The following is a 54,656-nucleotide window of genomic DNA, read 5'->3' on the forward strand; positions in this document are numbered from 1 at the left end:
GCACGGCGGCGGCGAGGAGCGCGGCGTTCACCGCCCCGGCCCGGCCGATGGCGAGGGTCCCCACCGGCACGCCGGCCGGCATCTGCACGATGGAGAGCAGGCTGTCCTGTCCCGAGAGGGCCTTCGATTCGACGGGGACGCCGAAGACCGGAAGGCTCGTCATGGCGGCGGCCATGCCCGGCAGGTGCGCCGCGCCGCCGGCCCCGGCGATCACCACCTTGAACCCGTCCCCGCGCGCACCCTTGGCGAAGGCGACGAGCCGGTCGGGCGTGCGGTGGGCGGAGACGATGCGGGCATCGTAGGGGATCGCCAGCGCATCCAGGGTCTGCGCGGCATGGCACATGGTCGCCCAGTCCGACTGGCTGCCCATGATGATCGCGACGGGTGGCGCCGACATGCGTGGTTCCAGCAAAAGAGGGCGCTTAACCGCGCGGCACGCGGATCGCAAGGCGGGACGGCTGCCGACCCACCGCCTTCAGGCGATGATGTCCGGCGTCAGCACGTCCTCGATGTAGGAGATCCGGTCGCGCAGGGTCAGCTTGCGCTTCTTCAGCCGCTGGATCTGCAACTGATCCCCCGCCACGCTCCGCTCCAGCGCCTCGATGGCGCCGTCGAGGTCGCGATGCTCCTCGCGGAGCCGGCCCAGTTCCGATTCGAGATCGGACTGCCCGTTCTCACCCGACTCAGCCGCCATCGCACCCTTGAAAACCGAAACCCCTTCGAAGGTCAGAAGCATGCGTCACGCCTCAGCGGTGGGCAAGCGCCGGAGCAACCCTTGCGAAAGGTTGCCCAGCGAAAACGCTTCGACAGGCCCGCCAACCTGTGTCAGTCTGCCCGTGTCAGAACAATGACAGGAGATTCGCCTCATGTCGCTGCAGACGCATCTGAGCCAACTCGCCCGTAAGCACGAAGCCCTCGAGCGCGAGATTCAGGAGGCCATCCACAGGCCCTCGGCAAGCGATCAGCAGATAGCGGAACTCAAGCGCCGAAAACTTCACCTCAAGGATGAGATGAACAGGCTGCAAGCCACCGGCACCTTGCACTGACACCCATGCGATAGGCCAAGGCAGGCCGCGCCGCTCCCCACCGGACGGCGCGGCTTTTTCATGCCCTGAAAGGTCCGGGCGGCACACCGATGACGGTGCGGCCGGCGATCTGGTAAGCTCGGCGCGAGACGGCGGAAGACCGTCCAACGACCCCGAGGACACGCCATGCCAGCGAGCCGCTACGCCGAAACCCACGCCGCCGCCGCGCGCGACCCCGAATCGTTCTGGCGGGACGCCGCCCGCGCCATCACCTGGGACCGGATGCCGGAACGGGCCTTCGACGGAGGCCAGGGTCCCTACGGACGCTGGTTCCCGGATGGCCGGCTCAACGCCTGCTACAATGCCGTCGACCGGCACGCGGAATCCGACCGCCGCGACCAGGTCGCGATCATCCACGATTCGCCCGTCACCGGCACCAAGCGGACGATCACCTACGGCGCGTTGCGCGACGAGGTCGGCACGCTCGCCGCCGTGCTCGCCGACCTCGGCGTCGGCCAGGGCGACCGGGTGGTGATCTACATGCCGATGGTGCCCGAGGCGATGGTCGGGATGCTCGCCTGCGCCCGCCTCGGCGCGGTGCATTCGGTGGTGTTCGGCGGCTTCGCGGCCAACGAACTCGCCAAGCGCATCGAGGACGCGCAGCCGAAGGTGGTGCTCGCCGCCTCCTGCGGCCTGGAGCCGAACCGGGTCGTCGCCTACAAGCCGCTCCTCGACGCGGCCATCGCAGCCTCCGCGCACAAGCCCTCGGCCTGCCTGATCTTTCAGCGCCCGCAATGCCGGGCCGACCTCGACCCCGCCCGCGACCATGACTGGGCCGGGACGATGGAGGCCGCGCGGGCGGCGGGGAAGCACGCCGGCTGCGTGAGCATGGCGGCCACGGACCCGCTCTATGTCCTCTACACGTCGGGCACGACGGGCAAGCCGAAGGGCGTGGTGCGCGACACGGGCGGGTACCTCGTGGCGCTCGCCTGGTCGATGCCGAACCTCTACGGCGTCGCCCCCGGCGAGACCTACTTCTGCGCCTCCGACATCGGCTGGGTCGTCGGGCATTGCTACATCGTCTATGCGCCGCTCCTGCACGGCTGCACCACGGTGCTCTACGAGGGCAAGCCGGTGGGCACGCCCGATGCCGGGGCATTCTGGCGGGTGCTGGAAGAGCACAAGGTCGTGTGCCTGTTCACGGCGCCGACCGCTCTGCGCGCCATCAAGAAGGAAGACCCGCAGGGCGAACTCGTCGGCCACCACGACCTGTCGTCCTTCCGCTCCCTGTTCCTGGCGGGCGAGCGGGCGGACCCGGATTCCGTCGCCTGGGCGGAGCGGGTGCTCGACCGGCCGGTCATCGACCATTGGTGGCAGACGGAGACCGGCTGGCCCATCGCCGGCAACCCGGTCGGGCTCGGCCTCCTGCCGGTGAAGCGCGGCAGCACCTGCGTGCCGATGCCGGGCTACGACGTGCGTGTCCTCGACGAGGGGGGCAAGGAGGTGCCGCGCGGCACGATGGGCACCATCGCGATCCGCCTGCCCCTGCCGCCCGGCTGCCTGCCGACGCTGTGGGGCTCGGACGAGCGGATGCGCGAGAGCTACCTCACCACCTTCCCCGGCTATTACGACACGTCGGATGCCGGGATCATCGATGAGGACGGCTACATCACCGTGCTCGGCCGCACCGACGACATCATCAACGTCGCCGGGCACCGGCTCTCGACGGGCGGGATGGAGGCGGTGCTCGCCGCCCACCCGGACGTGGCGGAATGCGCGGTGATCGGCATCCGCGATGCGCTGAAGGGCGAGGTGCCCTGCGGTTTCGTGGTGCTGAAGGCCCGCGTCTCCCGCGATCCCGCCGAGATCGAGCGGGAGCTCGTGGCGAAGGTGCGGGAGGAGATCGGGCCGGTGGCGGCGTTCAAGCTGGCGCTCACCGTGGCGCGCCTGCCCAAGACCCGCTCGGGCAAGATCCTGCGCGCGACGATGAAGCGCATCGCCGACGACGAGCCCTGGACCATGCCGGCCACCATCGACGACGCGAGCGTCCTCGACGAGATCGGCGACAGCCTCAAGACCCGTGGGATCGGCGGCTAGTACAGAGACGCACTCACTCCGTTCATGCGTCTCTGTACTAGCTTATTGTTTTTGCATCAATTTTTCCAGACACGGCTGACGCCTTCGTCTGGATCGATGCACTAGGGCTTACTCCGCGTCGTCGTCATCGCCCGGCAGGCCGATGCCGGCGGCGGGGGTGAGGGAGCCGGTGGCGGTGGGGCCGCCATCGGGGCTCGTCGGGATGGCGCCGGCACCCATGGCGATCATCCCGGCCATGGCGCGCTCCTTCTCGGGGATGCGCGGATCGCGGGAGATCATCTCGGCCTCGCGCTGGAGGCGCATGTTGCAGGCGCGAGACGGAAGCCCGCCCTGCGGAGTGCAGGCATCGTGACGGGCGCAGGCCGCGTCGAGGGCGTCGATGGGGGGCAGGGGGGCGTTGTTGCCCGGCCCGCAATAATTGCCGTGGATCAACATCTTCGGCCCGCCGAAGGCGGCGGGCTGGGCCTGGGAGGCACCCGCGAGGGCGACACAACCGGCGGCAAATACGAATGGGGCGGCGAATCTCGGAAGCATCATGATCGGAATCCTGGGCGATCTCGCCCCCTCAGGCGGCTCGCTTGGGCCGCCGCACCGCGGCGACGCACACAAAACGGGCGTTCAATCCGCAGGTTCCCGGTTCGGGACGGTGGGGCCGCTTGGCCGCACCGGGGGGTCGCCCCAGATTGACCCCATGCCGGAGGACCCCATGACCGCACGCCTGTTCGAGCCCCTGACCCTCGATTCCCTGACCCTGGAGAACCGGATCCTCATCGCGCCGATGTGCCAGTACTCGGCCCGCGACGGGGAGGCGACCGACTGGCACATGATGCATCTCGGTCAACTGGCCATGTCGGGCGCCGGGCTGCTGACGCTGGAAGCCACCGCCATCTCCCCCGAGGCGCGCATCACCGCCTGGGATCTCGGCCTCTACAACGACGGCTGCGAGCGGGCGCTGGCCCGCGTCCTCGGGGCGGTGCGCGAATACGCGCCGATCCCGGTCTGCATCCAGATCGCCCATGCCGGCCGCAAGGCGTCGAGCGACGCCCCCTGGGCCGGCGGCAAGCAGATCGCGCCGGAGCACCCCTACGGCTGGCGCACCGAGGCGCCCTCCGCCGTGGCGCACGGGGAGGGGGAGGTGCCGCCCCACGCCCTCGACGCCGCCGACCTGAAGCGGGTGCGCGATGAGTTCGTGGCCACCGCCAAGCGCGCCGTGCGCCTCGGGATCGAGGCCGTGGAGCTGCACGGCGCCCACGGCTACCTGCTGCACCAGTTCCTCTCGCCCATCGCCAACAAGCGCACGGACGAATACGGCGGCAGCCTCGCCAACCGGATGCGCTACCCGCTGGAGATCTACGACGCGGTGCGGCAGGTCGTGCCCGCCGGTGCGCCGGTCTGGTTCAGGGTCTCCGCGACGGATTGGGTGGAGGACGGCTGGGACCTCGACGAGACGGTGGAACTCGCCCAGGCCCTGAAGACGGCCGGCTCCCCGGCGATCCACGTCTCGACCGGGGGCGTCTCGCCGAAGCAGGCGATCAAGGTCGGGCCGGGCTATCAGGTGCCCTATGCCGAGCGGATCAAGGCCGAGACCGGCCTCACCACCATCGCGGTGGGGCTCATCACCGAGCCGAAGCAGGCCGAGGACATCCTCCGGGAGGGCAAGGCGGACGCGATCTCGCTGGCCCGCGCCATGCTCTACAACCCGCGCTGGCCCTGGCACGCGGCCGCCGAACTCGGCGCGCGGGTGCACGCGCCGAAGCAATACTGGCGCTCGCAGCCGCACCACCTGAAGGACCTGTTCAAGGACACCGCCTTCGGGCAGCGGTAAGATCCCGCCCCCTTACTTCGCCACCGCTCCGATCAGCGGCCCCAGCGGCCGTCCGAGATCGGAGCGCCCGAGGTTCGGCGCGTAGAGGCTCGACACCGAGCCGTCGAGGAACAGGGCGTTGCGGCAGCCGAGGTCGTCGCGGAACAGGCGGGCGAAGGCGCCGAAGCTCACGGGCCGCTCGGAGATGGCGAAGACCGCCACATGGCCCCCGTCGCGGGTGCCGACGCCGTTGCGGATCTTCTGCGACGGCCCGTCCGCCGTGATCTTCGGGTGGATCTGCCCCTCGATCACCAGCATCGGCCCGGATTGCGTGGCGAAATCGGGCTTCGGATGCGCGCGGAGATAGCGCGACGTGTCGAGCACGCCGGCCTTCTCGCCCTTCACGTAGAACACGCCGTTGGGCTTGAGGTGGAAATTGCCCGGCCCGTCCGCCGTCGAGACGCCGTGCAGCTCGCGCCCGTCCTCGACATAGAGCCCGACCGGCGCCTGATCCTTGTCGTACATGCCGCCATTCATGGCGAAGGCGAGCTTCGGACCCTGCGCCTCGGCCAGCGCCTGGAGGGAGGAATAGGCCTGCCCGTCCGGTCGGCGCCAGAACACCCGCAGGCGGCGCTTGCGTAGATCGACGGTGCAAACCGTGAAACTCTCACCCTGGGCCTGGACCGCCCGGCAGGGCTCGCTGGCCTCAGGCGCCGCGCGGGCCGGGTGAGACAGGGCGAGGCCGGCCACAAGCGCGAGGAAAGTCGAACGAAGAAGCATGGAACGCATCATCAGGTGGGTCGCGCCGCCCCTGTGCCGCCCGAAAACGGCGGTTTTCGCGCAAGGCCCCCATCCGGTGAGCACGGGACCGTGACCGCCTGCCGCGCAGGCCGTGCGAACCGTTTCACCAAGCCGCACGTTTCAGCATCGAAGGGGTTCTGAATTCTTGGAGACATGAGATGAAGGGTGCAGTGCTCGGTTCTGCGCTTCTGGCGGCCGGCGCCCTGGCGCTCGCTCCGGTGAGCGCCGATGCCCGCGGGTTCGGCGGGGGCGGATTCCACGGCGGCGGCTTCGGCGGCGGGTTCCATGGCGGCGGCTTCGGCGGCTTCCGTGGCGCGGGCTTCCGTGGCGGTTACGGTGGGTTCCGGGGTGGCTACGGCGGCTTCCGGGGCGGCTACGGCGGGTATCGCGGGTACGGCTATCGCGGCGGCTACGGTCGCGGCATCGGCTTCGGCCTGGCGGGCTTCGGCCTGGGCCTCGCGGCGGGCGGCCTCTATGGCGGCTACGGCGGGTATGGCTACCCGGGCTATGGCTACGGCTACGGCGGCGGTTACGCCCCGGTCGGCTATTACGGCGGCGATTACGGCTACGGCGGCGGCTGCTACACCGTCCCGCGCGTCCGGTGGACGCCCTACGGCTACCGCCGCGTGCTGGTCGAGCGCTGCGACTAAGACCGGCAGACGCCTGATCTGAAAGGGCCGCCCGCGAGGGCGGCCCTTTTCTTTGGATCGGCCGCAAACGTCGTTGGACAGGCTCCGGCACCGGGCCGATACTTCCGTCAAACGGGAGTGAATCATGGATACGGTCGGCGGACAGGGGACGGCGCCAAGCGCCGAGGCGGTCGAAATCCGGGACGCGAGTCTCACCGCCTTCTACCGCTCCATGACGACGCCCGAGCGGCACACCTTCTGGGCCTGCGCCGCCGGCTGGTGCCTCGACGGCATGGACTTCATGATCTACCCGCTGGTGATCGGCACGATCATCGCGCTGTGGAAGGTCGATCCCGGCACGGCGGGGCTCGCCGCCACGGTGACGCTGCTGGCCTCCGCGCTCGGCGGCTGGATCGCCGGCTTCATGGCCGACCGGATCGGCCGGGTGCTCACCCTGCAGATCACCATCCTCTGGTTCTCGTTCTTCTCCCTGGTCTGCGCCTTCGTGCAGAGCTTCGAGCAGTTGCTCGTGGCCCGCGCCCTGCTCGGCCTCGGCTTCGGTGGAGAGTGGGCGGCCGGTGCCGTGCTGATCGGCGAGACGATCCGCGCCGAGTACCGGGGCCGGGCGGTGGGCTCGGTGCAGTCGGGCTGGGCCATCGGCTGGGGCCTCGCCGTGCTCTCCCAGGCGATCCTGTTCTCGGCGCTCCCGCCCGAGAGCGCGTGGCGCTGGATGTTCGCCGTGGGCGCCCTGCCGGCGCTGCTGGTCTTCTACCTGCGCCGCCACGTGAAGGAGCCGGAGGTCGCCGTGCGCACCCGCGCCGCCGCCGCCGCGAGCGGCGACCGGCCGAAGCTGTGGGAGATCTTCTCCGGCCCGATCCTCGGCACCACCATCCTCGCCTCGCTGGCGGCGGCGGGCTGCCAGGGCGGCTACTACGCCATCACCACCTGGGTGCCGCGCTTCCTGACGACGGAGCGCCACCTCTCCATCGTCTCCTCCACCGGCTACCTCGCGGCGCTGATCGTCGGCTCGTTCACCGGCTACCTCGTCGGCGCGTGGCTCGCGGACAAGCTCGGGCGGCGCCCGCTCTTCCTGATCTTCTCGCTGGGGGCCATCGCGGTCATCGTCGCCTACACGCAATTGCCGCTCTCGAACGGCGTGCTCTGGGTGCTCGGCTTCCCGCTGGGCTTCTTCGCCTCCGGCTACTTCTCCGGCATGGGCGCCTTCCTCACCGAACTCTACCCGACGCGCCTGCGCGGCTCGGGGCAGGGCTTCTGCTACAATTTCGGGCGGGGCCTCGGCGCCCTGTTCCCGGCCCTCGTCGGCTACCTGTCGGAGCGGGTCGGGCTCGCCTCGGCCATCGCCCTGTTCGCGGCCATCGCCTACGGCATGTTCTTCCTCGCCGCCTTCGCTCTGCCCGAGACGCGCGGGCGCGTCCTCCACGCGGACACCTGACCATGAGCGACATCCGCGACTGCCCGGCCCCCGATCCGCATCCCGGCGGCCCGACGCGCTACGCGGTGCCGCCGGGCGCCGTCGACACCCACGCCCACGTCATCGGCCTGCCGCCGGCCTATCCGTTCGTCGCCGAGCGCAGCTACACCCCGCCCGAGGCGCCGGCCGCGCGCTACCTCGCCATGCTCGACGCCACGGGCATGGCGCACGGTGTCCTCGTGCAGGTGAGCGTCCACGGCACGGACAACCGGCTGATGGTCGAGACCCTCAAGGCGAACCGGCAGCGCCTGCGCGGCATCGCGGTCATTCCGCTGGGCCTGCCCGACCGGGACCTCGCCGACCTCAAGGAGGCGGGGGTGACGGGTCTGCGCCTCAACGTGCTGTTCGGGGGCGGCGTCGGCCTCGATCAGGTCGAGCGCTACGGCGCGCTCGCCCGCGAGATGGGCTGGCACCTGCAATTCCTGCTCGACGCGCGGCACCTGCCGGAGATGGCCGGCCTGATGGCGCGCCTGCCGGTGCCCCTGGTCTTCGACCATATGGGCCACATGCCGGCCTCGGCCGGATTGGACCATCCCGGCTTCCAGGCGCTCCTCGGCCTCGTCCGGGACGGGAACTACGTGAAGCTCTCCGGTGCCTTCCGCGTGTCGGACGCCGGACCGCCCTATGCGGACACGATCCCCATGGCCCGCGCCCTCAACGACGCGGCGCCCGAGCGCTGCCTCTGGGGCTCGGACTGGCCGCATGTCGCCGCCTGGGACGGGCCGCCGAAACTGCCGGCGCTCCTCGACCTGATGGCGGAGTGGGTGCCCGACGAACAAAGCCGGCGGATGCTCTTCGTCGACAACCCGAAGCGGCTCTACGGTTTCTAGCGGCGGCGGGTCTCGTCCTGGGGCAGGTGGCGGCCGTAGACCTCCTCCTTCTCCGCCCTCTGGCGGATCATCTCGGCATAGGCTTCCCGCATCTCCGGGGAGACGGCGATGCTCTTGCCCTTGCTCGGCTTGCGCTTGGGCGCCTTCTTGAAGGTGTCCCCGATCTCGCTCATGCGATGCCCTCCGATCCGGGCGGGGATCGCGGCCCCCGCCTGCGAGGGCCGCAGCCAACGCAGCAAAGGCGCGATTCGGCAAGGCCATGGGGCTGCGACACACGGGAAGGGCGCGATCCGCCGTTGACAGGATCGCCCTGCCGGCTTCCCCTTCCGTGCCACGAAGGAGTGCCCATGCCGCTGGACCCGACGCTCGCCGCCGAGATCGAAGCCGCCGTCGCGGACGGGTTTGATGCCCAGGTGGAGCACACGCGCAACCTCGTCCGGTTCGCGTCGCTGCGCGGGCAGGAGCAGGCCTGCCAGGATTACGTGTTCGAGACCTTCCGGGCGCGGGGCTACGCCGCCGAGCGCTTCGCCATGGACCGGGCGGCGCTCGACGCCCATCCCGGCGGCGGCCGGATCGACGAGCGCCATTCGGACGCGCCGATCGTGGTCTGTCATCACCGACCGGCGGGGCAGGCGGGCCGCTCGCTGATCCTGCAGGCGCATGTGGACGTGGTGCCGACCGGCCCCCTCGACCTGTGGCGCCACCCGCCCTTCGACCCGGTGATCGAGGGCGACTGGCTCTACGGCCGGGGCGCGGGCGACATGAAGGCGGGCCATGCGGCCAACCTCTTCGCCCTCGACGCCCTCGGCCGGCTTGGCCTGCAGCCGGCCTCCGCCGTCACGATCCAATCGGTGGTGGAAGAGGAATCCACCGGCAACGGCGCGCTGGCGGCGCATCTGCGCGGCTACCGGGCGGATGCAGTGTTCATCCCCGAGCCGGAGGACGAGGCCCTGGTGCGGGCCAATACGGGGGTGATCTGGTTCACGGTGGAGGTGCGCGGCCGCCCCGTCCATGTCCGCGAGATGGGCGCGGGCGCCAACGCCATCGACGCCCTGTGGCGGGTGGTCGGCGCGCTGCGCGAGGTCGAGGCGCGCTGGAACGACGAGCGCAGCCAGCATCGCCATTTCGAGACCGAGGCGCACCCGATCAACCTCAACATCGGCCGCATCGCCGGGGGCGACTGGGCCTCCTCGGTGCCGGCCTGGGCGCGGGCCGATTGCCGGATCGCCCTCTATCCCGGCACGCGGGCGGCCGACGCCGCCGCCGCCATCGAGGAGGCCGTCGCCCGCTTCGCTTCGGGCGATGCGTTCCTGGCGCGGAACCCGCCCCTCGTGCGCTTCAACGGCTTCATGGCCGAGGGCTACGTGCTGGAGGAGGGCTCGGAGGCCGAAGCCGTGCTCGGTCGCGCCCACGAGCGGGCGACGGGCAAGGCGCTCACCAGCTTCATGTCGCCGAGCTACCTCGATACCCGTGTCCACGCTCTCTACGAAAACGTGCCGGCCCTCTGCTACGGACCCCATGCGGAGAACATCCACGGCTTCGACGAGCGCGTCAGCCTCGCCTCCGTGAAGCGTTCCACCACCGCCATGGCCCTGTTCGTGGCCGAATGGTGCGGGGTGGAGCGGAAGGCCTCTTCCTAGTGCATCGATCCAGACGAAGGCGTCAGCCGTGTCTAGGAAAAATTGATGTGAAACAAGAAGCTAGGGGATGAGCCGGTCGGCCCGCAGCTGCGCGAACAGGTCGAAGAAGGCGTCGTCGGTCGGCTCGTAGGCGGTGAAGCCGAGGCGGCGGCTGCGGCCCATGTCGGTGACGACTTCGATGGGCCGCCCGAGATCGGCATCCGTGTGCCAGGGCGATGCGAGCTTGGTCAGATCCGGCTCGGCGAGGGTGTGGCGCTTCGCGATCTCGGCCCAGAGAGGGCCGTCGCCGGCCATGCGCGGCTCCAACGGACGGTGCGTGCCGTCGAAGGGCGCGGCCTCGATGCCGAACCATTCCGCGAGGCGGCCCCACATCCAGCTCCAGCGGAAGACGTCGCCGTTCACGACGTTGAAGGCGAGGTTCCGGGCCTTCGGCTCGGTGGAGGCCCAGAGCAGGTGCCGGGCGAGGAGCTGCGCGTCGGTCATGTCGGTGAGGCCGTTCCACTGCGCCGCCGAGCCGGGGAACACGAAGGGCTCCCCCTTCTCGCGGCACAGGGTGGCGTAGCAGGCGAGCGTGGTCCCCATGTTCATGGCGTTGCCCACCGCCTTGCCGATGATCGTGTGCGGGCGGTGGACGCTCCACGTGAACCCGTCGCGCTCGGCCGCCGCGAACAGGGCGTCCTCCTGCGCATAGTAGAAGTTCTCGACCGGCAGCCGCCCCTGCTCCTCGCGGAACGGGGTCTGCGGCAGGGTGCCCTTCCCGTAGGCCTCGAACGGGCCGAGATAGTGCTTCAGCCCGGTGACGAGGGCGGCGTGGCGCAGGCTCGCCTGCGGACGCAGCACGTCGAGCACGCCCGCGACCATCGCCCCATTCACGCGGATCATCTCCGCTTCCGTGTCCCGGCGCTGCCACGTCGCCAGCACCAGATGGGTCGGGGCGAGATCCTTCAGGGCGGCCTCCAGGGAGGCGCGGTCCTGCAGATCCGCGGCGACGGGCTCGACGCCCTCCTGCGCGGTCGGGCGCCGGGCGAGCCCCGCGACGCGCCAGCCCTCGGCGACGAAGCGCGACGCGGCCGCGCTGCCGACGATGCCGCTCGCGCCGACGATCAGGACGGTATTGGTCATTGGTCAGCCTCATTCCGCCCCTTCGACGAGGCAACCTGTCCGGCGGCAACCCCTGAGGCGGGGGAGGGTTCAGGCCACCCGGTCGATGGCCGCGCCCAGCACCTCGGCCATCTCGGCGATCTGCCCCGGCTCGACGATGAGCGGCGGCGACAGGGCGACGATGTCCCCGGTCACGCGGACGAGAAGCCCGCGCTGGAAGCAATCCACGAACACCTCGTAGGCGCGCTTGCCCGGCGCGTCGGGGCGCGATTCGAGTTCGATGCCGGCGACGAGGCCCAGCGTGCGGATGTCGATGACGTGCTTGCGCCCGCGCAGGTCGTGCATCGCCGAGGCCCAATCGTCGCCAAGGTCGGCGGCGCGGGTGAGGAGCCCTTCCTCCCGGTAGATGTCCAGCGTCGCGATGCCGGCGGCGCAGGCCACCGGATGCCCGGAATAGGTGTAGCCGTGGAACAGCTCGATCCCGTCCGGCCCCTGCATCAGCCCGTCGTGGATCTGCCGGCTCGCGAAGACCACGCCCATCGGCACGGTGCCGTTGGTGAGGCCCTTGGCGGCGGTGACGAGGTCCGGCGTCACGCCGAAATAATCGGTGGCGAAGGGCGCGCCGAGGCGGCCGAAGCCGGTGATGACCTCATCGAAGATCAGCAGGATGCCGTGCTTCGTGCAGATCTCGCGCAGGCGCTCCAGATAGCCCTTCGGCGGCACGAGGACGCCGGTCGAGCCCGAGAGCGGCTCCACGATGCAGGCGGCGATGGTCTCGGCCCCGTGCAGGGCGACGAGGCGTTCGAGGTCGTCGGCGAGTTCGGCGCCGTGCTCCGGCTGGCCCTTCGTGAAGGCGTTGCGGGCGGGATCGTGCGTGTGGCGCAGGTGGTCCGCGCCGGGGAGCTGCGGGAACACCCGGCGGTTCGAGACGATGCCGCCCACCGTGATGCCGCCGAACCCGACGCCGTGATAGCCGCGCTCGCGCCCGATCAGCCGGGTGCGGGTGCCCTGGCCGATGGAGCGCTGGTAGGCCAGCGCGATCTTGAGGGCGGTGTCGACCGCTTCGGAGCCGGAATTGGTGAAGAACACCCGGTCGAGGCCGCCCGGCGCGATCTCCGCGAGGCGTTCGGCGAATTCGAAGGCGATGGGGTGGCCCATCTGGAAGGTCGGCGCGAAATCGAGGGTCGAGAGCTGGCGCTCCACCGCCGCCGCGATCTGCCGACGCCCATGGCCGGCATTCACGCACCACAGGCCGGCGGTGCCGTCGAGGACCGTGCGCCCGTCATCCGCCGTGTAGTGCATCCCCTCGGCCGAGACGAGCATGCGGGGCGCCGCCTTGAACTGGCGGTTCGCCGTGAACGGCATCCAGAAGGCGTCGAGGGAGGGGGTGTTGCGCGAGCGATGGTCGGTCATCAACGGGCTCCGGCTCTGTCCCCGGCAGGGGATACCCAATCGGTTGCAGCAACAAGTCCTTTTCTGGTGCGCGCCAACCCCTTGCGGGGGCTTGTGTAGAGGCTGCACTGTTGCGGGATCCGCAACACCTGCAACGGACCCCGCCCATGGACGTCGATGTCGGCGAGCGCCTGCGCTTCGTGCGGGTGCGTCACGGCCTGTCGCAGCGCACCCTGGCCAAGCGCGCGGGCGTCACCAACTCGGCGATTTCGCTGATCGAGGCGAACCGGGTGAACCCCTCCGTCGGCGCGCTGAAGCGCATCCTCGACGGCATCCCCATCGGCATGGCCGAGTTCTTCGCCGTCGAGCCGGAGCCGGAGCGCAAGGCGTTCTTCGCCGCCGAGGAGTTGACCGAGATCGGACGCCGCTCGGCGCGGGGCGGCATCTCCTTCCGGCAGGTGGGCGACAACCTCTTCGGCCGCCGCCTGCAGATCCTGAAGGAACGCTACGAGCCCGGCGCGGATACCGGCCGGGTGCTCCTCAGCCATGACGGGGAGGAGGGCGGGATCGTGCTCAGCGGACGGCTGGAGGTCACGGTCGGCGAGGAGCGCCGCATCCTCGGCCCCGGCGACGCCTACAGCTTCGACAGCCGCCGCCTCCACCGCTTCCGCTGCGTCGGCCCGCAGCCCTGCGAGGTCGTGAGCGCCTGCACCCCGCCGAGTTTTTGATCTGTTCGAAGTGATCGCAGCCCAAACCTCTTCCTGAGGTGCTGCGGAGCAGCCTCGAAGGATGAGGGCGGGCGCAGGGAGAATCCCGTTACTGGAGCCGGAATCAGCGCTTGCGCACGAACTCCGTGCGCAGGACCAAGCCCTTGATCGTGTCGTGGCGGCAGTCGATCTCGTCGGGGTCGTCCGTCAGGCGGATCGAGCGGATCACCGTGCCCTGCTTCAGGGTCGTGCTCGTGCCCTTGACCTTCAGGTCCTTGATCAGCGTCACCGCATCGCCGTCGGCAAGGGCATTGCCGGCCGCGTCGCGGACCACGACGGCGGCAGGGGCGGACGCCGCGCCGGGGGGCAGCCACTCGCCGGTGGCCTCATCGTACACGTAGGATTCGTCGTCGCCGGTCACGTCTCGGGGCTCCCGCCGCGCCGTTCCTCGAAAGCAGGAACGGCCTGTCAAGCGTCGCCGTTGTCGCGCCCCGCCCGGCGACGGGCAAGGGCGGACCACGCAGGGCAGCACCGCTTCAAGGCGGTGCCGCCCTGCGTAAGCCTTACCGCTTGAGCGGACCGGCCTCGATCACGTCCTCGACGGTCCGGAGACCGGCGCGGGGGGAGTTCACGAGGCAGGCCATGTTGCCCGGCGGGTGCTGGTTCTTCCACATCTTGGTGTGGGCCTGGGGGATCTTGTCCCAGGGGAAGACCTCGCTCATGCACGGGTCGATCCGGCGATCCAGCACGAACTGGTTCGCGGCCGAGGCCTGCTTGAGATGGGCGAAATGCGAACCCTGGATGCGCTTCTGGCGCATCCACACGTAGCGGGCGTCGAAGGTGATGTTGAAGCCGGTGGTGCCGGCGCAGAACACCACCATGCCGCCGCGCTTAACCACCAGCGCCGAGACCGGGAAGGTCGCCTCGCCGGGGTGCTCGAACACGATGTCGACGTCGTTGCCCTTGCCGGTGATGTCCCAGATCGCCTTGCCGAATTTTCTCGCCTCTTTCGTCCAGGCGTGAAACTCAGGGGAGTTCACCTTCGGCAATTGGCCCCAGCAATCGAAGTCCTTGCGGTTGATGACGCCCTTGGCGCCGAGGCTCATCACGTAGTCGCGCTTCGACTCGTCCGAGATCACGGCGATGGCGTTGGCGCCCGAGGCCGCGCAGAGCTGCACGCCGAACACGCCGAGGCCGCCGGAGGCACCCCAGATCAGCACGTTCTGGCCGGGCTTCACCGTGTGCGGGGCGTGGCCGAACAGCATCCGGTAGGCGGTGGCGAGGGTCAGCGTGTAGCAGGCGGCCTCTTCCCAGGTGAGGTGCTGCGGACGCTTCATCAGCTGGCGCGACTGCACCCGGCAGAACTGGGCGAAGGAGCCGTCGCCGGTCTCGTAACCCCAGATGCGCTGCGAGGGCGAGAACATCGGGTCGCCGCCGTTGCACTCCTCGTCGTCGCCGTCGTCGCGGTTGCAGTGGACGATGACCTCGTCACCGACCTTCCAGCGCTTCACCTTGGAGCCGACCTTCCAGACGATGCCCGACGCGTCGGAGCCGGCGATGTGGTACTCGCCCTTGTGCACGTCGAAGGGCGAGATCGGCTCGCCGAGGCCGGCCCAGACGCCGTTGTAGTTGACGCCGGCGGCCATGACGTAGACCAGCACCTCGTCGTCGCCGATGTCCCACACCGGCAGGACTTCGAGCTGATGCGACTGCTCCGGCGGCCCATGGCGCTCACGCCGGATCGCCCAGGCATACATCTTGGCCGGCACGTGACCGAGGGGGGGGATCTCCCCCATCTCGTAGAGGTCCTTGACCTCGCGACCCGCTTCCTGGATCGCAGCGCTCGCCGCCATCTCCATCTCCTCGCTGACGCGCGGTCTTATGCAGTGCCGCGGTTCTTCGACGTTCGCCTATAGCTGCGTTGCGAAGAGGCTCCAAGTGGGCCGAAAGTCGGAGATAGCTGGGTTTTCGCACGAACGACGCCGCCCCGCAGAGCAGAGACCGGGCGCATTCAAAATCCGCTTCTCGTTCGTCCAAACATTATTCGGCCGGGACCGGCGCGGTGCGACACCAATTCAGTCCCGCCAGGGCGCCTCCGAAACGAGAAAGGCGGCCCGGAGGCCGCCTTTCGTCATCCCGTCGCGCCGGCCTCAGCCGCGCGAATTGATCGGCACGTAGTCGCGCTTGTCCGGCCCGACATAGAGCTGGCGCGGACGGCCGATCTTCTGCTGCGGGTCCTCGATCATCTCGGCCCACTGGGCGATCCAGCCCACCGTCCGCGCCACGGCGAAGAGCACCGTGAACATGTCGGTCGGGAAGCCCATCGCCTTCAGGGTGATGCCCGAGTAGAAATCGATGTTCGGGTAGAGCTTCTTCTCGATGAAGTACTCGTCCTTGAGGGCGATCTGCTCCAGCTGCACGGCGACTTCGAGCAGCGGATCGTCCTGGTGGCCGAGTTCCTTCAGGACCTCGTGCGTCACCTTCTGCATCAGGCGGGCGCGCGGGTCGTAGTTCTTGTAGACGCGGTGGCCGAAGCCCATCAGGCGGAACGGATCGTTCTTGTCCTTGGCCTTGGCGACGTACTTGCCGACGTTCTCGGGCTTGCCGATCTCCATCAGCATCTTCAGCGCGGCCTCGTTGGCGCCGCCATGGGCCGGGCCCCACAGGCAGGCGATGCCGGCCGCGATGCAGGCGAAGGGGTTGGCGCCCGAGGAGCCGGCCAGACGCACCGTCGAGGTCGAGGCGTTCTGCTCGTGGTCGGCGTGCAGGATGAAGATCTTGTCCAGCGCCTTGGCGAAGACCGGGTTCACCTCATAATCCTCGCACGGCACGGCGTAGCACATGCGCAGGAAGTTCGAGGCGTAGTCGAGATCGTTCTTCGGATAGACGAAGGGCTGGCCGATCGAATACTTGTAGGCCATCGCCGCCAGGGTCGGCATCTTGGCGATCATGCGGATCGACGCGATCAGCCGCTGGTTCTCGTCGGTGATGTCGGTCGAGTCGTGGTAGAAGGCCGAGAGGGCGCCGACGGAGGCGACCATCACCGCCATCGGGTGCGCGTCGCGGCGGAAGCCGGTGAAGAACCGGTTCATCTGGTCGTGCACCATGGTGTGGCGCGTGACGCGGTAATCGAAGTCGGACTTCTGGGCCTCGGTCGGCAGGGTGCCGAACAGCATCAGGTAGCAGGTCTCGAGGAAGTCACCCTGCTCGGCCAGCTGCTCGATCGGGTAGCCGCGATAGAGCAGCACGCCCTCGTCGCCGTCGATGTAGGTGATCTTCGATTCGCAGGAGGCCGTCGAGGTGAAGCCCGGATCGAAGGTGAAGGCCCCCGTCTGCGCGTAGAGCTTGCTGATATCGACGACGTCCGGCCCGATCGTACCGGATTTCACCGGCAGTTCGATCTGCTTTCCGTCCACGGTGATGGTGCTGGTGCCGCTCATGGGACGTGGACCCTTCTGGTGGGACGTGACGAGACCGGTTCCGCTCCCCCGAGGCGACCCCGGACTCGTGAGCGCACCGCACATTATTTTGCGGTTGCTCACAGAACCCCCGGTTAGCCGAACGGCAGTGCAGCGGCAACGGGCAGGGTGACAAAGCCCGCCGCCCGCAATGCGAAATCCGGGCCGGGTCAGGCCTGCGGGATCTGTTCCCCCAGGCGGGCGAGGCTCTCGGTCCGCCCCAGCACGGCCATCACGTCGAACAGGGGCGGGGAGGTGGTCCGGCCGGTGAGCGCAGCGCGCAGTGGCTGCGCCACCTGCCCGAGCTTGCAGCCGGCTGCCTCGGCGTACTGGCGCACCGCACCCTCGGTCGCCGCCGCGCTCCAATCGGGCAGGGCTTCCAAGGCCGGCAGCACCGCCGCGATGCGGGCGCGGCCCTCCTCCGACAGGAGGGCCTTCGCCTTCTCGTCGGGCACGAGCGGCCGGGCGGCGGTGAGGTAATAGGCGCTGTCGAGGAGTTCGATCAGCGTCTTGGCGCGCTCCTTCAGACCCGGCATGGCGAGCGTCAGCTTCTCCCGCAGGTCGTCGGACAGGGGCACGGGGATGCCGCGCTCCGGGCCGACCTGGGGCAGGATCGCCTCGATGGCGGCCACGAGCTCGGCATCGCCGCTGTTGCGGATGTAGAAGCCGTTGAGATTCGCGAGCTTCACGAAGTCGAAGCGCGAGGCCGAGCGGCCGACCGCGCCGAGATCGAAGGCCGCGACCATCTCTTCCGTCGAGAAGACCTCCTGGTCGCCGTGGCTCCAGCCGAGGCGGACGAGGTAGTTGCGCAGGGCCGAGGGCAGGTAGCCGAGGTCGCGATAGGCCTCGACGCCGAGCGCCCCGTGGCGCTTCGAGAGCTTGGCGCCGTCCGCCCCGTGGATCAGCGGGATATGCGCCATCTTTGGCACCTCCCATCCGATCGCCGAGAAGATCTGGCTCTGGCGGGCGGCGTTGGTAAGGTGGTCGTCGCCGCGGATGATCTGCGTGACGCCCATGTCGTGGTCGTCCACCACCACGGCGAGCATGTAGGTCGGCGTCCCGTCCGAGCGCAGCAGCACGAGGTCGTCGAGGTCGCGATTCGCCCAGGTCACGCGGCCCTGCACCGCGTCGTCCACCACGGTCTCGCCTTCCAGCGGCGCCCGCAGGCGGATGACCGGCTTCACGCCCGCCGGCGCCTCGGCGGGATCGCGGTCACGCCAGCGCCCGTCGTAGCGCAGCGGCTTGCCCTCGGCGCGGGCCTGCTCGCGCATCTGGGTCAGCTCGTCCTGCGAGGCGTAGCAGCGATAGGCGCGGCCGGCGGCGAGCAGGTCGTCCACCACCTGCCGGTGGCGCTCGGCGCGGGCGAACTGGAACACCACGTCCCCGTCCCAATCCAGGCCGAGCCAGCGCAGCCCTTCGAGGATCGCGTCGATGGCCGCCTTGGTCGAGCGCTCGCGGTCGGTGTCCTCGATGCGCAGCAGCATCCGCCCGCCGTGGTGGCGGGCATAGAGCCAGTTGAACAGGGCGGTGCGCGCCCCGCCGATATGGAGGAAGCCGGTGGGCGAGGGGGCAAAGCGCGTGACGACGGGAGACGACATCTTTTTTCGGACTGGCGGAGGAGCCGGCGGCGGCCGGGACCGGGAATGCGGGGGAAAGCGCGGCGACGCAAGTTCGATCCCTGCGTGTCGTCGCGTCGGCCTGTTCGCTGCCGGCGACAGGGCATTGCTCCGCCCGCCGGGTCAAGTGCCTGGGGGTGAGATCGCCCCATACCCCGCGCGGGACTGTCGCCGGGCTCGGCCGCTACGCTAAGCATCGGGCGGGCGCCCGCGGCATCGTGGGCGATGTCGCGGACGGCTCTCGATGCAGCGGATCGGTACGGGCATGGCGGCGGCGGCGAGCGCCCGCTTCCGCGCCCCGGACCTTGCGCTCGGCGCCCTGCGCGGACACTTCCTGCATGCCCTCGCCCTGGAGGCCGGGCAGCGGCGGCTGTTCCCCTGGCTCGCCGTCGCGTTCGGCGCCGGCATCCTCGTGTTCTTCGCGGGCGCCGACGGGCGGCCCTTCCTGCCCGCACCGCTGGCGGTCGGCGCGGCCTGCCTCCTCCTCGCCACCCGGCTCGGCGCGCGGCCGGGGGCGATGGCCCTGGCGCTCGCCCTCGGTTTCGCCTGCCTCGGCTTCTTCGCCGCCGCGTGGCGGGTGGAGCGCGTCGCCGCGCCGGTCCTGACGCGGACCCTGGTCGGCCCGCTCACCGGGCTGATCGAGGCTTTCGACGAGCGGGAGGAGGGGGCGCGGCTCATCGTCCGCGTCGAGAGCTTCGGCACCCTGCCGCCGGAGGCGCGGCCGTTTCGGGTGCGGGTCTCGTTCCGCAAGGCGCCGCCGCTGAGGCCCGGCGACACGGTGAGCGCCACGGCGCGGCTGCTGCCCCCGCCGGAGGCCGCACGGCCGGGGGGCTACGACTTCGCCCGGGACGCGTATTTCCAGGGCATCGGCGCGGTGGGCTCGCTCACCGGGGCGATCACCGTGCGGCCGACGCCGGACCTGCCGCCCTCGCTCCGGTTCGCCGCCGCCCTGGACGACGCCCGCAACGCCCTGACCCGGCGGATCGCCGACAGCTACGGCGGCCAGCCCGGCGCCGTCGCCGCCGCCCTCGTCACCGGCAAGCGCGGGCTGATCGGCCCCCAGGCCAACGACGCCCTGCGCGCGGCGGGCATCTACCACGTCGTAACGTCTTCAAGGGCCTTAAGCCGCTGTATCTGCAGGCAGGGTCGACGTTACGTCCGCAATCGTCTGGAACTGCTCCAGCAGTTCCGGATAGCTGTCTGTCAGAAATCGATACATCGAACGATTAGCGAGTAGCTTCTTCAGGTATCCTTTGGCGACCGTCAGGTGCAGGTTGTCTCGACTGAACGACTCCTGCACTTCGCCTACGGCTGATTGTAGGTTGTCCAGCTCCCGCTCCAGCCGCGCCATCGCGGCCGGGGTTACATTCTTGGGTGTCGGCTTCGAACCGACGACGAGATCCGCTAGCGGGGTGCCAGCCAGTATGGCGGACGCGTAGGCCACGCTAAAATTGTTGTGCTGGACCATCAACTCGGCGGCGGCCATCTGGCGCAGTGGCTTCATCTTCCGAAGGATGTCGAACACTGAGAGTGGACAGTGCCTATCGTTGAGCTGCGAAACGGCCTCGGCGCAGATGCCGTCGAGCATCTTCACGCGCCGCTTCACGCTGGCCGCCTCCAGGGACATGGCGGCGGCGATCTTCGCCTCTGGCACGCCCCGCTCCAAGGCCCGCAGGATCATGGCTCGCTGCATCACCGGTGAGATCCGGTTGACGCTACGGTTGTAGGTCAGAGCCTCGTCGTCCGTAGACACAAGGCACTCGACGTCGGTCCGGCCCTCGTCCTTGAGGATCTCCACCCGAAGGTGGCCATCGAGGAGGAGGTAACGGCCCGGGGTTGCGGGATCGCGGGCGACGACTGGCGGCTCCACTAGGCCGATCTCCCGGATGGATTGGGCTATCTGAGCGTACTTGTGGCTCGCCTTCAACGTTGGCCGCAGCGTCTTGACTGGCATCAGCGCGGCGACTGGCACGACGAGCAACTCGGGCTCGAACCCAAGTATAAAGTTCCGTTTCTCGACCGCGCTCATGCCAGCCTCCGGGAGACGCGGGCGTCGAGGTCGGCCGGCATGCTGTCGAGGCGTTCGGTGCAGAGCAGGGTTACAAAGTTTCCGTCCTCCTTGAGCCGACGCAGGGCCTCGACCACGAACATCAGCCGGGACTGCGTAACCTCGGCCTTTTTTACAAAGACCCGCTGACGGTCAGCCTCTTGCTGGAAGACGCGTAGCAGTGCGGCAGTCGAGGTTGGACGCCGAGGCTGCTGCTTCTTGCCATAGGGGTTGTCGTCAGCCTTGCGCCCCCGTCTGCTACGGGCATCAAGGAGGCGGCGCACCTTGACGAGCTTGCCACCAGATAGCTTCCCCTCAGCGTAGGCCTGCGTGAGAAGGCCTTGCATACCCTCTTCGTCGGTCCGCGCGATTTCCGCGGCGACACTCAGCGGTAGGACGCCGTTCTCGACCGCGGCAAGGAGGCGTTCCTCGCCCCGCTCGATCAGGCCACCGACCATGTTGACCCACTGCTGCGTGCATCCGATCTTGGCCGCGATCTGAGCGTCAGAGTAGCCGCGCTTGCGCATGGTTCCGACGTCGTGGAGGAGGTCCGCGGGGCGGTGCTGCCGCCGGGCGCAGTTCTCAACCAAGCTCATAACCAGACAGTCCTGCTCGCTGGCCTCTACAATCACGGCAGCGACCTCTGTCTGCCCGAGGGCGACACAAGCCTTGAGGCGCCCCTCGCCGCACACGACACCATAGGCTGCGGATCCGTCACCCGACGGAATGCGAGTGACGGTTATCGGGCGCTTCAAGCCCACTGCGCCGATGTTCTCGACGATTTCCCTAAATTTGCGCTTCTCGCGGGCACGAGGATTAAGCACTGTGATTCTGTCGATCGGGATCATGGCGACCCGCCTGCTGACCACTTCCTCCATCATGCCGCCTCCGTAAGCGTGGCCCTGGCGGCCAGCGAGAAGAAGAATCCGAGGTCGTCGAATCGGTAGCCGTCGAGCAAGAGCCCGTTCCACTCCGCAAGGCGCAGGCGCGGCTCCATCATGTCGATGCGCGGCAGGACGTAGTAGTCGAGCGGCGCGGCGTTCTCCGGCCCCATGCGCACGGCGACGGTGACGTCGGGGGCGATGCCAGCATCAAGGCGTATCCGCCATCGCGCTGAGCCGGCCGCGGTCTCTTGATACCGAGCGATCACAACCGAGGCGGTGAACTCGCCGTTGCACGTAAGCAGATCCGTCGCTGGATCGCGGAGGACCTCGCCCCCTGCGCCTTCCAGCCCCGCCACGATCATCGCAACCACTTCGGGGTGAAGGGAGCGCAGGCGACGGTTGACCTCTAGATAGCGGTAGTCGCGGTCCGGTGCGTAGCCAACGAGCCGGTAGGCCCGCAGCAAGCTCCCGAAGCGGCGCCTATAGACGCTGCTCGATGGCATGTCGTCGCGCTCGTCGATGACGAGGCTCGAAAGGGCCCCCGTGGCGCGCAGCAGTTCCGTCAGCAGGGCCAGCAGTTCCCCATCATCGAACCGGCGGCATCGTTCCTCGACGATGGCCCTGGCGCGCTCGAAGACATGGGTTTCTACCAGGGGCGTGAAGGCGCCCTTGGCTACAACCCACAGCGAGGGGTCGTTCGCGGTCCGGCGCTGCCTCAGCTTGCAGGACACGCGGTTGAAGACGTTATCGCCGACGTATTTTGCGTTCGTAAGTACCTGGTGGACTGTGCCCCTCGTCCAAGCACGACCGAGGTCCGTTGCGATACCGTCGCGGTTGAGCCCATCGGCAATCTCGCGCTCGCCTACGCCGGACGTGAACAAGCAGTACATGCGCCGTACCGTCGCCACCTCGTGCTCCGGGCCGGGGACGAGGACGACGCGGTCAGTCTGAAGGCTCTTCCGCTCACCTTGCGCGAGTTCGGCCTTGACGCCCCCATGCTCGTCGACGAGGAGCCGCCGTAGGCCGTAGCCAGCCATCCCGCCCTGCCGATAGCCGCGCTGGACCAGTCTGCACTGGCCGGCGAAGACCTTGACTGACAGCTCACGGCTGTACTCCCCCGCCATCACGCGCTTTACCGCTTTGAGCAGGGTGGAGCCGATGCTGCCGTCGTTGTCGAACTGCTCGGCGCAGTAGTGCACGGTAATGCCGGCGCGGCGGCATACATGTTCGTGGTAGGCTCCCTCGTCTGCGTCCTGGAAGCGTCCCCATCGGCTCACGTCGTAGACGAGGATGGCCTGAAAATCGGGGGCGCCAGACGTGACGTCAGCCATCAGCCGCTGCAGCGCCTCGCGTCCATCCATGGTTAGGCCGCTGCGCCCGGCATCCTCATAGGTTCTGACGATCTCGAAGCCCCGAGCCTCAGCGAAGCGGCGGATGCGTTCCAGCTGGTTCTCGGTCGAGTATCGCTGGAGATCGGTCGACATGCGCACGTAGGCGACCGCCGGGGCGGCCTCGTCTCCTGAGTTGCCCCTTGTCCTACCCAGACCCACGCCCCGCTCCCTAGCAACCTTGCAGCCGGGACACCGGCCAAAATCCGCGTCTTGGCGTAGCTAGGCACAGGAGCGTGGAATGTCCTTTCCGAAGACGGGCAAGTTCCTTCGGGGCGAAGACGAGGTCTCGTTTGCCGCGATGGTGTCTACGGTGCTTAGAGGTGCGCCGGGCGAACGCCCGGCATCGGTCAAGCAAGTCGCACGATGGACCGGGGCCGGCGAGCGGACCGTGAAGAACTGGTTCTCCGGAACCTGCGCCCCGCGGGGCCACCATTTCCGCAGCCTTGTCCAACATTGCCCCGAAATGCTCGAAGCATTTCTCGCCTCCGTCGGGCGACGGGACCGGATTGCGTTCGCCCGGGTGGAGGAAGCCCGTGAGCGGCTTCGCGAAGCCCTCGCGGTCTTGGACTCAATGACACCGGACGAAAAGTCGAATAGCTGACCGCCGCTCGCGCTGGCCGGACCAACGTAGGTAGGACGAACATCCGACAAGCGTAGCGTACAGTTCCAACTTGCCGCCACGCCCGTCGTGTTGAAGTTGGGCTGCCCGGTCCAAGCGGCAGGTTCACTAGCTCCCAGCGTGAACGCAGCGTTCGTGCGACGCTCACGTTGCTTGGGCAAACGGGCCTGAAGCATTCCGCTGGATGCGAAGATGCCAAGCTAGAACACCGGGCCGTTCTCGACTTTTTATGCCGGCCAACTCGCAACCACGTCGTCTCGATCTCCGGCCTGCACATGGTGCTGGCGGCGGGCGTCGTGTTCTGGCTCGTCCGGGCGCTCCTCGCCCTCGTGCCCCATTGCGCCCTGTTCTGGCCGGTGAAGAAGATCGCGGCCGGCACCGCCATGGCGGGCGTCACCGCCTATTGCGCCTTCTCCGGCTGGGACATCGCCGCCGAGCGCAGCCTCGTGATGACGCTGATCATGCTGGGCGCGATCCTCGTGGACCGGCCCGCCCTCTCGATGCGCAACCTCGCGCTGGCCGCCCTCATCTGCCTCGCGCGGGAGCCCGAGGCGCTGCTCGGGCCGAGCTTCCAGATGTCCTTCGGCGCGGTGGCGGGCCTCGTCGCCTGCGCCCGGCTCATCGACGGACGGCTCTTCCTCACCCCCGGGGCGGGGCGCCTCGGGCGGGCCCTCGGGCTCCTCGCCAGGGCCGTCGTCGGCACGCTCACCACGACCCTCGTCGCGCAAATCGCGACCGCCCCCTTCGCGACCTACCATTTCCAGACGGTGCAGCCCTTCGGCGTGCTCGGCAACGCGCTGACGCTGCCACTCGTCTCGCTGGTGGTGATGCCCTGCGCCGTCCTCGGGACGCTCGCCTATCCCTTCGCCCTCGACCGGCCGGTCTGGTGGATCATGGGGCAGGCGGTGGCGGGGATGCTCGCCATCTCGGACTGGATCGCCGGGTTCGGCCGCTCCGTCCTCGTGGTGCCGGCCTTCGGAACGGGGGCCCTGCTGCTGCTGGCGGCGGCGCTGCTCGTCGCGACCCTGCCGGTCTCGCCCCTGCGCCGCCTCGCCCTGCTGCCGGCCCTGGCGGGGCTGGCCTTTGCCGCCCTGCCGCAGCGGCAGGATCTCTACATCGACCGCCAGGGTGCGGGGGCGGCCTTCCGCGGGGCGGACGGGCGCCTCATGGTACTCGGCAAGCCGCCGGCCTTCGTGCTGGAACAATGGCTGAAGGCCGATGGCGACGGGCGCCGGGCCGGCGACCTCCTCGCGGCGCCCCCGCCGGGCCGCTGCGACCGCCTCGGCTGCACAGCCCGCCTGCCGGACGGGCGAGCCGTCGCCCTGGTGAAGGACCGGCGGGCCTTCCCCGAGGATTGCGCCCGCGCCGTCGTCATCGTCAGCGCGCTGAAGGCCCCGCCCGATTGCGCGGCGCCCCTCGTCATCGACCGGCGTCGCCTCGCGGAGAGGGGCGCCGTGTCGCTCAGCCTCGGCGGCGGCACCCTGGTCCCGACCTATGCCCATGAGGCGCGTCGCGCCCCACCCTGGCGATCCACCCGGGAGCCGGAGCCCCCGGCGGATCAGTAGCGGCGGACGAGGCTCACGAGCCGGCCCTGGATCCGCACCCGGTCGGGCCCGAGGACGCGGGTCTCGTAGGCGGGGTTCGCCGCTTCGAGGGCGATGGAGGAGCCGCGCCGGCGCAGGCGCTTGAGGGTCGCCTCCTCGTCGTCGATCAGGGCGACGATGATGTCGCCGGTGTTGGCGGTCTCCTGCTTGCGGATCACCACGAGGTCGCCGTCGAGGATGCCGGCCTCGACCATCGAATCGCCGCGCACTTCAAGAGCGTAATGCTCGCCGCCGGCCAGGAAGTCCGGCGACATGGTGACGGTGTGGCTCTGGTTCTGGATCGCCGCGATGGGCGTGCCCGCCGCGATGCGACCCATGACCGGGATGGCGACGCCCCGGAACTCTTCATAGGCCCGCGGCTGCGGCGCGGCGGCCGGCGGCAGCTTCGCAAGGCCGCCCTCGACCACGCTCGGGGTGAAGCGCCGGGGCTCCGGCGCGGCGGCAGCGGCCGCCTCGGCGGCTTCCGCCCCGCGCCCCAGGGCGTCGGGGAGGCGAATCACCTCGATCGCCCGCGCCCGGTTCGGCAGGCGGCGCAGGAAGCCGCGCTCCTCCAGGGCGGTGATGAGGCGGTGAATGCCGGATTTCGACTTCAGATCGAGGGCATCCTTCATCTCATCGAAGGACGGCGGCACGCCGCATTCCTGCATCCGCTGCTGGATGAAGCGCAGGAGGTCCAGCTGCTTGCGGGTGAGCATGGGTCGGGTCTCGCAAAGGGGCGCCGGGCGCAAAGAAACAAATCGCGAACACGTTAGGCGTTCCGCAAGTGTTCCGCAAGAGACAAGCTTGGCCTTGGGTGAGCGGGCAGGACGTCAGGTCTGCATGGTGGCGTAGATCGCCTGCGCCGCCCGGTCGAAGAAGCGGTTCGGCAGGATCATGCCGGGCGGGACCTTCTTCGCTAGGGAGACCGCGAGCCATTCGTCCACCACGGTGGGGATGCGCAGCTCTGCCCCGGCCGCGAGCATCGCGTCGGCCCGCTCGTTGCGGGCGCGGCAGACGATGACCGGCGCGGTGCCCTCGCTCGCCACGTAGCGCAACCCGACCACCACGCCGCGTCCGCGGATCAGGATCGTCGCGCGGTCCAGCCCGGTGCGGGGGAGCGACGCGGCCTCCTGGCGATGGCGGCGATGGGCGTTGCGCACATGCGGATCGCCCTCCTGATCCTTGTGCTCCTTCTTCACCTCGCTCTTGCTCATCTTCATATCGCGCAGGAACAGCCAGCGCTGGATCAGCACGTCCGAGAGGCCGGCGGCGAGGGAGATCCCGGCCCCGGTATGGAGGAGGGACGTCGCGTTCGCCGCGATGAGCGAACCGATGCAGGGCATGCCGCAGGCCGGCAGGAGCGGGAGCAAGCGCACGGTCTCCAGGACGATCGTGAACAGCGCCGCCCCGAGGATCAGCGCCTTGAGCAGGCCCTTGCCGAGTTCCACCAGCGCCTTCGCGGCGAACAGCCCGGCGAGCCCCTTGATCGGGTTGAGCTTCGAGAACTTCGGCTTGAGCGGATCGAGGGAGATGACCACGCCCTGCGTCGCGAGCACGCTGGCCAGGACGACCATCACGAAGATGAGGCCGAGCAGGGGCAGGAGGGTGATCGCCGCGAGGTCGGCGAGGTTCGCCGCGACCTGCGGAAGCGCCTCCGCGAAGGGCGCGTTCTGGAGGCGCAGGGCCTGCCGCATCGCGTCGCGCAGGCGTTCGGTCAGGCTCCCGGACTGGCCGGCGAGGAGCATCGCGGCGGCGGTGAGGGTCAGGGCGCCGACGAGGTCGCGGCTCTTGGCGACCTGCCCTTTCTTGCGCGCGTCCTGAATCTTCTTCCGGCTCGCGGGGTGGTTCTTCTCCTCGCTCGATCCGCCGCTCACCGCAGGAACTGCCCGAGTCGCGCGGCAAGCTCCCGCGTGGTGGCGACCTCGCCCCCGACGTAGTGGAACAGCGCATGGGCGTAGACGAGCAGGAACGCCACCGACGCCGCGTTCTTCAGCACCGCCCCCAGCTCGCCGAGGTGGAGCGAGGGCGCGATCCGCCCGAGCAGCGCGACGCACAATTCCAGCAGCAGCATCAGCCCGATCACCGGCCCGCTGACGGTGAGCCCCACGCGCAGCACGTGGTCCACGATGCGGCCGACCTCGTCCGCCGCGTCGCGTTCGGAGGCGAAGCCGGGCAGGGCGCTGCCGACCGGCCAGAGGGTGTAGCTGCCGTAGAGGATGTCCACGACGAGGTTCATTCCGTCGGCGGCGACGAAGATCGTGATCGCCAGGAGGCCGAGGAGCAGGTTCATCGCCGAGGATTGCGACTTCGACGAGGGATCGCTCGGCCCCGCCGGGTTCGAGATGCCGCGCTGGCTGTCGATCAATTCGCCGACCGCCTGGATCGCCCAGAACGGCGCACCCATCAGGTAGCCGATGACGAGCCCGACGAAGAGCTCCTTGAGCCCGATGAGGGTGAGGCTCGCGGCCGAGAGGTCGGCCGGCACGAGCCCCGCCGTGCCGATGACCGGCAGGGCCAGGGCGAAGGCGAAGGCCATCCGCAGCAGGTTGCCCAGTTCCGCGCGGGTGAAGACCGGCAGGATCAGCATGAGGCCGACCGGCCGTCCGCCACCGCCATCGCGGCATGGGTGGTGCCGAGGACGAGGCGGATCGCCCGCCGCTTCGGATGCCAGAGGTCGGGCAGCACCACGTCGCCGGGGCTGAGCCCGGCGATCTGCCCCGCGCTCAGCCGCGTGATGCCGGCCTCCCAGGCGAGGGGCAGGCCGATCTCGGGCACCGGGACATCCCGCTTCGGCAGCCCTTGCAGCAGGGCGAGCACCGCGTCCGTCGCCGCGCCGGAGGGCGGCAGCGCGAGGGAGGCCGTGAAGGCCGCGCCGTCCAGCGCCCCGTCGAGGCGCAGCGCCACCGTGCCGGACCGGCGCGCGGCGGGGGCCACGGCCTTCACGCGGAGCGTCCTGGCGGCGATGCCCTCGGCGGCGTCGAGGAGGGGGGCGAGGGCGAGTTCGAGGAGGAAGAGGCCCGCCGGCCCCGGCGGCAGCGTGGGGAGGTCCGCCTGCACCGCCCGCGCGAGCCGGTCGAGGATCGCCCCCGGCAGGCGCAGGGTGAGCGTGTCCGCCTCCGCGACGGCGAGGGTGATCTCGGTGTCCTCCGGCGACGGGGCGGGCTCGTCCGCGACTCCGGCGGGGGCGAGGCGCAGGGCCAGCCCCTCGATCATTGCGGAGAGGCCGTCGCGGGGCCGCGCGGCCACGTTGATCGCCGCGACCGCCGCCGGATCGATCCGCGTGCGGGGCGCGTAGCGCCGGGGGGAGGGACCAGCGTTCATCGGCGCACGCGCGCGGCCCCGAGCCGGTCCAGGGTGTCGTCCTCGGCGGCGGCTTCCTCGGCCCGCTCCGCCGCCGCCCGGCGTGCCGACAGGATGCGGGTGCGGACCCGCTCCCACCGTTTCGCCTCGCCCATCCGGGCGGCGTGGCGGGCGCGGGCCTGCTTCAGCACCGTGGTGGCGGCCTCGGCATCGGCCGCGCGCTCTCTCACCCGCCCATGGGCCTTCGCGACCTCATCGGCCCATCCCGCGATCCGCAGGCGGGCCTCCATGAGGGCGGTCAGGCCGAGGGAGGCGCTGTCGAGCTTGGCCCGGAGCGCCCGCTCGTTCTCCAGGCGCTCGGCCTCCCGGGCCTCGGCCTCCCGGCCGGCGCGCAGGGACTCCGCTTGCGCCATCTCCCGCGCGGCGACGCCGGCGCGGACGGCGCGGCGCGCCTCGTCCTCCCGGCGGCTCCGCAGGGTCTGGAGCCGGGCCAGATCGACCGGCCTCACGCGACGAGACGCTGCATCCACGCGACGCTCTCCTCGAAGGCGGTGGTTTCGTGCTCGCCCTGGCGCAGGAAGCCGCGCAGGTCTTCGATCCGGGCGATGGCCTTGTCGGTGATGGCGTCGGAGCCGGACTTGTATTCCCCGACCTGCACGAGGAATTCGGCCTCCTGGTAGCGGGCGAGCAATTGCCGGAACCGGCCGGCGGCCTTCACGTGCTCCGGCGCGGCCACCGCGCCCATCACGCGGGACCGGCTCACCAGCACGTCGACGGCGGGGTAGTGATTCTGCGCGGCGAGGCTCGGGGAGAGCACGATGTGCCCGTCGAGGATGCCCCGCGTCTCCTCCGCGATCGGGTCGCCCCCGCCGTCGCCCTCCACGAGGACGGTGTAGAAGGCGGTGATCGAGCCCGTCTCCCCGGGCCCCGCCCGCTCCATCAGCCCCGGCAGGCTGGCGAAGACGGAGGGCGGGAAGCCGCGCCGCGTCGGAGGCTCCCCCGCCGCCAGCCCGATCTCGCGCAGCGCCCGGGCGAAGCGCGTGACCGAATCCATCAGCAGGATGACGCGCCGGCCCTCGTCCCGGAAATGCTCGGCGATGGCGGTGGCGGCGTAGGCGGCCTGCATCCGCTCGATGGCCGACCGGTCGGAGGTCGCCACCACGAGGACGCTGCGGGCCATGCCCTCCGCCCCGAGATGGCGCTCCACGAATTCGCGCACCTCGCGCCCGCGCTCGCCGATCAGCGCCATCACGCAGATGTCCGCCTGCGCGCCCTTCACGATCTGCGCCATCAGCGAGGACTTGCCGCCGCCGGGCTCGCCGTAGATCCCGAGGCGCTGCCCGTCGCCCACGGTGAGCAGGCCGTCGATGACGCGCACGCCGAGGGGCATCGGCCGCGCGATGAGTTGCCGCTTGAGCGGGTTCGGCGCGGTGCCGCGCAGGGAGCGGGTCCGGCAGCCGGCCAGGGAGGCGCCGTCGTCGAGGGGCCGCCCCCGGCTGTCGAGGATGCGCCCGAGGAGGGCCTCACCCACCGGCACCTCGACCATCCGGCCGGTCGGCACCACCTCCGTGCGGGCGGACAGGGACTCGATGGCCCCGATGGGCGTCAGGATCGCGGCCTCGTCGGTCAGGCCGACCACCTCGGCCTCCAGGCGGGTGTCGCCGGCGGGATCCTCCAGCCGGCACAATTCGCCGATGCGGACGCCGGGCACCACCGCCTGGATCACCGTGCCGATGGCCGAGACGATGCGCCCGCGCACCGGGCGCGTGTCGACGCCGGCAACGGCCGCGCGCAGGCGGGGCAGGGCCTCCGCGAGCCCGCCTTCGGTGGGGCCCCGCTCGCTCACGGCCGCGCCTCCGCCCGGAGGAGCCCGTCGCGCAGGGCCCGCAATTGCGCCTCGACGCCGAGTTCGACCCGGCCGACCGCGCTCCGCAGGGTGCATTCGCCGGGGGCGAGGCTGGGATCGGGCTCGATCCGCAGGGCGTGGCCGCCGAGCCCTTCCAGGGCCTTGCGCACCGCATCGGCCTCGCCGGGGGCGAAGCGCAGCACCGCCTGGGCATCGGGGCGAAGCCGTTCCACCGCGTGACCGACGACGCGGGCGATGCGTTCCCCCGGCTCGAACTCGCCGAGGATGCGGGCGACGAGGTCGTGGACGAGGGTCGGCAGGTCTCGCTCCAGGGCCGCGATGTAGTCCGTCGCGCGGGTCGCGGTCTCGGCCAGGAGGCGTGCCGCCTCCTCGGCCCCCGCCGCGCGCCCCTCCGCATGGCCGCGCGCCCGTTCCGTCTCGAGGAGATCGCGGGCCCATTCCCTGGCCTGCGTGGCGTGCTGCCGCGCGGCGACGAGCGCCGCCTCCGCCTCGCCCCAGATCGCCACCTCGGCAGCTTTCAGGATCGGGCCGTCGGGACGCAGGCGCGGGGGTGTGGGGGAATCGTCAGACACCGGAACCGGCCTTCGCATCCCCTTGCGGCGTGAAGGAGCGCGCGACCGCCTCCATCACCGCCTCCGCGTCGACGGCGTCCGAGGGCTCCGCGCCGGCCAGCCCGGGGGGCAGCGCCAGGAGGATCGCGGCGCGCAACGGCGCCGCACGGGTCCGCAGCCACGCGTCGAGGCAGGCCGCGCCGTCGCGGCGGATCGCCCCCGCGAGGTCGCCGCCGTGATCGCGGGCGGTCGCCTCCGCCCCGTGGCGCAGGCCGAGGGCATGGGCCTCCCGCCCGATCGCCGCCACCAGGGCCGCCACGTCCGGTCCCGTGAGAACGCTCCGGATCGCCCGTCCGTGCAGGATCGCCCCCGCCCGGCACACGGCCTCCGCAGGGTCGGCGAGGAGCCATGCGGGCGCGTCCCCCGCTCCCACCGGGCCGGTGCCGAACCAGGCGTCGAAGCGCTCGTTCAACCGCGCGCAGGCGAGGAGGCGGGCGATGGTGGCATCGCTCAGCCCCCCGTGGAGGGTGGCGCGTACCCGGTCCGGATGGATCCGCATCGTCTCAACCGCTCGCATCGGCGATCAAACCCTGCACCGGGGGAGCGTCGAGCTGGGGGCCCTCCGCACGGTTGCGGCGGCGAAGGAACCAGAAGGCGCCGCCCGCGAGGGCGAGCAGGATCACCGCCCCGGCCGCGAGGGCGAGGACGAGGACCGGATCGAGCCCCCCCACGGGGCGCTCCCGCAGGGGCGCCTCGTGGTCGATCGGGGGCCGCTCCACGGGAACGAACACCACCGAGACCTTCTCGTAGTTCAGCCCCTCGATGCTGTTGGCCACCAGCATCTTGATCTGCGGCAGCAGCGCCCTCACCGGCACCGCTTGGTCGTAGCGGATGAAGACGGAAGCGGAGGAGGGCGTGGAATCCTGCTTCAGCAGGTCGTTCCTCGGCAGGACCACATGGATCCGCGCGGAGAGCACGCCATCGATGCCGGAGACGGTCTTCGAGAGCTCCTGGCTGAGGGCGTAGATGTAGCGCGCCCGCTCCTCCGTGGGCGAGGCGACGAGGCCCCCGCCCTTGAAGACCTCGCCCATGCTGGCGAAACTCGGCTGCGGGTAGCCGGCCGCCTTCAGGATCTCGACGGCCTGGGCGAAGCGGGTCTGCTCCACCTGGACGGTGCTGGTTCCGTCCTTCACGCCAATGCGGGCGGCGTCGATCCCCCGGTCGAGGAGCAGCGCGACCATCTCGTTGGCCTCGCGCTCCGAGAGCTTGGTGTAGAGGTCGGTCTTGCAGGCGCCGAGCGCCAGCGCCAGCGCCACGAGCAGCGTGGCCCGGCGCAGGTGCCGGGTTCGGCCGGAACCGGTCGGTCGCGTCATCGCCATGCGCTCAACCGGAGGACAGGAGCTTGTTGAGCGAGCCGGTGAAGCTGCTCGTGGTCTTCGTGACGAGGGAGACCTGCACCACCTGGCCGCTCATCTGCCGGAGCTGGTCCATCATCCCATCGAAGCTCGGCCCCCCGCCCTCGCCGGGCGGGCCGGGGAGGGCCGTGGCGGCGGCGCCCCGCTGCAGGGTGTCGAGCCGGTCGAGCACATGGTGGCCGAGGGAGAGGCCGTCGATGGGCGGCGACGCGCTGACCTCCGTCACGATCCGCGGGCGCAGCGACGCCTCCGCCGGGCCGCCGAGCCGGGCCGTCTGCGCGGGCACGGGCGCGGGCGCCTCGGGGGGCGCCGGCCGGAAGGCCTCGAAAGCCTCCGCGCTGCTCGTTTGAGACGCGCCACCGGGCGCGGGCATCGCCCCGCCGAGACCCGCCGCAATCGACTCGATCGCCATACCGCCGACATCGCGGATCAGCTCATCTCCGATCCCCGCGCGCTGCGCCTCGCGGCGGCGGTGCTGCTGGGCATGGCGGCCGTGCCCGGCTTTCCCACGCCGGTCTTCCTGATCCTCGCTTGCCTGTTCGCGGCGGCGAGCGTCTGGCTCACGCCCAAGAAGAATTCGGCCGCAGAAGCCGAGATCGTCGAGGAGCCCGCGCGCGTGACGAAACCCGCCCTGCCGGCCGAAGTCGCTCCCGTCATGATGCACCTCGCGCCCAGCCTCATCGCCGAGATCGGCACGGCGGCTCTCACCCGCGCCATCGCGCGTCTGCGTGCGGCGGCCTCCACCGATCTCGGCGTGGCGATCCCCGAGGTGGGGTCCACGGTCGACCCCGACCTGGCCGAGGGCGACTTCCGCATCGATATCGAGGGCGTCCCCGTGGAGAGCGGCCACATCCTCCCCGGCCAGTTGCTGTTCGCCGACGATTTCGCCAACCTCGAATTGTCCGGCATCCCTCACACCAGGGAGGCGGGCGCGGAGGGGCCGATCTGGATCGAGGCCGCCCACCGGGCGAGCCTCGATGAGGCCGGCATCGGCTATCTCGATGCCGGGGGGGGCGTCGGCACGCGCCTGCGCAGCGTCCTCGTCCGCTACACCGGCCGGTTCGTCGGCATCCAGGAGACGCGCACCCTCCTCGCCAGGATGGAGGCGGGCTACGGCGACCTCGTGAAGGAGGTTCTACGCTCCGTTCCGGTCCCGCGCATCGCGGAGGTGATCCGCCGTCTGGTCGAAGAGGGGATTCCCGTTCGCAACACGCGGTTGCTGCTCGAAGCCTTCGCCGAGTGGGGCGAGCGCGAGGCCAATCCGCTTCTCCTCGCGGAATACGTGCGCACCGGGTTGAAACGGCAGATCTGCTACCGGCACGCGAACGCGCACAAGGTGGTCGCGGCCTATGTCTTCGAGCGCGAGGCCGAGGAGACGATCCGCTCCGCCGTGCGCGACACCGCCGTCGGCCCGTATCTCGTCCTCGAAGACCACGCCTCCGAAGCGCTGCTCTCGCAGATGCGAGCGTTCCAGGAGAAGGCCGCCCACCGGACCGGTGAAGCCGAAATCGGGCGCCCCGTGGTGCTGGCTGCCCTCGATCTCCGCCGCTTCGTGCGCGGGTTCCTCTCCCGCAACGGCATCGACATTCCGGTCCTGTCGTATCAGGACCTTGCCGAAGAGTTCTCCGTGCGTCCGGTGAGTTCGATCAGCCTCGTGCGGCCGGGACGGCACGAGGCGCTCGCGGCCGGTTGAGGCCGCGCGTCGTCAGCTGAACTGGGTCATGCTCAGGGCGAGGGCCGCAGCGAGGGCGGCAACCTGCGCCTCCGGCTTCGGCATGGCTGCGCCCGAGCCCGCGCTGACGGGAAAGGCGCCGTCATTCCGCGACGACAAGGCGGCCGCGACCTTCGCCGCCAGAACCACCGCCTTGGGAATCTGGATCGGCGCATCGTCCTCGCTCTCCAGCACGTAGCCGGTGCCGCGCACGGTGCGAACCTTCGCCGTGGCCCCCGCCCCCTGGAGATGGCTGCGCAGACGGTAGATGCCGACCTCGATGGCGTTGGAGGACACGTCATCCTCGAAGCTGTAGAGGCCTTCCTCAAGGACCCCCTTCGTCACGGTCTTGCCGGCCCGGCGGATCAACATCTCGAGGATGCAGGTCTCCCGGCGCGGCAGGCGCATCCGCTTGCCCGCAATGCGGACCTCCCGGATCACGGAATCGAACTCCACGTTCCCCGCCCGCAGGACCGATCCCAGCGTCGAGGCGGGCCGGCGCAGGACGGCGCGGATGCGGGCCACCAGCTCGTCCATGGGGATCGGCTTGAGGATGTAGTCGTCCGCCCCCGCGTTCAGCCCCTCGACACGGTGCCAGACCGCACCGCGCTCGGCGGTGACGATCAGGATCGGCGCCGTGCTCCCCGCCCGGCGCTGCTCGCGGACCCAGTCGAGACCGTCGCCATCCGGCAGAACCCGTTCGGTGAGGATCGCATCGTAGGGGGCGACACCCGTCGCATCCCGCGCGGCGTCGATTGTCCGCACAGTATCGACGACGAAACCCTTGCCGCGCAATGCATCCGCAATCGACTTCGTGCAAGCACGGTCGACGTCAACGATCAAGACTCTCATGGATTGTCCGAGCAACGTCTAGTTGTTGCAGCCCAGGAATGCCGGAATTGGCCCCGTAACAAGCCTCGCGATACGCGGCATATGTGTCGGATTGTTAACGTTTTAGAAAAAGTTTGCGCGGAAAGAGCCTACGAATACACGTGCTGATGTGTTTTGCCGGCATTGGATTTGAAATGCGGACTTCACAGCTTAAAAAAAGGGACGGAACGGCTGAGCCGTCCCGTCCCGACGCCCGTGTCGACTTGCGACGACGGCGCTATAACCAGGCAAGAGGATGAAGTTCTAACTCATTTTTTTTTTCATCGCTGGTTCCGTCCCAGTTATGCTCCGATTCATTGATGTATTGTTGGGTGATATCGTGACCGCCCGGGGTCTTCCAGGTCTTGCTGCTCTCGTCCTCGACAAACGTAAAGGCGCCATCGAGGGTCCGTCGGTCGAGCGCGACCCCATCGTCGGACTGCCGGACCGTGAGGTTGTTCTTGCCGTCGATATCGCCGGCGATGCCGGACACTTCCATGGCCTTGTCGTCCTGGGTGATCAAGAGCTTCGACGTGTAGGTCTTATCACCGCCATTTCCGATCGTATCGAGGGTGATCTTGATACCATCCGCCAGTTGGAGGCTCATCCCCTTGTGGAAGTCGACCTCATTCTTGCCATCAGCCCCGAAGTCAACGTGGGGATCGCCCCAGATATTCGTCTTCTGGCCAGTGAAGTTATTCACTAGCATGACCGATTCATCTTTTTCGGCGATCTTGAGGGTGTAATGATTGCCGAGGTGGATTTCGCCAGCCCCGTCCTTCACGTCGCTCGTCCAGACGCCGTTCGACGAATCACGGCTCTTGGCCTCCGTGGTCGCAGGGGCCTCCGTGGCGACCTGATTGTTCGCCACCTGGCTCGCGGCAGGCGCCACATTCGTATTCGTGGAATGCTGTTGGTTGTTGCCGGCCGGGGGATTGGCATCCCGAATAAATTCCATCTGCCCGGCGATGTTGTCGAGCATGGAGTTCTTCTGCGTTGCCGGCAGGGTCGAATCGGCGACTTGGCCTGCCAGCTCCTTGTAACCGTTCATGAGGCCCGCAGGGCTGCTCTGTGAGGCGCTGGTCTGATGGGCGGCCTGGGCGACCTCGGCTTGAGGCGTGTACGATGTGGTTGTGCTCTGAGAGGCCGCCGCTTAGCCAGCCGCGAAGCCATCGATGAGCGCCAGCTTCTCCTGCGGATCGATGGTTTGGGCAATACGCCCCAAGAAAGGATCCACGGGGGCAGCATGCGCGCCAGCACTCTGGGCCGCCACAAAAGCATTCTGAAATTGTGCTGCCTGGACCGTATTGTCGGCCGTTGACGCCGCCGCTACCGTAGATCCCGACGAATTTACATTATCTATCATGATTCCCTCTGTCATTCATTGGTTCGGGAGCCAGCCAAATCTCGGGGCGCGCCGAAAGTCACTTCCCGGACATGGTCGTCCGAGCGGCATTCAGCCCTGGATACCTCCAGCTCAACGCGGGATGTAGGAATGCAAGCTTTCGTAAACCTGACGGCTCGAACGAATGGCGGGATCGGCTGATCGAAGGGAGCCGAGCGGGAGCCCCCCCGGCGAGAGCAAAGATTCAGTCAGATGGACGTCAGGTCAGCGACCTATGGGTCCTGACATTGACCTCGTCCGCTGAAGGCCGGTGTCGAATCCGATTGCTCTCATCGAAGAAGCGAAAGAAACATGGCGGTCAAAATCGATTCGCCGCGTCTGCCTGCTGGCACTGTTCTGCCGCCCTGTGGCGCGGACCTGCCGAAGTCGCAGGAGAGTTGGTCGTCCACGCTGGCGAACGCAAGTATCTGCGGCGCGGACATGCTGCCGTCCGGTGAGGCCGGCGTCGAACACAAGACTCACGGTTCCCTCTGCGGAGCGAAGGAGAGCAGCCACTCGACCTGCGCGATGAAGCAGAGCTTCGCGTGCGGCGCCAATGCCGGAACCTTGACTTCCTGCGCGGCAGCCATGGATCTCGTCTGCGCCGTCAAAGCCGCCGCGGAGACAGCGTGCGAAGCCAAGCTGGGCATCTGTGCAACGGATGTCGGCATGGACAGCTTCTGTGGAGCCGATGCCGGGGCTTGCGGCGCGAAGGGCGGGGTCGACACGGCCTGTGGCCTCAAGATGAGCGGCTGCGGCGCGAATGCCGGGGCGCTCACCCTCTGCGGAGCCGACGCCGGCGCCTGCGGCGCGAATGCTGGCTACTTATCGGCCTGCGGCGCGAAGGCATCGGTCTGCGGCGAGAACGTGGGCGGCGCCGGCGCATGCGGGGCGAACTTCGGTATGTGCGGAACGAAGTTCGGCATGGGCAAGCTCTGCGGCGTGGACGCGAGCATCTGTGCCGCGAAGACCAGCATGCCGGCGACCTGCGGCGTCGACGTGAAGCTCGGCGGGGCGAGCGTCCAGGCTGTCGCCTGCGGTACGGATATCGGGGTCTGCGGCGTGGACGCGCAAGCGGGTGCGTGCGGCGCGAACGTGGGGGCCTGCGGTGCGGACGTCACCGTCGGGACCTGCGGCGCGGATGCCAGGCTGTGTGGCGCGGACGTCGAAGCCGTCGCCTGCGGCGCCAATGTGGGGGCGTGCGGCGTGGACGCCGTCGCCGAGATCTGCGGTGAGGCGGCGAGAGTTTGCGGCGCGAATGCTGAGGCGGAGATCTGCGGGGCCAACGCGAATGCCTGCGGCGCGAATGCTGAGGCGGAGATCTGCGGGGCCGACGCGAATGTCTGCGGCGCGAATGCTGAGGCGGAGGTCTGCGGGGCCAACGCGGATATGTGCGGCGCCGACGCTCACGTGGGAGTCTGCGGTGCGGATGCCGTGGTCTGCGCCGTGAAGGCTGGCGGAGAGGCCTGCGGAGTCGATGTCGGGGCCTGTGCCGTCGATGCGGGAGGCGCGTGCGGGGTCAACGTCAAGAACGGCGACCCCTTCTCCTGCTGCCTCATCAACGTCATTCCGTTTCTGCCGTCATGCTGATCATCGACAAGCAACACAGCGCAGCGAGGCTCAGCCTCGCGGAGATCACCGCCCCCGGTCGCGGTTACGTCTCGGACCCGGACGCCTTCGCGGGTTTCGTCACCGGGCTAAAGCTGGAATCCTGGATTCTCGCCGAGCCCGCCTGGCGCACCGCCCCCGGTCGAGCCGGCGCTCCCTACTTCGCGACGCTGATGCATGGCGCGGTCCCGCGCTTCTACGATGCCGCCCACCTCGAAACGCTGGGCGGGCGCTTCGCCCTGCGCATCGCGGGACTGAACGGACGGGGTGATTTCACGGTGACCGTCATGAACCGCCGGGTTCTGACGCTCTCCGGCCTGCCCCATGACGCGGAGACGGGGCAGCCCGTCATCGACGCCGAGATCCGCGCCGAGGCCTTCCTGGCCCTGTGCAACGATCTGCTCGCCGAACTCGCACAGACCACGCTGGACCGGCTCGCCATGGCCCGGGCCGCACGGGCGCAAGCCGCCTGAGGAGGAACCATGCTCGATTTCGACGCCAAAGATTCGCAGGTTTCGACCGCCGATCTCCCGCCACAGGCCGACGCTCTCGAAGCGGCCGCACGGCAGACCCTCCGCCGCCTGCCGCCGCCTGCCGGCGAGACGGCACGCTACAGGACCTCGCGCTACGACATCACCGTCCGGCTGGCCGACGGAGCCAGCCTGCTGTTCAACAGCCGCACACGCTCCCTGATCCTCCTCTCCGCCGGGGAGAGCGCGGCCTATGCCGGCTTGGCGGGGCTGGGCGTGTTCGGCGATGACCACGTCACCGATCCCCTGCTGCTGCGGGTGCTCATCGGCGGCGGCCACGTGGTGAGCGAGGCCGTCGACGAGTTGGCGGTCGTGCGGGCGGAGTATGAATCGGCCCGGCATGCCCCCAACAGCCTGTCGCTGACGGTGGCGCCCACGATGGCCTGCAACTTCGCGTGCGGATACTGCTTCCAGGGCCAGCACAAGCCCTCGAAGAAGATGACGCCGGAGGTGCAGGATGCGATCATCGATTTCGTGAAGTCTCGTCGGGATCTCAAGTCCCTGAACGTGGTCTGGTATGGCGGCGAACCGCTGATGGGGCGGGATGCGATCTTCCGCCTGTCCGATCTTCTGATCGCCTATTGCGACAAGAACGGCATCGCCTACCGGGCCGGGATCGTCTCCAACGCGTGGTTCCTCACCGCCGAGGTGGCGGCCCAACTCTATGCTCGCCGGGTCCAATGGGTGCAGGTCACCATCGACGGCGACCGCGAGACCCACGACACGATGCGCCCCCTGACCTCCGGCGGGGGGACCTTCGACCGCATCCTCGACAACATCGAGCAGACCCTCGACACCACGGCCCTGTCGATCCAGACGCGGGTCAACGTCGGACAGAGCAACGTCGACCGCGCCGCCGCCATGCTGGACGATTTCGCCGCCCGGCGGCTCGCGCAGCGCGGCCGGTTCGGCGTGTATTTCTCGCCGATCGAGGCCTCCACTCCCGAGAGCGGCAGCGCCTTCGAGGAGCGGCTGTCGCGGGCCGAGTTCAACCGGCAGGTCCTGGCCCTGGAGGGCCGGGCGCGCGAACTCGGCTTCGCCGGAATCCAGACTCCCTCGAGCGGCTTCATGGGCCTGTGCGTCGCCGCCTCGAAGGGGGGCTACGTGATCGCGGGCAATGGCGACGTCCACAAGTGCTGGGAGACGGCCCACGATCCGTCCAAGCGCACGGGAAGCATCTTCACGCCCGACACGCTGCACGAGAGCGTCAACGCCACCCTGTGGGAGCAGTGGACGCCCTTCGACAACGCGATCTGCTCCGCGTGTAAGATCCTGCCCCTATGCGGCGGCCACTGCGCGCATCGGTTCATCTACAACAACCCGGACGATACGGCGTTGCCCTGCCCGAGTTGGAAGTGGAACACGGCCGATTACCTCTTCAGCCGTGCGAAGACTCTGGGCGTCGTCACGCAGGACCAGTGGCTCCCCGAGGAAGCCACCGTGGACGCCAAGCAATCCGGCGAGCGACAGTCGCCGGAGTCGCTGCGGGCTTCCCAGACCGTGGTGCTGGAGAAAGTGAGCCGCCTCCACGGGCGTCCGTTCGATCGGGCCATGATGCTGGCCGGCGAGGCGGCCCTCGAGGTCACCCCATCATGAATGCGCCCGTATCCACCGCCGCCTTCCAGGCCGAACGGTTCGACACCCTCGTGATGCGCGCCTTCGCGGCGGAGCCGAGCCGGCATACGCGGGACCGCCTGATCGCCGAGGTCCGTTCCGGGCGGCACGACGGGCTCTTGCTGCGCGCGGCGGAGGGCCTGGACAGCCTGCCCGAGGCCGAGGAACGGCGCGCGGCAATCAACACGATCGACTTCGCCTTCGAACCGCTGGTGCTTCCCAGCCTGTCGCTCGCCCAGGCCCAGGCCTATTGCACGGGCGTGGAGCGGAGCCTGCGACTGGGCGATGCGAGCGGCCTCGACAGGCCCGGCCCCCTCTGGGTGGACACGGTCCATCATGCCTGCGTCTTCTCGGTCCTGTTCCAGTTCTCGGCGCATCTCGCGCAGGTCCGGTCCTGCGACCGCATCGTGCTCCTGCACCAGGGCGCGCGGCCCGAGCCACGTCTGGGGGTCGTCGCGAATCTTGCAGCGCGGCTGCTCCGGGTACAGCCCGTGAGCCTGCCCCTGCGCGGGGCATGGTTCAAGGATCTCGCGGCTATCGCCACGCCGCGGACCCTGATCTTCTCGATGGCCGACATGCCCGCGCTGGCTTTCCCAGCGGCGTCGCGGCGTACGCCGGCACAGGTGGACCTGTTCACCGCCGAGGGCATCCACCGCCGGGTCGATGTGGTCGCCGGCTCCGCCGTCCTCGCCAAGCGGCTGGGCGCGAACCACCTCGTGCTCGACTATCCGCAGCCCGACCGGATCCGCCTGTCGCCCTACGATGCCGGTCGCCCTCCGACCTGCCCGCTGGTGGATTGGGTATTCTGGCCGATCCTCGTGGGGGCTCACCCTGCGGGAATGGCTTCCGTCACGTCAGCAAGCGAGATCCGGCCATGAAGACGAATATTCAGACCTTGGCCAACGGCTGGAGCACCGCCTTCAATTCCGGGCGCATCGATGACTTGGTCGCCTACTATGCCGCCGACGCCCATGTCTTCCCGCCGGGACGCCCCATTCTGACGGGCGTGACCGCCTTGCGCATCTACTTCAACGGCGTTCGCGCTCAGGGCTTTCAGGACTACCGCGTCCGGATCGACGACATCCTCAACGAAAGCGGCCTGACCGTGGCGACCGGGCGATGGGAGATCACCGGCCCCGGCCAGGACGGCTTCGCCCGACGCTACGACGGAAACTGGCTGATCGGGCTGCCTAAACAAGCGTCCGGCAAGATCGCCCTGCAGATGTGGAACTGACGCTGGCACCTCACAATCGAGCGTAGCATAGCCGCGCCGATTGCCCGCTTGTCGCGAACTTACTTGAACTTACGCTGAAATGGCATCTCAATAAACACGACTACATCGCGAACAGTGCCCGATACGCCACACATGCCCGTCGGCAATCGTTTAAGATCCGTGAAGGATGCAAGGCATCGGAGTGGCCCAGTCGGCGATGTGGATGGTGGGAGCAGGCGGAGGGCGGGGGGCTGCCTTCGCCCTGAGATGCGCGGCCCTGACCCTCGCCCTCCTGACGGGAGCCGCCGCCGATCCCGCGCCCACCGCCCCCACGCCGGGCTGGGAGAGCGTGGCCATCGCGATCAAGGTGCATCCGAAGGCCGAAAAGCCCGAGCAGCCCTCGGGGGGCGGCGGCCCGCCGCCGGAGCGGCCAACAGAGACGCCCGATGGGGGGCTGGCGGTGCCCGCGCGGGGGGACATCGCCCTGAACATCTCGCGGGGCCAAACCCTGCGGCTCACACGCCCGGCCAGCTCGATCTTCGTCGCGGACCCGGCCATCGCCGACATCCAGACGCCGTCGAACCAGGTCGTCTTCGTATTCGGCAAGAAGGCGGGGCACACCAGCCTGTTCGCCCTCGACGCCTTGGGCGAGCCCATCGCCGAGTACGGCGTGGCGGTGACGCCGCCCATCGAGGATCTGCGCGGCCTCCTGCGCACCGAGATCGGGGACGAGCGGATCAACGTCGCCTACACGCCGAACGGCGCGGTGCTCAGCGGCAGCCTGCCCAATGCCGCCCTGGTCGAGAGCGCGAAGGCGATCACCGCCCAGTTCCTCGGCGCGGGTGCGACCGTGACGAACCGCCTGCGCGTGTCGGGGGCCTTGCAGGTGAACCTGCAGGTGCGCGTTGCGGAGGTCCGCCGCAGCGTGCTCAAGGAATTCGGCATCAACATCAACGCGCGCACCCATGCGGGCGCGGTCGGCTTCACGGTGGTCTCGGGCGGGCGCGGCGCCGCGTCCGAGACGCGAAGCTCCGGGCGCACCAACTCCCTGGGCATCAGCTATTCCGACGGCATCAACAGCGTGTCGGCGACCCTCGACGCCCTGGCCGAATCGGGGCTCGTGACCATCCTCGCCGAGCCGAACCTCACCGCCATCTCCGGCGAGAAGGCGAGCTTCCTCGCGGGCGGCGAAATCCCGATCCCCGTGGCGCAGGCCTTGGGCCAGACCTCCGTGCAGTTCCGCCGCTTCGGCGCGAGCCTCGAATTCCAGCCGACCGTGCTGTCGAACAACCTCATCAACATCCACGTCCGGCCGGAGGTGAGCGAGATCACCCCGGCCAACGGCATCGAAATGAACGGGGTGAACATCCCCGGCCTCACCACGCGCTCGGCGGACACGGTGGTGGAACTGGCGAGTGGCCAAAGCTTCGCCATCGGCGGCCTCATCCGCAGGACCTTCGGCACCAACATCGGCACCATGCCGGGCATCGGGGACATCCCGATCCTCGGGGCCCTGTTCCGCTCGAGCGCCTTCCAGAAGGAGGAGACCGAGTTGGTGATCATCGTCACCCCCACCATCGTGCGGGCGGCCTATGGCCCGCAGGCCCTCGAAGCCCCCACGGACCGGCTCGCGCCGCCGACCGATGCCGGCCGCGTCCTGCTCAACACCCAGTCGAAGGCGCCCGCGAAACGCCGGGCGCCGCGCAAGGGTTCGGTGGGGCTCACGGGCGATGCGGGGCTCGGCGTGCCATGAACGGCGCCCCCCTGAGAACCGCCCTCGCGGCGCTCGCCGCCCTGTCCGCCCTCGCGGGCTGCAAGCCCGTCACCCTCCCGCCGCCGGTGACGGGCGGCGACGGGCAGGAAATCCTCGTCGAGGCGGTGCCGACCCGCATCCTCGTCGGGCGCGGCGGCATCCCCCTGGGGCGTCTCGCGGGCGCCCTCGGCGCGGCCGCGCGGGGGCGGTTCGATGCCCTGCATCTCACGCTCTATGGCCGGGACAGGGGGAGCCTGCGGGCGGTGATCGCGGTCGCCCGGCGGGCGGGCGTCGACCCGCTGAAGATCCACGTCGTGCCGGGATCGGGCCCGCCCGGTTCGGTGGAGGTGATCGCCGCGCGCTTCGCCGCGCTGGCGCCGGTCTGCCCGTCGCTGGCCATCGTCGAGCCCTCGCTCAACGACAACGATTTCGAGCCGACCCTCGGCTGCTCCACCCGCCGCAACCTCGCGGCGATGGTCAACGACCCCGCCGACCTCCTCGGCTCGGACGCCGTGGTGCCGAGCGACGGGGCCTACGCGGCGCGGGGCATCGAGCGCTACCGCGACACCAAGGCCACCCTCGGCCAGCGGGATGCCCACGCACCGGGCAGCCCGCAACCCTGACGCGCGTTGACCCGTCGGCGAGCCGACCTGTACGCATCCGCGCGGCTACCCCTTACGGAGAGACCATCCATGCGTGCCACCGCCCGAGTCGTGCTGCTCTGCCTTTCGCCGCTCCTGGCGGGCGCGGCCGCTGCCGAGGATTTCACCGCCGGCTCCCTCACGATCGGCCAGCCCTGGTCGCGGGCGACGCCGAACGGCGCCAAGGTCGCGGGCGGCTACCTGACCGTCACCAACACCGGGTCCGAGCCCGACACCCTGACCGGCGGCACCTTCGCGGAGGCCGGCAGCGTCGAGATCCACTCCATGTCCATGGAGGGCGGCGTGATGAAGATGGCCCCGGTGGAGAGCGGCCTCGTCGTGAAGCCGGGCGAGACGGTGACGCTCAAGCCCGGCGGCTACCACCTGATGTTCCTCGGCCTGAAGGATCCGCTGAAGAAGGGCGAGTCCGTGAAGGGCACCCTGACCTTCGCCAAGGCCGGCTCCGTGCCGGTGACGTTCAGCGTCGAGGCCCTGGCCGCCAAGGCGCCGGGCGCCGCCGGCGGCGAGATGGACCACGGCAAGGGACATCATCACTGAGGCGTCGCGGGACCGTGGCCCGATCCGGGACCACGGTCTTCACGCCCGATGATTGCAACTTTTATTCTACATCTCGATAGATATACAATCGAAGTACAGCCACGAACCGTCAGTCATCGCGTCAAAACCGTCTTGGCGCGGGCTAAATCCTGCGCTAGGGCGCATTCGGCTCCCTGCGGAGCCGTCGCACTCATGGAGCGTTCGCAGCGATGGTCGAACCGGCCCCCGCCCGTCCGGGCATCTTCGTCGCCACACCGGTCTACGGCGCCGCCTGCTACATGCCCTACGTCACGGGGCTGCTGTCCCTGCAGAAGATCTGCGCCGAGGCGGGAATCGGGTTCGACTATTTCTACGTGAGCGGTACCGCCCTGCTGCATGAGCACCGCAACGTCGCGGCCGCCGCCTTCATGCGCCACAGCGACCTGTCGCACATGCTCTACGTCGATTCCGATATCGGCTTCGACGGGGCGGACATCCTGCGCATGTTCGTGGAGCAGCGGGAGGTCGTGCTGGGCCCCTATCCGGCCAAGCACATCAACTGGCACGGCATCGTGGAGACGGCCCGGCAGAACCTGGACCTTCCGGCTCACGAGATCGCCCTGCGGATGGCCGATTACAGCACGAACTTCTACGGCCTGGGCGACCGGACCACCTTCACCGCGAACGGGCTCAACGAGATCCATGCGGGCGGCGCGGGGCTCATGATGATCGCGCGCTCGGCCCTCGCCCGAATCGACCGGGCTTATCCCGGCGCCCGGAGCCGCTTCCCCGACTGCTACCGCCACCTCGTGCCGAACGTCGACACCCTGGTCGAGTATTTCGCGTTCGACCGCGAGCCCGACGGGCGGCTGCTCTCGGAGGATCTGACCTTCTGCAAGCGCTGGCGGGATATCGGGGGCAAGATCTACGCGGCGCCGTGGGTGCGCACGACCCATGTCGGCCCGTTCTACTTCCGGGGCGAGTTGCCGTCTCTGCTGTCGGGCAGCGCGCCGGCCGAGCCGATCGTCGTGCCCGAGCCGATGGGGGCCCCCGCACCCGCGCCCAAACCCAAGCCCGCTTCGGAGGCGATCATCCTCCCCGAGGCCATGTCGAAGCCCGAGCCGGCGGAAGCCGCCGCCAAGCGCCGTCGGCCCGGACGGGGCGCCAAGGCCTCCGCCGCCGACGACGAGGTCGGCTCGGCCTGAGCGTCAGCGCGGCTCGGCGGGGGCGATGGCGACGCGGTCGAACCCGCCGAGGCGGTAGACGAGGTAGGACAGGAGCCATGCGGCCGCGAACAGGCCGACGATGCCGAAACCGAGCACCCCGAAATGCTCGTTCACGGCGCCGACCCAGCCCCAGAATCGGCCCTCCAGGCCGAGCTTGTCGGCGATGAGGTTGAGGGCTTCGAGCGTGCCCACCACCAGGGCGACGACGACCGAGATCGCCGTGATGGTGAGATTGTAGAACAGCCGCCGCATCGGCTGGACGGTGGCCCAGCGATAGGCGCCGAGCATCAGCACCCCGTCGGCGGTGTCCACGAGGGCCATGCCGGCGGTGAACAGCGCGGGGAAGACGAGGATCGCCCACGGGTCGGCCCCCCGGCTCGCCTCGGCCGCCGAGAGCCCGAACAGGCTCACCTCCGTCGCGGTGTCGAAGCCCAGCGCGAAGAGGAAGCCCAGCGGGTACATGTGCCAGGGGCGCGTTATGAGGCGGAAGAGCGGACGCAGCAGCCGGGCGAGGACACCCTGGCCGGCGAGGAGCCCGTCGAGGTCGGCCTCCGCGTAGCGCCCGGTGCGGCGCACCTGCCGGAAGCTGCGCCAGACGCCCGCCAGGATCACGAAATTCACGAGGCCGATCACGATCAGGAAGCCGGCCGAGACGCCGGTGCCGATCAGGTTGCCGAGCTGCCGGAACTCGTCCGACGCGGTGAGGAGGCTCGTCGTCGCCAGCGCGACGGCGGCCGCCGCCGCGATCACGATCGTGGAATGGCCCAGGGCGAACCACAGCCCGACCGAGACCGGGCGCTGACCCGCCTGCAACAGCTTGCGCGTCACGTTGTCGATGGCGGCGATGTGGTCGGGGTCCACGGCGTGGCGCAGGCCGAACACGTAGGCGAGCAGGGCCGTCGAGAGCAGGGTGGGGCTGTGCGCGAAGGCGCTCCAGGCCCAGAGCCACGCCCCGACATTGCCGACGACCAGCAGGGCCGCGAGGAGACCGAGCCGCCGGCTGAGGCGTGATGTCTCGGGAAGGGAGGAAACCACTGTCACCCGTGGGGCCGGAGGGACGGCGCGTCGCCGCGCAGGTAGGGCGCCTGGACCTCGGCGGCCCGCAGCGCCGCCCGAAGGTAGCGGCTCCGGCCCGTGGGTCCAGAGGGCGTCGGTTCCGGTGGCGTCGGTTCCGGTGGCGGCGCTCGCCCCGCCTCGGCCGCGCGCTTGGCGGCCACGAGGGCGGGGTCCCCCCAGGCATCGAGGATCGCCTGGAAGGCCTCGTGCCGGGCCCGGACGAAGGGGATCGCCCGGCCCGCGCCATCCTTCGCCGGATGGGGCGGGTGCAGGGCGCCGCAGGGCACGAGGCCCGGCGGGATCGGTGCCGTGGCGGCGTGGCTGCGCCCGGCCCGCAGGATCTCCGGCACGAGGCGCGCATGCGGCCCCTCCGGCCCCGCCTGCCACGGGGTGAACACCTCGATCCGGCCGATCCGCGTCAGGAACACCCGGTGCGGGTTCGCCTCGGCGAGCCAGCCGCCGGGGGCGAGCGAGGGACAGTCGCCCCCGGCCCGCAAGCGGGCGATGAGGGCGGGGTCCGCCGTGCGGATGCAGGCATCGACCGCGCGCAGGGAGAGGCCGAGGTCGAACAGGATCGCCCCGCGATCCTCGTCCCGCGCCGCCGCCGCGTCCGGCCCGAGTTCGGTGAGGGCGCCCCGCTGGGCCATGGCACAGGCTTCCTCCGGCAGGCACAGGGCGACGGCGTGACTCCAGCCGGTTGCGAAGGCGGTCTCGTAGGCGAGCGGCCGCAGGGTGGGCGGCGGCGCCAGGGCGAGGGCACCCCGCGCCGTGGCGAGCCCGAAACGCCCGTCCGCCAGGGGGAGGGCGGGCTCGTCCGCATCCCGCCGGAACGCGGCGAGGGCGCCGAAACTGCCGAGGCTCCAGCCCGTTTCGGCCTCCGCCAGCGCCCCGTGCAGGAGGGCGTCCACGGGGCCGGGGGTCCCCCCCTCACTCGGCGGCGGCACGGACGGGGGCTGCAGCAGGGGCTGCGGTGGACTCGTCATCGAGGCTGCGGTCCTTCGTCTCCGGCAGCAGCATCGCGGCGATGGTGCCGACGAGGCTGAACGCCGCGAGATAATAGGCCGGCGCGAGGCGGTCACCCGTGGTCGTCACGAGCCAGTTGATGATGAAGTTCGTGCTGCCGCCGAAGAGCGAGACCGACAGGGCGTAGACCAGGGCGAGCCCGGTGCTGCGCACCGAGCGGGGCAGGGCCTCGGGGATGCCGACGATGATCGCGGCGGCGTTGATGGAGGACAGGGCCGAGAGCAGGAAGGTCACCGCGTAGACGGCGGCCGGGCCGGGCGTGCTCAGCAGCCAGAGGAAGGCCGGCACCGCCAGGATGAGGATCGCCGCCCGGGGCCAGATCATCACCGGCCGCCGCCCGAACCGGTCGGCGAGCCAGCCGCCGAGCAGGGGGAAGGCCACCGAGGCGAGGCCCAGCGCGATGGGCACCGCGGTGGCGGCGGTCTCGCTGAGGCCGAGGGTCGCCCCGGCATAGACGGGCATGTTGGTGCCCACCGCGTTCGAGACCGTGGAGGCCGCAATCACGAGGAAGGTCAGGCCGAGCATCCGCCAATGGTCGCGCAGGAGCCGCCCGACCACCTCCCGCGCGGAGCCCGCCGCCTGCGGGTCCTCGCCCTCGCCGGCCGTCTCGGGCAGGTGGCTGCGGATGATGAGGCCGACGGGCACCACGGTGAGGCCGAGCAGGAACATCACCCGCCAGCCCCATTGGTTCATGGCGGCATCGCCGATGGTGAGGGCCAGCAGGGTGGAGACGAGGCCCGCGAGCAGCGCGGCGCAGCCCTGGCTGGCGATCTGCCAGCTCGTCACGAAGCCCCGATGGCGGGGGGGCGCGGCTTCGAGGAGATAGGCGGTGGAGGGCCCGACCTCGCCGCCCAGCGCCATCCCCTGGATGAGCCGCCCGGCGATGACGATGGCCTGCGCCCAGCCCCCGATCTGCGCGTAGCTCGGGCAGGCGGCGAGGATGAGCATGCCGACCGCCATGAGGGCGATGGTGACGAGCATGGCGGGTTTGCGCCCGGCCCGGTCGGCCAGCGCCCCGATCACCACGCCGCCGATCGGCCGCATGACGTAGCCGACGCCGAACAGGGCGAGGGACGCGAGCAGGCTGTGGCTGGCATCGGCGGCGGGGAAGAACGCCTCGCCGATGGGCTTCGCGAAGAAGGCGTAGACGGTGAAATCGTAGAATTCGAGCGCATTGCCGAGGACGACCGCGCCGACGGACTTCCGGTCGAGGCCGGGCCGCTCGGCGGCAGCTTGGGTGGACAGATCCATGCGGTGACGCTCTCGCCTGTTCGGCACTGGGGCGGCGGAGGTAGTGCGATGCCCGCGAAAGGGGAGGGCGAGGCCTCCGCCCCGGGAGGAATCGTTGCCCGCGCCAAGAAGCGCAAAGCAAGGCTGGACAGGAGCCTCGACCGCCTCTATACCCCCGCCGTCCGCAGCCGAAACGGCCCGCGTCGACGCCCAGGTAGCTCAGTTGGTAGAGCATGCGACTGAAAATCGCAGTGTCGGTGGTTCGATTCCGCCCCTGGGCACCATCAGTTCGCTAAACGACTGATTTCGCTCTCGAAACCAGCGCCGAGCTTACCCATCCGCACAAACGGACGGTGCCGTTTTCCGTGAACGCGCCTCGTCATGGGAGCCCTCCGGCTTGGGCGTTCCGCCCCGGCAAAGCCGCGCCCCTCCCACGCGCCACGGCCGAGCCTCCGTATCCAAAACCATCGCGACTGCGATAGGACGGGGCGCTCGATACGGGTGGGGTGAGGAGTCCATGGCAGGGAAGGACGAGCCGGCTTGGCGCGTCGGCGTCTTGTTCTCCCGCAGCGGAGTCAGCGGCATCACGGAGACCGAGCACTTCCTCGGCACCGCGCTGGCCATCGAGGAGATCAACACGGCCGGGGGCGTGCTGGGGCGGCCGATCGAGCCGGTCTGCTACGATCCGGCCGGCGACACCGATGCCTACCGGTCCTTTGCCCGGCGGATGCTCGCCGAGGACGGGGTCGAGGTGGTGTTCGGCTGCTCCCTGTCGGCGAGCCGCAAGTCGGTCCTGTCCACCGTCGAACGGCATAACGGCCTCCTCTGGTACCCCTCGATCTACGAGGGGTTCGAGTATTCGGAAAACATCGTCTACACGGGGGCGACCCTCAACCAGAACGTCTTCGCCCTGGCCGACTACCTTCTGCAGGAGCATGGCCGGCGGATCTTCCTGATCGGGTCCGAATACATCTACCCGCGCGAATCGAACCGCGTGATGCGGGACCTCATCGAGGCCAAGGGCGGCACCATCGTCGGCGAACTCTACGCGCCCTTGGACGCGGATGACGCCGCCCACGGCGCGATGATCGCCGCCATCCGGCACGCCGCGCCGGACGCCGTGTTCTCCACGGTGGTCGGGCGCGGGGCCGAGCGGCTTTACCGCGCCTATGGCGAGTCCGGGATCGACCGGGCCCGCTGCCCCATCGCCAGCCTCACCCTGGCCGAGGGGCAGATCCGGGCGATCGGCCCCGACCTGTGCAGCGGCCACGTCCTGGCGGCTTCCTACTTCGCGACGCTGCCGGGGGCGGAGAACGCGCGCTTCGCGGCCGCCTTCCAGGCCCGGTTCGGAGCGGAGCGCCCGACGAGCATGTGGTCGGAGACCGCCTACGCGCAGGTGCATCTGTTCGCCCAGGCGCTGGCGGAGGCCGGCACCCTCGATGCCGGGCGCCTCGGCGCGGCGGCCCTGCGGCAGCGCCTCGCCGCGCCGGAGGGCGAACTGACCTTCGACAGCGAGACCCGGCATCTCTGGCTCACCCCCGGCATCGGGGTCGCCCGCGCGGACGGGGACTTCGACGTGGTCTGGCGGGCCCGCCGGCCCGTCCGGCCCGACCCCTACCTCGCATGGTCGCGCTTCGAGACGAACGGGCTGGACGAGGGAGCCGCCGCGTGAGCGCCTCCGCCCGCAAGATCCTGGACGACCTGAGACGCGCCCGCGCCCTGGTCATCCACCCGCGCGACGAGGAGGGCGCCGCCCTGCTGGAGCAGCTGCGCCGCCTCGGCTGCGAGGTGTCCCTGGTCTGGCCCCCGCCCGCCGCGCTCCCGCCGGACATCGACACGGTGTTCATCCAGCTCGATGACGCGCAGGTGATGCATCTCCTGCCCTCGATCGAGGAGACCGAGCCCGCCGTCATCGCCATCGTCGCCTACGAGAGCCCGACGTCGCTGAAGGCCATCGCCGACGTCAACGCCCACGGCGTGCTGAACAAGCCCCTCCATGCGCGGGGCGTGCTCACCCAGTTCGCCCTGGCCCGATACCGGCGCGGTTACGAGGGGCGCCTCACCAGCAAGATCAACCGGCTGGAGGAGACGATGAAGGGCCGGCGCACCGTGGAGAAGGCGGTGCGCCTCCTGGTGGAGCTCAACCGGATCGACGAGGACGCCGCCTACAAGTTGCTCCGCGACCGGGCCACCGCGGCCCGCGTGCCGATGGCGAGCGTGGCCGAGGGCGTGGTCTCGGCCCACGAGGCGATGAGCGGGCTCGGCCTGCGCATCGCGTTGGCGGAAAAGACCTGAACCGGGCAGCCTGCCGCAATTCTCATCTTGCTCTCCGCAAGAGGGCGGGTATCGTCGGCCATCGGGCAAGGTTGCCCCGCAGCAGGATTGCTGCATCACATCTCGGCTTTGGAGCCTCTGGACCGCGGATACGATCCGCGCCCAGGGGCTTTTTGCGTTTTGGAGCAGTCATGATCCAAGCGAACGGTCCCGCGCGCCCGCCAATACGGGTCTCGTGCATCCAGTTCGAGCCGCAGATCGGCGCGGTTGCGGCGAACACGGCGCGCGCGGCGGAGCTCGTCCGCGCGGCGGCGGCCGAGGGCAGCGGGCTGATCGTCCTGCCGGAACTCGCCAGCACCGGCTATGTCTTCGAGACGCAGGAGGAGGCGGCCTCCCTCGCCGAGCCCGTGCCGGACGGGCCGACCACCCGCGCCTGGGCCGCGCTCGCCGCCGAACTCGGCATCCATCTCGTGGCGGGGATCGCCGAGAAGGCGGGCGGCACGCTCTACAACGCCGCCGTGATCGTCGGGCCGGAGGGCTATATCGGCACCTACCGGAAGGCGCATCTCTGGGACCGGGAGAACCTGTTCTTCGCCAGGGGCGACCTCGGCTTTCCGGTCTTCGACACGGCGCTCGGCAAGGTCGGAGTCGCGATCTGCTACGACGGTTGGTTCCCCGAGACCTTCCGGCAACTGGCGCTCGGCGGCGCCGAGATCGTCTGCATCCCCACCAACTGGGTACCGATGCCCGACCAGCCCGAGGGCGAGGCCGCCATGGCCAACACCCTGCACCGGGCGGCCGCCCATTCGAACGGCCTCTTCATCGCCTGCGCCGACCGGGTCGGGACCGAGCGCGGCCAGCCCTTCGAGGGGCAGAGCCTCATCATCGGGCCGAAGGGCTGGCCCCTCGCCGGGCCGGCGAGCCGAGACCGGACGGAGATCCTCTCGGCGGTGGTCGACCTCGCCGAGGCCGGCGCCAAGGATCTCAACCGCTTCAACTCCCTCCTGCGGGACCGCCGCACCGACATCTACGGCTGATTTCCCGCCTGCCCTCATCTCTGGTCAAGGAGCCCGTTCATGGTTGCACGTTCCCTCATCGTCACCGCCGCCCTCGTGCTGGCGGGGTCCGCCGCGCAGGCGGCCGACGGCAAGCCCATCGTCATCGGCGTGCCGATCGGCCTGTCCGGCGCCAACAGCGTGGTCGCCCCCTCGGTGGTGCAGTCGGCGGAACTCGCCGTGGAGGAGATCAACGCCAAGGGCGGCGTGCTCGGCCGCAAGCTCGTCCTGGAGGTGGCCGACGACGCCTCCGGCGCGGCCGGCGCCCAGAAGGCGTTCGACAGCCTGATCTACCAGAAAAAGGTCGATGTCTTGATCTCGATGGAGACGAGCGCGGCCCGCAACGCCGGCCTGCCGGCCGTCACCAAGGGGCGCGTCCCGTACATCTACACCTCGTTCTACGAGGGCCATTCCTGCAACAAGAACCTGTTCGTGGATGCCTGGGTGCCGGAGCAGCAGGTGCCGCCGGTGGTGGATGCGTTCAAGGCGAAGGGCGCCAAGACTTACTTCCTGATCGGCAGCGATTACGCGTTCGGCCGTGGGATGCTGGGCTTCGCCAGGAGCTACATCGAGAAGACCGGCGGCAAGGTCCTCGGCGAGGAATACCTGCCGATGGACGGCAGCGACTGGACCGCGATCGTCTCCAAGCTCAAGGAGGCCAAGCCCGACGCGCTCATCACCTCGACGGCCGGCGGCGCGCCGAACGTGACCCTCACCAAGCAGTTGCGGGGCGCCGGCGTGAGCCTGCCCTTCGCCAACCTCGCCCTGGACGAAGGCACCGCGAAGAGCATGGGCGCCGACGCCGAGGGCGTCTACCTCTCGGCTTCCTACGTCACCGGCATCGACAGCCCGGAGAACAAGACCTTCCTCGACGCCATGAAGAAGAAGTTCGGCGCCGAGTTGCGCACGCCGAACGACCTCTCCGTGCCGGAATACGAGGCGATCTACCTCTACAAGGCTGCCGTTGAGAAGGCGGGGGGCACCGAGACGGCGAAGGTCCTCGAAGCCCTGCCGACGGTGAGCGTGACCGGCCCCCGCGGCACGATCCGCATGAGCAAGCAGCACCATGCGCCGCTGACCATGTATCTCGGCCAGATCCAGGCCGACGGCACGGTCAAGGTCGCGGGCACGTTCAAGGACGTCGATCCGGGCGATCAGTGCCCGAAGCTGCAGTAACCTGCGATGCTCCTCCTCCTCGACATCCTCACCACGGCCGCGATCCTGTTCGTGGTGTCGATCGGCCTGCTGGCGATCTTCGGCGTGCTGAAGATCATCAACTTCGCCCACGGGGCGTGGCTGACGGTCGGCGCGTACTGCGCCGTCGCCACGGCAAGGCTCGGGATGAACCCCTGGGCGGCGCTGCCGCTGGCTTTCGTCGTCGGGGCCGCGCTCGGGGGGTTGGCGGAGTATTTCATCATCCGCCCCCTCTACCGCCGGCCCCTTGATGCGATCCTCGCCACCTGGGGGCTCGGGATCGTCGTCGGGCAGCTCATCACCCTGGGGTTCGGCCGTGACGTGCAGCTCACCCCGAACCTCTATGCGGGGACCGTCTCGGTGCTCGGCGTCGAGTATTCGGCCTACCGGCTGGTGGCGCTCGGCATCGCCCTGGTGATCGGGACGCTGTTCGCGCTCACCATCGAGCGGACGCGGCTCGGGCTCTCGGCCCGGGCGGTGATCATGAACGAGACGCTGGCCCGCAGTCTCGGGGTCAACACCGGCCGCGTGCGCCTCGTGGTGTTCATGATCGGCGCGGGGCTGGCGGCGCTCGCGGGGGTGCTCCTGACGCCGCTCACCAGCGTCGATCCGAACATGGGCGTCTCGTGGCTGATCGGCGCCTTCATGCTGGTGATGGTCGCCGATGCCTCCTTCCTGGCCCTGGCCGCCGCCTGCCTCGTCTTCGGGGGCGCGCAGGTCCTGATCAGCACCTTCGTGAGCCCGATCCTCGGCAGCATCGCCATCGCGGTGCTCGCGGCCCTCGTGCTGCGCATCAGCCCGAAAGGATTCTCCCGTGCTTGACACGATCCCCGCCGCGACGCGGGACGCGACCGCGACGCCCGCGCGCCTCTCGCGGGCGGCCCCCCTCGTGGTCGCCGCGCTCGCGGCCGTGGCCCTCTGGATCGCGCCGGGCTTCCTCGACACCTTCGCGATCAACGTGCTGACCCGCTCGATGATCTACGCGGTGCTCGCCGTCACCGTCGATCTGCTCTGGGGCTTCGCCGGCATCCTCACCTTCGGGCAGGCGGCCTTCTTCGGCATCGGCGCCTATGCCGCCGCGATGATCCTCGGGGCCCTCGGGGCGACGCCCACCGGGATCGCCCTCGCCCTCGCCCTCGCCACGGCGATCGTGGCCCCGGCGCTGCTCGGCCTCGTGGTCGGATGGCTGTCCTTCTACCACCGCTCGACGCCGCTCTACGCCTCGGTGATCTCGCTCGTCGTGCCCATCGTGGTGACGCAGCTGATCTATTCCGGCGGCGAGTGGACCGGCTCCAGCAGCGGCCTCGTCGGCTTCGACGTGGTGCCCTTCGAGCTCGAAGGCTATTTCCGCCTCGCGGCCCTGGTGCTGATCGCCGTCACCCTGGTCGCCTGGATCCTCGTGCGCGCGGATGCCGGCCGGGCCCTCGTGGCCCTGCGGGACAACGAGACGCGCTGCGCCTATCTCGGCCTCAACCCCCGCCGCCTGCA

The 54,656-nt window shown here is 69.8% G+C and carries 55 protein-coding genes, 1 tRNA gene and 2 pseudogenes (2 of these 58 only partly in view); 28 read left to right on the forward strand and 30 right to left on the reverse strand.

Features of this window, described 5'->3' with window-relative positions:
* Positions 1–397, reverse strand: partial view of a 5-(carboxyamino)imidazole ribonucleotide mutase gene (gene purE / locus ACXJ1Y_RS03360; RefSeq protein ID WP_463848753.1) — the 5' portion only. The gene continues 98 nt to the left of window position 1, outside the view; only the first 397 of its 495 coding nucleotides appear in the window; the start codon lies at positions 395–397; its stop codon lies off the left edge, out of view.
* A 78-nt stretch (positions 398–475) separates the two neighbouring features.
* Positions 476–694 carry a YdcH family protein gene (locus ACXJ1Y_RS03365; protein WP_463848754.1) on the reverse strand — a complete coding sequence of 73 codons (219 nt, stop codon included), beginning with the start codon at positions 692–694 and terminating at the stop codon, positions 476–478.
* A 172-nt stretch (positions 695–866) separates the two neighbouring features.
* Here ACXJ1Y_RS03365 and ACXJ1Y_RS03370 point away from each other — a divergent pair, with 172 nt between their 5' ends.
* The gene (locus ACXJ1Y_RS03370) at positions 867–1,046 is read left to right on the forward strand and encodes a YdcH family protein (protein ID WP_243956359.1); all 180 of its coding nucleotides are present in this window, start codon (positions 867–869) and stop codon (positions 1,044–1,046) included.
* 165 nt (positions 1,047–1,211) lie between these two features.
* Positions 1,212–3,122, forward strand: coding sequence for a propionyl-CoA synthetase (locus tag ACXJ1Y_RS03375; protein WP_463848755.1), 1,911 nt, complete (start codon positions 1,212–1,214; stop codon positions 3,120–3,122).
* A gap of 108 nt (positions 3,123–3,230) precedes the next feature.
* On the opposite strand, the gene ACXJ1Y_RS03380 is transcribed toward ACXJ1Y_RS03375, so the two are convergent.
* On the reverse strand, positions 3,231–3,656 hold the full coding sequence (locus ACXJ1Y_RS03380; protein WP_463850023.1) for a phospholipase A2 family protein: 426 nt from the start codon (positions 3,654–3,656) through the stop codon (positions 3,231–3,233).
* A gap of 172 nt (positions 3,657–3,828) precedes the next feature.
* Here ACXJ1Y_RS03380 and ACXJ1Y_RS03385 point away from each other — a divergent pair, with 172 nt between their 5' ends.
* On the forward strand, positions 3,829–4,947 hold the full coding sequence (locus ACXJ1Y_RS03385) for an NADH:flavin oxidoreductase/NADH oxidase (RefSeq protein ID WP_463848756.1): 1,119 nt from the start codon (positions 3,829–3,831) through the stop codon (positions 4,945–4,947).
* A 12-nt stretch (positions 4,948–4,959) separates the two neighbouring features.
* Here ACXJ1Y_RS03385 and ACXJ1Y_RS03390 read toward each other — a convergent pair whose 3' ends face one another.
* Positions 4,960–5,715 (reverse strand): phosphodiester glycosidase family protein, encoded by a 756-nt coding sequence (locus ACXJ1Y_RS03390; RefSeq protein WP_463850024.1) that lies wholly within the window; start codon positions 5,713–5,715, stop codon positions 4,960–4,962.
* Positions 5,716–5,885: 170 nt separating this feature from the next.
* Between ACXJ1Y_RS03390 and ACXJ1Y_RS03395 the strand changes: the two genes are divergently transcribed.
* From ACXJ1Y_RS03395 to ACXJ1Y_RS03405, 3 genes are all read left to right on the forward strand, one after another.
* Positions 5,886–6,377 carry a hypothetical protein gene (locus tag ACXJ1Y_RS03395; protein WP_463848757.1) on the forward strand — a complete coding sequence of 164 codons (492 nt, stop codon included), beginning with the start codon at positions 5,886–5,888 and terminating at the stop codon, positions 6,375–6,377.
* 124 nt (positions 6,378–6,501) lie between these two features.
* A complete protein-coding gene (locus tag ACXJ1Y_RS03400) occupies positions 6,502–7,809 on the forward strand; it encodes an MFS transporter (protein ID WP_463848758.1) in 1,308 nt (435 codons plus the stop codon).
* Positions 7,810–7,811: 2 nt separating this feature from the next.
* Complete coding sequence (locus ACXJ1Y_RS03405) at positions 7,812–8,678, forward strand: amidohydrolase family protein (RefSeq protein ID WP_463848759.1); 867 nt, start codon at positions 7,812–7,814, stop codon at positions 8,676–8,678.
* Here ACXJ1Y_RS03405 and ACXJ1Y_RS03410 read toward each other — a convergent pair.
* Positions 8,675–8,851 carry a hypothetical protein gene (locus ACXJ1Y_RS03410; RefSeq protein WP_463848760.1) on the reverse strand — a complete coding sequence of 59 codons (177 nt, stop codon included), beginning with the start codon at positions 8,849–8,851 and terminating at the stop codon, positions 8,675–8,677. The two genes, ACXJ1Y_RS03405 and ACXJ1Y_RS03410, sit on opposite strands and share 4 nt — an antisense overlap.
* 174 nt (positions 8,852–9,025) lie before the next feature.
* Between ACXJ1Y_RS03410 and ACXJ1Y_RS03415 the strand changes: the two genes are divergently transcribed.
* Entirely contained in the window at positions 9,026–10,318 is a 1,293-nt protein-coding gene (locus ACXJ1Y_RS03415) for an ArgE/DapE family deacylase (RefSeq protein ID WP_463848761.1), read from the forward strand.
* Between the two features lie 60 nt (positions 10,319–10,378).
* On the opposite strand, the gene ACXJ1Y_RS03420 is transcribed toward ACXJ1Y_RS03415, so the two are convergent.
* Positions 10,379–11,440: an SDR family oxidoreductase gene (locus tag ACXJ1Y_RS03420; RefSeq protein ID WP_463848762.1), complete on the reverse strand. Its 1,062-nt coding sequence runs from the start codon at positions 11,438–11,440 to the stop codon at positions 10,379–10,381.
* Positions 11,441–11,509: 69 nt separating this feature from the next.
* The gene (gene aptA / locus ACXJ1Y_RS03425; RefSeq protein WP_463848763.1) at positions 11,510–12,832 is read right to left on the reverse strand and encodes an omega-aminotransferase AptA; all 1,323 of its coding nucleotides are present in this window, start codon (positions 12,830–12,832) and stop codon (positions 11,510–11,512) included.
* Positions 12,833–12,978: 146 nt separating this feature from the next.
* Between aptA and ACXJ1Y_RS03430 the strand changes: the two genes are divergently transcribed.
* Positions 12,979–13,539, forward strand: coding sequence for a cupin domain-containing protein (locus ACXJ1Y_RS03430; RefSeq protein ID WP_463848764.1), 561 nt, complete (start codon positions 12,979–12,981; stop codon positions 13,537–13,539).
* Positions 13,540–13,642: 103 nt separating this feature from the next.
* Here the strand turns inward: ACXJ1Y_RS03430 and ACXJ1Y_RS03435 are convergent, their stop codons facing one another.
* From ACXJ1Y_RS03435 to gltX, 4 genes are all read right to left on the reverse strand, one after another.
* Positions 13,643–13,939 (reverse strand): alkylphosphonate utilization protein, encoded by a 297-nt coding sequence (locus ACXJ1Y_RS03435; RefSeq protein ID WP_463848765.1) that lies wholly within the window; start codon positions 13,937–13,939, stop codon positions 13,643–13,645.
* A gap of 142 nt (positions 13,940–14,081) precedes the next feature.
* Positions 14,082–15,371: a crotonyl-CoA carboxylase/reductase gene (gene ccrA, locus ACXJ1Y_RS03440; protein WP_243956373.1), complete on the reverse strand. Its 1,290-nt coding sequence runs from the start codon at positions 15,369–15,371 to the stop codon at positions 14,082–14,084.
* Between the two features lie 297 nt (positions 15,372–15,668).
* Positions 15,669–16,958 (reverse strand): citrate synthase, encoded by a 1,290-nt coding sequence (gene gltA / locus ACXJ1Y_RS03445; RefSeq protein WP_463848766.1) that lies wholly within the window; start codon positions 16,956–16,958, stop codon positions 15,669–15,671.
* A gap of 188 nt (positions 16,959–17,146) precedes the next feature.
* On the reverse strand, positions 17,147–18,574 hold the full coding sequence (gene gltX, locus ACXJ1Y_RS03450) for a glutamate--tRNA ligase (protein ID WP_463848767.1): 1,428 nt from the start codon (positions 18,572–18,574) through the stop codon (positions 17,147–17,149).
* A 262-nt stretch (positions 18,575–18,836) separates the two neighbouring features.
* Between gltX and ACXJ1Y_RS03455 the strand changes: the two are divergent.
* A pseudogene (locus tag ACXJ1Y_RS03455) lies at positions 18,837–19,706 on the forward strand (ComEC/Rec2 family competence protein); the annotation flags it as partial.
* A gap of 6 nt (positions 19,707–19,712) precedes the next feature.
* On the opposite strand, the gene ACXJ1Y_RS03460 reads toward ACXJ1Y_RS03455, so the two are convergent.
* From ACXJ1Y_RS03460 to ACXJ1Y_RS03470, 3 genes are read right to left on the reverse strand one after another with little or no spacing between them, the layout of a single operon-like run.
* Positions 19,713–20,621, reverse strand: coding sequence for a plasmid partitioning protein RepB C-terminal domain-containing protein (locus tag ACXJ1Y_RS03460; RefSeq protein WP_463848768.1), 909 nt, complete (start codon positions 20,619–20,621; stop codon positions 19,713–19,715).
* Positions 20,618–21,520, reverse strand: coding sequence for a plasmid partitioning protein RepB C-terminal domain-containing protein (locus ACXJ1Y_RS03465; RefSeq protein WP_313901544.1), 903 nt, complete (start codon positions 21,518–21,520; stop codon positions 20,618–20,620). Before ACXJ1Y_RS03465 ends, ACXJ1Y_RS03460 begins: the two co-directional genes overlap by 4 nt.
* Positions 21,517–23,073: a recombinase family protein gene (locus tag ACXJ1Y_RS03470; RefSeq protein ID WP_463848769.1), complete on the reverse strand. Its 1,557-nt coding sequence runs from the start codon at positions 23,071–23,073 to the stop codon at positions 21,517–21,519. Before ACXJ1Y_RS03470 ends, ACXJ1Y_RS03465 begins: the two co-directional genes overlap by 4 nt.
* A gap of 79 nt (positions 23,074–23,152) precedes the next feature.
* On the opposite strand from ACXJ1Y_RS03470, the gene ACXJ1Y_RS03475 reads away from it, so the two are divergent.
* Together ACXJ1Y_RS03475 and ACXJ1Y_RS03480 are read left to right on the forward strand one after the other, a co-directional pair.
* Positions 23,153–23,515, forward strand: coding sequence for a hypothetical protein (locus ACXJ1Y_RS03475; RefSeq protein ID WP_463848770.1), 363 nt, complete (start codon positions 23,153–23,155; stop codon positions 23,513–23,515).
* 266 nt (positions 23,516–23,781) lie between these two features.
* Positions 23,782–25,098: pseudogene (locus ACXJ1Y_RS03480) on the forward strand (ComEC/Rec2 family competence protein); the annotation flags it as partial.
* Here ACXJ1Y_RS03480 and lexA read toward each other — a convergent pair.
* From lexA to ACXJ1Y_RS03530, 10 genes are all read right to left on the reverse strand, one after another.
* Positions 25,092–25,832 (reverse strand): transcriptional repressor LexA, encoded by a 741-nt coding sequence (gene lexA, locus ACXJ1Y_RS03485; protein WP_243956382.1) that lies wholly within the window; start codon positions 25,830–25,832, stop codon positions 25,092–25,094. The pseudogene ACXJ1Y_RS03480 and the gene lexA sit on opposite strands and share 7 nt — an antisense overlap.
* A 114-nt stretch (positions 25,833–25,946) precedes the next feature.
* Entirely contained in the window at positions 25,947–26,990 is a 1,044-nt protein-coding gene (locus ACXJ1Y_RS03490) for an EscU/YscU/HrcU family type III secretion system export apparatus switch protein (protein WP_463848771.1), read from the reverse strand.
* On the reverse strand, positions 26,987–27,703 hold the full coding sequence (gene sctT, locus ACXJ1Y_RS03495; protein WP_463848772.1) for a type III secretion system export apparatus subunit SctT: 717 nt from the start codon (positions 27,701–27,703) through the stop codon (positions 26,987–26,989). The genes ACXJ1Y_RS03490 and sctT overlap by 4 nt, the downstream gene beginning before the upstream one ends.
* Positions 27,697–28,437, reverse strand: a complete 741-nt coding sequence (locus ACXJ1Y_RS03500; RefSeq protein WP_463848773.1) for a hypothetical protein — start codon at positions 28,435–28,437, stop codon at positions 27,697–27,699. The genes sctT and ACXJ1Y_RS03500 overlap by 7 nt, the downstream gene beginning before the upstream one ends.
* Positions 28,434–28,946 carry a hypothetical protein gene (locus ACXJ1Y_RS03505; protein WP_463848774.1) on the reverse strand — a complete coding sequence of 171 codons (513 nt, stop codon included), beginning with the start codon at positions 28,944–28,946 and terminating at the stop codon, positions 28,434–28,436. Before ACXJ1Y_RS03505 ends, ACXJ1Y_RS03500 begins: the two co-directional genes overlap by 4 nt.
* The gene (gene sctN, locus ACXJ1Y_RS03510; RefSeq protein WP_463848775.1) at positions 28,922–30,262 is read right to left on the reverse strand and encodes a type III secretion system ATPase SctN; all 1,341 of its coding nucleotides are present in this window, start codon (positions 30,260–30,262) and stop codon (positions 28,922–28,924) included. Before sctN ends, ACXJ1Y_RS03505 begins: the two co-directional genes overlap by 25 nt.
* On the reverse strand, positions 30,259–30,855 hold the full coding sequence (gene sctL, locus ACXJ1Y_RS03515; protein ID WP_463848776.1) for a type III secretion system stator protein SctL: 597 nt from the start codon (positions 30,853–30,855) through the stop codon (positions 30,259–30,261). The genes sctN and sctL overlap by 4 nt, the downstream gene beginning before the upstream one ends.
* On the reverse strand, positions 30,848–31,393 hold the full coding sequence (locus ACXJ1Y_RS03520) for a nodulation protein NolU (protein ID WP_463848777.1): 546 nt from the start codon (positions 31,391–31,393) through the stop codon (positions 30,848–30,850). Before ACXJ1Y_RS03520 ends, sctL begins: the two co-directional genes overlap by 8 nt.
* 4 nt (positions 31,394–31,397) lie before the next feature.
* Positions 31,398–32,207 carry a type III secretion system inner membrane ring lipoprotein SctJ gene (gene sctJ, locus ACXJ1Y_RS03525; RefSeq protein ID WP_463848778.1) on the reverse strand — a complete coding sequence of 270 codons (810 nt, stop codon included), beginning with the start codon at positions 32,205–32,207 and terminating at the stop codon, positions 31,398–31,400.
* A gap of 10 nt (positions 32,208–32,217) precedes the next feature.
* On the reverse strand, positions 32,218–32,535 hold the full coding sequence (locus ACXJ1Y_RS03530; RefSeq protein ID WP_463848779.1) for a nodulation protein NolB: 318 nt from the start codon (positions 32,533–32,535) through the stop codon (positions 32,218–32,220).
* A gap of 60 nt (positions 32,536–32,595) precedes the next feature.
* Here ACXJ1Y_RS03530 and ACXJ1Y_RS03535 point away from each other — a divergent pair, with 60 nt between their 5' ends.
* Positions 32,596–33,942, forward strand: coding sequence for an FHIPEP family type III secretion protein (locus ACXJ1Y_RS03535; protein WP_463848780.1), 1,347 nt, complete (start codon positions 32,596–32,598; stop codon positions 33,940–33,942).
* Between the two features lie 12 nt (positions 33,943–33,954).
* On the opposite strand, the gene ACXJ1Y_RS03540 is transcribed toward ACXJ1Y_RS03535, so the two are convergent.
* The 3 genes from ACXJ1Y_RS03540 to ACXJ1Y_RS03550 all read right to left on the reverse strand — a co-directional run bounded on the left by ACXJ1Y_RS03540 (position 33,955) and on the right by ACXJ1Y_RS03550 (position 36,211).
* A complete protein-coding gene (locus ACXJ1Y_RS03540) occupies positions 33,955–34,812 on the reverse strand; it encodes a response regulator (RefSeq protein WP_463848781.1) in 858 nt (285 codons plus the stop codon).
* A 256-nt stretch (positions 34,813–35,068) separates the two neighbouring features.
* Entirely contained in the window at positions 35,069–35,881 is an 813-nt protein-coding gene (locus tag ACXJ1Y_RS03545; protein WP_463848782.1) for a DUF1521 domain-containing protein, read from the reverse strand.
* Positions 35,882–35,983: 102 nt separating this feature from the next.
* Positions 35,984–36,211 (reverse strand): hypothetical protein, encoded by a 228-nt coding sequence (locus ACXJ1Y_RS03550; RefSeq protein ID WP_463848783.1) that lies wholly within the window; start codon positions 36,209–36,211, stop codon positions 35,984–35,986.
* Between the two features lie 315 nt (positions 36,212–36,526).
* Here ACXJ1Y_RS03550 and ACXJ1Y_RS03555 point away from each other — a divergent pair, with 315 nt between their 5' ends.
* The 9 genes from ACXJ1Y_RS03555 (at position 36,527) to ACXJ1Y_RS03595 (ending at position 45,315) form a co-directional block, all read left to right on the forward strand.
* On the forward strand, positions 36,527–37,804 hold the full coding sequence (locus tag ACXJ1Y_RS03555; RefSeq protein ID WP_463848784.1) for a hypothetical protein: 1,278 nt from the start codon (positions 36,527–36,529) through the stop codon (positions 37,802–37,804).
* The gene (locus tag ACXJ1Y_RS03560) at positions 37,798–38,295 is read left to right on the forward strand and encodes a hypothetical protein (protein WP_463848785.1); all 498 of its coding nucleotides are present in this window, start codon (positions 37,798–37,800) and stop codon (positions 38,293–38,295) included. Before ACXJ1Y_RS03555 ends, ACXJ1Y_RS03560 begins: the two co-directional genes overlap by 7 nt.
* Positions 38,296–38,304: 9 nt before the next feature.
* Positions 38,305–39,948, forward strand: coding sequence for a radical SAM protein (locus ACXJ1Y_RS03565; protein ID WP_463848786.1), 1,644 nt, complete (start codon positions 38,305–38,307; stop codon positions 39,946–39,948).
* Positions 39,945–40,844: a hypothetical protein gene (locus tag ACXJ1Y_RS03570; RefSeq protein ID WP_463848787.1), complete on the forward strand. Its 900-nt coding sequence runs from the start codon at positions 39,945–39,947 to the stop codon at positions 40,842–40,844. Before ACXJ1Y_RS03565 ends, ACXJ1Y_RS03570 begins: the two co-directional genes overlap by 4 nt.
* Entirely contained in the window at positions 40,841–41,200 is a 360-nt protein-coding gene (locus tag ACXJ1Y_RS03575) for a YybH family protein (RefSeq protein ID WP_463848788.1), read from the forward strand. The genes ACXJ1Y_RS03570 and ACXJ1Y_RS03575 overlap by 4 nt, the downstream gene beginning before the upstream one ends.
* Before the next feature lie 166 nt (positions 41,201–41,366).
* The gene (locus ACXJ1Y_RS03580; protein ID WP_463848789.1) at positions 41,367–42,932 is read left to right on the forward strand and encodes a type II and III secretion system protein family protein; all 1,566 of its coding nucleotides are present in this window, start codon (positions 41,367–41,369) and stop codon (positions 42,930–42,932) included.
* Complete coding sequence (locus tag ACXJ1Y_RS03585; protein WP_463848790.1) at positions 42,929–43,555, forward strand: CpaD family pilus assembly lipoprotein; 627 nt, start codon at positions 42,929–42,931, stop codon at positions 43,553–43,555. Before ACXJ1Y_RS03580 ends, ACXJ1Y_RS03585 begins: the two co-directional genes overlap by 4 nt.
* 69 nt (positions 43,556–43,624) lie before the next feature.
* Complete coding sequence (locus ACXJ1Y_RS03590; protein ID WP_463848791.1) at positions 43,625–44,131, forward strand: copper chaperone PCu(A)C; 507 nt, start codon at positions 43,625–43,627, stop codon at positions 44,129–44,131.
* Positions 44,132–44,340: 209 nt separating this feature from the next.
* Complete coding sequence (locus ACXJ1Y_RS03595; RefSeq protein WP_463848792.1) at positions 44,341–45,315, forward strand: hypothetical protein; 975 nt, start codon at positions 44,341–44,343, stop codon at positions 45,313–45,315.
* Between the two features lie 3 nt (positions 45,316–45,318).
* Here ACXJ1Y_RS03595 and ACXJ1Y_RS03600 read toward each other — a convergent pair whose 3' ends face one another.
* The 3 genes from ACXJ1Y_RS03600 to ACXJ1Y_RS03610 are packed head-to-tail and all read right to left on the reverse strand — an operon-like array spanning position 45,319 to position 48,666.
* On the reverse strand, positions 45,319–46,377 hold the full coding sequence (locus ACXJ1Y_RS03600; RefSeq protein WP_463848793.1) for a HoxN/HupN/NixA family nickel/cobalt transporter: 1,059 nt from the start codon (positions 46,375–46,377) through the stop codon (positions 45,319–45,321).
* On the reverse strand, positions 46,374–47,375 hold the full coding sequence (locus ACXJ1Y_RS03605) for a DUF6925 family protein (protein ID WP_463848794.1): 1,002 nt from the start codon (positions 47,373–47,375) through the stop codon (positions 46,374–46,376). Before ACXJ1Y_RS03605 ends, ACXJ1Y_RS03600 begins: the two co-directional genes overlap by 4 nt.
* Complete coding sequence (locus ACXJ1Y_RS03610) at positions 47,320–48,666, reverse strand: MFS transporter (RefSeq protein WP_463848795.1); 1,347 nt, start codon at positions 48,664–48,666, stop codon at positions 47,320–47,322. The genes ACXJ1Y_RS03605 and ACXJ1Y_RS03610 overlap by 56 nt, the downstream gene beginning before the upstream one ends.
* Before the next feature lie 187 nt (positions 48,667–48,853).
* Here ACXJ1Y_RS03610 and ACXJ1Y_RS03615 point away from each other — a divergent pair.
* The 7 genes from ACXJ1Y_RS03615 to ACXJ1Y_RS03645 form a co-directional block, all read left to right on the forward strand.
* Positions 48,854–48,929 (forward strand) — tRNA-Phe (locus tag ACXJ1Y_RS03615).
* Positions 48,930–49,162: 233 nt separating this feature from the next.
* Positions 49,163–50,317, forward strand: coding sequence for a transporter substrate-binding domain-containing protein (locus ACXJ1Y_RS03620; protein ID WP_463848796.1), 1,155 nt, complete (start codon positions 49,163–49,165; stop codon positions 50,315–50,317).
* On the forward strand, positions 50,314–50,940 hold the full coding sequence (locus ACXJ1Y_RS03625) for an ANTAR domain-containing response regulator (protein ID WP_463848797.1): 627 nt from the start codon (positions 50,314–50,316) through the stop codon (positions 50,938–50,940). Before ACXJ1Y_RS03620 ends, ACXJ1Y_RS03625 begins: the two co-directional genes overlap by 4 nt.
* A 170-nt stretch (positions 50,941–51,110) precedes the next feature.
* The gene (locus ACXJ1Y_RS03630; RefSeq protein WP_463848798.1) at positions 51,111–51,956 is read left to right on the forward strand and encodes a nitrilase family protein; all 846 of its coding nucleotides are present in this window, start codon (positions 51,111–51,113) and stop codon (positions 51,954–51,956) included.
* A 39-nt stretch (positions 51,957–51,995) separates the two neighbouring features.
* Positions 51,996–53,150 (forward strand): substrate-binding protein, encoded by a 1,155-nt coding sequence (locus ACXJ1Y_RS03635; protein ID WP_463848799.1) that lies wholly within the window; start codon positions 51,996–51,998, stop codon positions 53,148–53,150.
* Positions 53,151–53,156: 6 nt separating this feature from the next.
* A complete protein-coding gene (locus tag ACXJ1Y_RS03640) occupies positions 53,157–53,990 on the forward strand; it encodes a branched-chain amino acid ABC transporter permease (protein WP_463848800.1) in 834 nt (277 codons plus the stop codon).
* Positions 53,983–54,656: the start of a branched-chain amino acid ABC transporter ATP-binding protein/permease gene (locus tag ACXJ1Y_RS03645; protein WP_463848801.1), read on the forward strand. The gene runs 1,135 nt beyond the window's last position; 674 of the gene's 1,809 nt are visible here — the first part of the coding sequence; it begins with the start codon at positions 53,983–53,985; the stop codon falls past the right edge of the window. The genes ACXJ1Y_RS03640 and ACXJ1Y_RS03645 overlap by 8 nt, the downstream gene beginning before the upstream one ends.

The organism is Methylobacterium sp. TK26 (assembly GCF_055361565.1).

Bases quoted from the DNA above. Each gene is read 5' to 3' on its own strand.
- ACXJ1Y_RS03365 (WP_463848754.1), bottom strand. From the start codon at position 694: ATGGCGGCTGAGTCGGGTGAGAACGGGCAGTCCGATCTCGAATCGGAA.
- ACXJ1Y_RS03370 (WP_243956359.1), top strand. From the start codon at position 867: ATGTCGCTGCAGACGCATCTGAGCCAACTCGCCCGTAAGCACGAAGCC.
- ACXJ1Y_RS03375 (WP_463848755.1), top strand. From the start codon at position 1,212: ATGCCAGCGAGCCGCTACGCCGAAACCCACGCCGCCGCCGCGCGCGAC.
- ACXJ1Y_RS03380 (WP_463850023.1), bottom strand. From the start codon at position 3,656: ATGCTTCCGAGATTCGCCGCCCCATTCGTATTTGCCGCCGGTTGTGTC.
- ACXJ1Y_RS03385 (WP_463848756.1), top strand. From the start codon at position 3,829: ATGACCGCACGCCTGTTCGAGCCCCTGACCCTCGATTCCCTGACCCTG.
- ACXJ1Y_RS03390 (WP_463850024.1), bottom strand. From the start codon at position 5,715: ATGCGTTCCATGCTTCTTCGTTCGACTTTCCTCGCGCTTGTGGCCGGC.
- ACXJ1Y_RS03395 (WP_463848757.1), top strand. From the start codon at position 5,886: ATGAAGGGTGCAGTGCTCGGTTCTGCGCTTCTGGCGGCCGGCGCCCTG.
- ACXJ1Y_RS03400 (WP_463848758.1), top strand. From the start codon at position 6,502: ATGGATACGGTCGGCGGACAGGGGACGGCGCCAAGCGCCGAGGCGGTC.
- ACXJ1Y_RS03405 (WP_463848759.1), top strand. From the start codon at position 7,812: ATGAGCGACATCCGCGACTGCCCGGCCCCCGATCCGCATCCCGGCGGC.
- ACXJ1Y_RS03410 (WP_463848760.1), bottom strand. From the start codon at position 8,851: ATGAGCGAGATCGGGGACACCTTCAAGAAGGCGCCCAAGCGCAAGCCG.
- ACXJ1Y_RS03415 (WP_463848761.1), top strand. From the start codon at position 9,026: ATGCCGCTGGACCCGACGCTCGCCGCCGAGATCGAAGCCGCCGTCGCG.
- ACXJ1Y_RS03420 (WP_463848762.1), bottom strand. From the start codon at position 11,440: ATGACCAATACCGTCCTGATCGTCGGCGCGAGCGGCATCGTCGGCAGC.
- aptA (WP_463848763.1), bottom strand. From the start codon at position 12,832: ATGACCGACCATCGCTCGCGCAACACCCCCTCCCTCGACGCCTTCTGG.
- ACXJ1Y_RS03430 (WP_463848764.1), top strand. From the start codon at position 12,979: ATGGACGTCGATGTCGGCGAGCGCCTGCGCTTCGTGCGGGTGCGTCAC.
- ccrA (WP_243956373.1), bottom strand. From the start codon at position 15,371: ATGGCGGCGAGCGCTGCGATCCAGGAAGCGGGTCGCGAGGTCAAGGAC.
- gltA (WP_463848766.1), bottom strand. From the start codon at position 16,958: ATGAGCGGCACCAGCACCATCACCGTGGACGGAAAGCAGATCGAACTG.
- gltX (WP_463848767.1), bottom strand. From the start codon at position 18,574: ATGTCGTCTCCCGTCGTCACGCGCTTTGCCCCCTCGCCCACCGGCTTC.
- ACXJ1Y_RS03460 (WP_463848768.1), bottom strand. From the start codon at position 20,621: ATGAGCGCGGTCGAGAAACGGAACTTTATACTTGGGTTCGAGCCCGAG.
- ACXJ1Y_RS03465 (WP_313901544.1), bottom strand. From the start codon at position 21,520: ATGATGGAGGAAGTGGTCAGCAGGCGGGTCGCCATGATCCCGATCGAC.
- ACXJ1Y_RS03475 (WP_463848770.1), top strand. From the start codon at position 23,153: ATGTCCTTTCCGAAGACGGGCAAGTTCCTTCGGGGCGAAGACGAGGTC.
- lexA (WP_243956382.1), bottom strand. From the start codon at position 25,832: ATGCTCACCCGCAAGCAGCTGGACCTCCTGCGCTTCATCCAGCAGCGG.
- sctT (WP_463848772.1), bottom strand. From the start codon at position 27,703: ATGCTGATCCTGCCGGTCTTCACCCGCGCGGAACTGGGCAACCTGCTG.
- ACXJ1Y_RS03500 (WP_463848773.1), bottom strand. From the start codon at position 28,437: ATGAACGCTGGTCCCTCCCCCCGGCGCTACGCGCCCCGCACGCGGATC.
- ACXJ1Y_RS03520 (WP_463848777.1), bottom strand. From the start codon at position 31,393: ATGCGGATCCATCCGGACCGGGTACGCGCCACCCTCCACGGGGGGCTG.
- sctJ (WP_463848778.1), bottom strand. From the start codon at position 32,207: ATGACGCGACCGACCGGTTCCGGCCGAACCCGGCACCTGCGCCGGGCC.
- ACXJ1Y_RS03540 (WP_463848781.1), bottom strand. From the start codon at position 34,812: ATGAGAGTCTTGATCGTTGACGTCGACCGTGCTTGCACGAAGTCGATT.
- ACXJ1Y_RS03545 (WP_463848782.1), bottom strand. From the start codon at position 35,881: ATGAACGGTTACAAGGAGCTGGCAGGCCAAGTCGCCGATTCGACCCTG.
- ACXJ1Y_RS03550 (WP_463848783.1), bottom strand. From the start codon at position 36,211: ATGACAGAGGGAATCATGATAGATAATGTAAATTCGTCGGGATCTACG.
- ACXJ1Y_RS03555 (WP_463848784.1), top strand. From the start codon at position 36,527: ATGGCGGTCAAAATCGATTCGCCGCGTCTGCCTGCTGGCACTGTTCTG.
- ACXJ1Y_RS03560 (WP_463848785.1), top strand. From the start codon at position 37,798: ATGCTGATCATCGACAAGCAACACAGCGCAGCGAGGCTCAGCCTCGCG.
- ACXJ1Y_RS03565 (WP_463848786.1), top strand. From the start codon at position 38,305: ATGCTCGATTTCGACGCCAAAGATTCGCAGGTTTCGACCGCCGATCTC.
- ACXJ1Y_RS03570 (WP_463848787.1), top strand. From the start codon at position 39,945: ATGAATGCGCCCGTATCCACCGCCGCCTTCCAGGCCGAACGGTTCGAC.
- ACXJ1Y_RS03575 (WP_463848788.1), top strand. From the start codon at position 40,841: ATGAAGACGAATATTCAGACCTTGGCCAACGGCTGGAGCACCGCCTTC.
- ACXJ1Y_RS03580 (WP_463848789.1), top strand. From the start codon at position 41,367: ATGCAAGGCATCGGAGTGGCCCAGTCGGCGATGTGGATGGTGGGAGCA.
- ACXJ1Y_RS03585 (WP_463848790.1), top strand. From the start codon at position 42,929: ATGAACGGCGCCCCCCTGAGAACCGCCCTCGCGGCGCTCGCCGCCCTG.
- ACXJ1Y_RS03590 (WP_463848791.1), top strand. From the start codon at position 43,625: ATGCGTGCCACCGCCCGAGTCGTGCTGCTCTGCCTTTCGCCGCTCCTG.
- ACXJ1Y_RS03595 (WP_463848792.1), top strand. From the start codon at position 44,341: ATGGTCGAACCGGCCCCCGCCCGTCCGGGCATCTTCGTCGCCACACCG.
- ACXJ1Y_RS03605 (WP_463848794.1), bottom strand. From the start codon at position 47,375: ATGACGAGTCCACCGCAGCCCCTGCTGCAGCCCCCGTCCGTGCCGCCG.
- ACXJ1Y_RS03610 (WP_463848795.1), bottom strand. From the start codon at position 48,666: ATGGATCTGTCCACCCAAGCTGCCGCCGAGCGGCCCGGCCTCGACCGG.
- ACXJ1Y_RS03620 (WP_463848796.1), top strand. From the start codon at position 49,163: ATGGCAGGGAAGGACGAGCCGGCTTGGCGCGTCGGCGTCTTGTTCTCC.
- ACXJ1Y_RS03630 (WP_463848798.1), top strand. From the start codon at position 51,111: ATGATCCAAGCGAACGGTCCCGCGCGCCCGCCAATACGGGTCTCGTGC.
- ACXJ1Y_RS03635 (WP_463848799.1), top strand. From the start codon at position 51,996: ATGGTTGCACGTTCCCTCATCGTCACCGCCGCCCTCGTGCTGGCGGGG.
- ACXJ1Y_RS03640 (WP_463848800.1), top strand. From the start codon at position 53,157: ATGCTCCTCCTCCTCGACATCCTCACCACGGCCGCGATCCTGTTCGTG.